This is a genomic window from Amycolatopsis keratiniphila, assembly GCF_000400635.2.
Taxonomy (GTDB): domain Bacteria; phylum Actinomycetota; class Actinomycetes; order Mycobacteriales; family Pseudonocardiaceae; genus Amycolatopsis; species Amycolatopsis keratiniphila.
In genome coordinates this window covers 4,965,247-5,022,917 of record NC_021252.1, presented here as the reverse complement: position 1 = coordinate 5,022,917, position 57,671 = coordinate 4,965,247, and the positions used below count along the sequence as shown (strand labels likewise).

33 protein-coding genes (2 of these 33 only partly in view) are annotated in these 57,671 nt (G+C 68.5%); 17 read left to right on the top strand and 16 right to left on the bottom strand.

Features of this window, described 5'->3' with window-relative positions; genetic code table 11:
- On the bottom strand, positions 1 to 262 hold the 5' end (the start) of the coding sequence (locus tag AORI_RS82450) for a S8 family serine peptidase (protein ID WP_158509135.1). The gene continues 2,072 nt to the left of window position 1, outside the view; the window shows 262 of its 2,334 coding nt (coding positions 1-262); the start codon lies at positions 260 to 262; its stop codon lies off the left edge, out of view.
- A 1,051-nt stretch (positions 263 to 1,313) separates the two neighbouring features.
- Here AORI_RS82450 and AORI_RS63770 point away from each other — a divergent pair.
- Positions 1,314 to 2,105, top strand: a complete 792-nt coding sequence (locus tag AORI_RS63770) for a hypothetical protein (RefSeq protein ID WP_043848175.1) — start codon at positions 1,314 to 1,316, stop codon at positions 2,103 to 2,105.
- 166 nt (positions 2,106 to 2,271) lie between these two features.
- Here the strand turns inward: AORI_RS63770 and AORI_RS63765 are convergent, their stop codons facing one another.
- The gene (locus tag AORI_RS63765) at positions 2,272 to 3,207 is read right to left on the bottom strand and encodes a quinone oxidoreductase family protein (RefSeq protein WP_016334890.1); all 936 of its coding nucleotides are present in this window, start codon (positions 3,205 to 3,207) and stop codon (positions 2,272 to 2,274) included.
- Between the two features lie 81 nt (positions 3,208 to 3,288).
- Here AORI_RS63765 and AORI_RS63760 point away from each other — a divergent pair, with 81 nt between their 5' ends.
- A complete protein-coding gene (locus AORI_RS63760; protein WP_043848174.1) occupies positions 3,289 to 3,741 on the top strand; it encodes a MarR family winged helix-turn-helix transcriptional regulator in 453 nt (150 codons plus the stop codon).
- Positions 3,742 to 4,665: 924 nt separating this feature from the next.
- On the opposite strand, the gene AORI_RS82215 is transcribed toward AORI_RS63760, so the two are convergent.
- Positions 4,666 to 4,977, bottom strand: a complete 312-nt coding sequence (locus AORI_RS82215; protein WP_016334888.1) for a barstar family protein — start codon at positions 4,975 to 4,977, stop codon at positions 4,666 to 4,668.
- A gap of 603 nt (positions 4,978 to 5,580) precedes the next feature.
- On the opposite strand from AORI_RS82215, the gene AORI_RS83425 reads away from it, so the two are divergent.
- Positions 5,581 to 5,892: a hypothetical protein gene (locus tag AORI_RS83425; RefSeq protein ID WP_123798483.1), complete on the top strand. Its 312-nt coding sequence runs from the start codon at positions 5,581 to 5,583 to the stop codon at positions 5,890 to 5,892.
- On the opposite strand, the gene AORI_RS63750 is transcribed toward AORI_RS83425, so the two are convergent.
- Positions 5,851 to 8,559 (bottom strand): ATP-binding protein, encoded by a 2,709-nt coding sequence (locus AORI_RS63750; protein WP_228688418.1) that lies wholly within the window; start codon positions 8,557 to 8,559, stop codon positions 5,851 to 5,853. The genes AORI_RS83425 and AORI_RS63750 overlap by 42 nt on opposite strands.
- A gap of 582 nt (positions 8,560 to 9,141) precedes the next feature.
- Between AORI_RS63750 and AORI_RS63745 the strand changes: the two genes are divergently transcribed.
- Complete coding sequence (locus AORI_RS63745; RefSeq protein WP_051552903.1) at positions 9,142 to 15,318, top strand: PA14 domain-containing protein; 6,177 nt, start codon at positions 9,142 to 9,144, stop codon at positions 15,316 to 15,318.
- Positions 15,319 to 15,385: 67 nt separating this feature from the next.
- Positions 15,386 to 16,225, top strand: coding sequence for a tetratricopeptide repeat protein (locus AORI_RS63740; protein ID WP_016334885.1), 840 nt, complete (start codon positions 15,386 to 15,388; stop codon positions 16,223 to 16,225).
- A 140-nt stretch (positions 16,226 to 16,365) separates the two neighbouring features.
- On the opposite strand, the gene AORI_RS63735 is transcribed toward AORI_RS63740, so the two are convergent.
- Complete coding sequence (locus AORI_RS63735; RefSeq protein ID WP_123798481.1) at positions 16,366 to 16,698, bottom strand: hypothetical protein; 333 nt, start codon at positions 16,696 to 16,698, stop codon at positions 16,366 to 16,368.
- A 140-nt stretch (positions 16,699 to 16,838) separates the two neighbouring features.
- On the opposite strand from AORI_RS63735, the gene AORI_RS63730 reads away from it, so the two are divergent.
- Positions 16,839 to 17,717, top strand: a complete 879-nt coding sequence (locus tag AORI_RS63730; protein WP_228688160.1) for a helix-turn-helix domain-containing protein — start codon at positions 16,839 to 16,841, stop codon at positions 17,715 to 17,717.
- A 90-nt stretch (positions 17,718 to 17,807) separates the two neighbouring features.
- Here the strand turns inward: AORI_RS63730 and AORI_RS63725 are convergent, their stop codons facing one another.
- Positions 17,808 to 18,302: a hypothetical protein gene (locus AORI_RS63725; RefSeq protein WP_016334882.1), complete on the bottom strand. Its 495-nt coding sequence runs from the start codon at positions 18,300 to 18,302 to the stop codon at positions 17,808 to 17,810.
- A gap of 174 nt (positions 18,303 to 18,476) precedes the next feature.
- Complete coding sequence (locus tag AORI_RS63720; protein ID WP_051552902.1) at positions 18,477 to 19,775, bottom strand: pentapeptide repeat-containing protein; 1,299 nt, start codon at positions 19,773 to 19,775, stop codon at positions 18,477 to 18,479.
- Positions 19,776 to 20,196: 421 nt separating this feature from the next.
- On the opposite strand from AORI_RS63720, the gene AORI_RS63715 reads away from it, so the two are divergent.
- The 4 genes from AORI_RS63715 to AORI_RS63700 all read left to right on the top strand — a co-directional run bounded on the left by AORI_RS63715 (position 20,197) and on the right by AORI_RS63700 (position 23,456).
- On the top strand, positions 20,197 to 20,976 hold the full coding sequence (locus tag AORI_RS63715; RefSeq protein ID WP_228688159.1) for a hypothetical protein: 780 nt from the start codon (positions 20,197 to 20,199) through the stop codon (positions 20,974 to 20,976).
- Positions 20,977 to 21,601: 625 nt separating this feature from the next.
- Positions 21,602 to 21,994 (top strand): hypothetical protein, encoded by a 393-nt coding sequence (locus AORI_RS63710; RefSeq protein WP_043848904.1) that lies wholly within the window; start codon positions 21,602 to 21,604, stop codon positions 21,992 to 21,994.
- A gap of 113 nt (positions 21,995 to 22,107) precedes the next feature.
- Entirely contained in the window at positions 22,108 to 22,998 is an 891-nt protein-coding gene (locus AORI_RS63705) for a hypothetical protein (RefSeq protein ID WP_043848172.1), read from the top strand.
- Positions 22,999 to 23,024: 26 nt separating this feature from the next.
- On the top strand, positions 23,025 to 23,456 hold the full coding sequence (locus tag AORI_RS63700; RefSeq protein ID WP_016334877.1) for a hypothetical protein: 432 nt from the start codon (positions 23,025 to 23,027) through the stop codon (positions 23,454 to 23,456).
- Between the two features lie 164 nt (positions 23,457 to 23,620).
- Here the strand turns inward: AORI_RS63700 and AORI_RS63695 are convergent, their stop codons facing one another.
- The 6 genes from AORI_RS63695 to AORI_RS63665 form a co-directional block, all read right to left on the bottom strand.
- A complete protein-coding gene (locus AORI_RS63695) occupies positions 23,621 to 24,250 on the bottom strand; it encodes a hypothetical protein (protein WP_016334876.1) in 630 nt (209 codons plus the stop codon).
- A gap of 267 nt (positions 24,251 to 24,517) precedes the next feature.
- Positions 24,518 to 26,791, bottom strand: coding sequence for a lantibiotic dehydratase (locus tag AORI_RS63690; RefSeq protein ID WP_043848171.1), 2,274 nt, complete (start codon positions 26,789 to 26,791; stop codon positions 24,518 to 24,520).
- Positions 26,791 to 28,263, bottom strand: coding sequence for an MFS transporter (locus tag AORI_RS63685; protein ID WP_063751882.1), 1,473 nt, complete (start codon positions 28,261 to 28,263; stop codon positions 26,791 to 26,793). Before AORI_RS63685 ends, AORI_RS63690 begins: the two co-directional genes overlap by 1 nt.
- On the bottom strand, positions 28,260 to 35,102 hold the full coding sequence (locus tag AORI_RS63680) for a non-ribosomal peptide synthetase (protein WP_016334873.1): 6,843 nt from the start codon (positions 35,100 to 35,102) through the stop codon (positions 28,260 to 28,262). Before AORI_RS63680 ends, AORI_RS63685 begins: the two co-directional genes overlap by 4 nt.
- Before the next feature lie 4 nt (positions 35,103 to 35,106).
- On the bottom strand, positions 35,107 to 42,867 hold the full coding sequence (locus AORI_RS82445; RefSeq protein ID WP_016334872.1) for a non-ribosomal peptide synthetase: 7,761 nt from the start codon (positions 42,865 to 42,867) through the stop codon (positions 35,107 to 35,109).
- 4 nt (positions 42,868 to 42,871) lie between these two features.
- Entirely contained in the window at positions 42,872 to 43,075 is a 204-nt protein-coding gene (locus AORI_RS63665) for an MbtH family protein (protein ID WP_016334871.1), read from the bottom strand.
- Between the two features lie 270 nt (positions 43,076 to 43,345).
- On the opposite strand from AORI_RS63665, the gene AORI_RS63660 reads away from it, so the two are divergent.
- Entirely contained in the window at positions 43,346 to 44,914 is a 1,569-nt protein-coding gene (locus AORI_RS63660) for an amino acid adenylation domain-containing protein (protein ID WP_043848170.1), read from the top strand.
- On the opposite strand, the gene AORI_RS63655 is transcribed toward AORI_RS63660, so the two are convergent.
- Complete coding sequence (locus tag AORI_RS63655; RefSeq protein ID WP_016334869.1) at positions 44,859 to 47,816, bottom strand: ATP-binding protein; 2,958 nt, start codon at positions 47,814 to 47,816, stop codon at positions 44,859 to 44,861. The genes AORI_RS63660 and AORI_RS63655 overlap by 56 nt on opposite strands.
- Before the next feature lie 1,584 nt (positions 47,817 to 49,400).
- Here AORI_RS63655 and AORI_RS63650 point away from each other — a divergent pair.
- Genes AORI_RS63650 through AORI_RS63630 form a run of 5 tightly spaced genes read left to right on the top strand, consistent with a single transcriptional unit; the run spans position 49,401 to position 51,871 of the window.
- Positions 49,401 to 49,862 (top strand): YbaB/EbfC family nucleoid-associated protein, encoded by a 462-nt coding sequence (locus tag AORI_RS63650; protein ID WP_016334868.1) that lies wholly within the window; start codon positions 49,401 to 49,403, stop codon positions 49,860 to 49,862.
- Complete coding sequence (locus AORI_RS63645) at positions 49,859 to 50,170, top strand: hypothetical protein (protein WP_016334867.1); 312 nt, start codon at positions 49,859 to 49,861, stop codon at positions 50,168 to 50,170. Before AORI_RS63650 ends, AORI_RS63645 begins: the two co-directional genes overlap by 4 nt.
- Positions 50,167 to 50,550: a hypothetical protein gene (locus AORI_RS63640; protein ID WP_016334866.1), complete on the top strand. Its 384-nt coding sequence runs from the start codon at positions 50,167 to 50,169 to the stop codon at positions 50,548 to 50,550. The genes AORI_RS63645 and AORI_RS63640 overlap by 4 nt, the downstream gene beginning before the upstream one ends.
- On the top strand, positions 50,547 to 51,278 hold the full coding sequence (locus tag AORI_RS63635; protein ID WP_016334865.1) for a hypothetical protein: 732 nt from the start codon (positions 50,547 to 50,549) through the stop codon (positions 51,276 to 51,278). The genes AORI_RS63640 and AORI_RS63635 overlap by 4 nt, the downstream gene beginning before the upstream one ends.
- Entirely contained in the window at positions 51,275 to 51,871 is a 597-nt protein-coding gene (locus tag AORI_RS63630) for a DUF3558 domain-containing protein (protein ID WP_123798477.1), read from the top strand. The genes AORI_RS63635 and AORI_RS63630 overlap by 4 nt, the downstream gene beginning before the upstream one ends.
- 183 nt (positions 51,872 to 52,054) lie before the next feature.
- On the opposite strand, the gene AORI_RS63625 is transcribed toward AORI_RS63630, so the two are convergent.
- A complete protein-coding gene (locus tag AORI_RS63625; protein WP_016334863.1) occupies positions 52,055 to 52,531 on the bottom strand; it encodes a hypothetical protein in 477 nt (158 codons plus the stop codon).
- Positions 52,532 to 52,788: 257 nt separating this feature from the next.
- Entirely contained in the window at positions 52,789 to 53,907 is a 1,119-nt protein-coding gene (locus AORI_RS63620) for an LGFP repeat-containing protein (RefSeq protein WP_228688158.1), read from the bottom strand.
- 587 nt (positions 53,908 to 54,494) lie between these two features.
- Here AORI_RS63620 and AORI_RS63615 point away from each other — a divergent pair.
- Positions 54,495 to 57,671, top strand: the 5' portion of a protein-coding gene (locus AORI_RS63615; RefSeq protein WP_016334861.1) for an ALF repeat-containing protein. It continues 327 nt past the right edge of the window; the window shows 3,177 of its 3,504 coding nt (coding positions 1-3,177); its start codon is at positions 54,495 to 54,497; its stop codon lies beyond the right edge, outside the window.

Here is a 57,671-nt window from a genome sequence, read left to right as displayed (position 1 = left end):
CCGCGCCGCCCAACGCGTTGTAGCTGTCAGAGATCACGCCCACGCTGACACCTGTTCCGTCGACGGAGAAGTCGGTTCGAGCTTGCGTCGCACGGTGCAATGCAAGGCCTCCGGAAAGGACCGGGGCACACGCTGCGGACACCGACTTCTTGCTGCCGGACGCTGATGAAGCCCGCAACGGCGTGATCGCTTCCTCAACGTAGCGAACCTGCGGGATCTTCTCCAGGCTGACCAGCTGGCCGGGAGTGCCGATAACGACCATCACAGGCCAATGTGTGGATCGGTGGCGCACCATCACCCCAGTGGCCGATACGGAAGCGCTGATCGCGGATGTGGGGCGAGTGGTCAAGTGCACGGTGGCGACGTAACGACCGTCCGCCGTCACTTGCAGACTGCCTGGGCCTGACGCAGTCAGCGACGTCAAGTCCGCGGCTACCGCTGCGCTCAGAGGCTTCTTCGCCGCCGCGAGTCGCTGGAAACGCCACGAGATCGTGGCGTGGGCATCAGGTTCTCCCAAAGCGGTCGCTGGGCTCAACGTTGCGCCAAGCAACGTCCACACCAAGACGACGAGAACAGGGTTCGAAATCCTTCGCACGATGGACAACTCGTAACCGCTAGAGCTTCAGTTACGCAACACTAAGACTTATCACCCATTCGTCGTAGCTCATCACACGAACTGTCTGGGGCCCTTGTCGAATTTGCCTGTTGGGTGGGTAGTCAGTGGCAGCACTGTTGGGACATATAGGTAAGCAAGAATTGCGGAAGACAACCATCGACCCATATTGGATCCCCGAGGAACTGGCCGACCTCTTGAGCGAAATTAACCAACATCATGACGCCGCGTGTTCGAGCCAGTCCGTATGCATGCCGCGCCGATGCGCTGATCAATGTTAACCTAGGTTAGATATTCGGACTCGACGCAATCCAAGCTCTTTGACATTCGAGGGCCATCGTAGAGCACTTTTCATGCCGCGAAGAGCGTCGCTACGCAGGGACCGGCGCGCGGTCGCGCCGATGAGACTACCTTGAGCGGCGGAGAACTCAGTGAGAGATGTCCTTCGCAGTCGAGACCCGCCTCGCCACGTTCAGCAGCTTGGCAGAACCGACGTTCGAGCGGCGGCAAGTGGCTGGCTGCGGATATCGATAAGGTAAATTCTGCTGCACTCTGCAACTTCGATCTCCCTGATTCGGACTCTCGCAGTAGTTGTACTACTCCGGCGGTATCGAAGAAGCGAGGCGACATGGCAGCTCATTCGCGCGGGCAGGGCTGGTGGGAAGTGCTCTTTGTAGCGGTATGCCTAGCGATAGTTGTCATGCGTGAGCGGCCGACCACTCGCCTGCCGGAACCACACGAGCAAAAGCCTGTCGTCGCGGAAGACTTGACCGTCGCGCTGGAACCGCTCGACCGGAGCGTGCTCGTGCGCCGTGCAGTGGACATCTTCCCGGCTGGCTACCTCACGATCATCAGCATCATTCAGGGCGTGGCCCTGAGCGTACTGCTGGCCGAAACGGTGCCACTCGTCATCGACGGAGGCCGCGGTGCCGCGGCCGTGGTCGCCACTTTCGCGCAGGCCCTGCTTGCCTTCGTCGCGATTGTGGTCGTCGCGTACGAGTACTTGTGGTTCACCACGCTCATGCGGTGGGTGCCGACGTTTCGGGACACCGTCGTCCCGTTGCTTCTCGGCGTGGGTGAGATCGTGCCCGCCTTCCTGATGGAACGCTGGACCGCGTGGTGGGTAGTCATGACGATCTTCATCGGCCTCGGTGGAGGCGCCTACCTGAACACGATCACGCGGTTGCGCCGCGAACTTTTCGCCGGCGGTGACCAGATTCGGCGTCGTATCAGCGGACTTTTGTGGCAGCTTGTCGGCCAGTGCGCAGCAGGGGTTCTCTTGGGTGTTGCGACTTGGCAGGTGGTGCGCGCCTGGCCGGGTTCGGCCGCTGTGGTGACCACGATAGGTGCCACGGCTCTGACGATGCTCATCGGTGGCTGGATGGTTTTTGTCTCCGAAAGAATGCTCAACGAGGTTTTCAAGCGACACGGCATCCAGCGTCGGCCGCTGCGGCCGACGTGGGAACACACTGGGTGGATGCCTCGCAACTAGAGGTTCTGACACAGAATGTGCAGGTCTCGCCCCCCCCGCAGGCGGCCGGATGTTCACGAACGATTCGGTAATCGACGTCAGTCGGTACCACTTCGACCCCTGCCGCTGATCGAACCGTCCCGACGTCCGGTCTTGCCGATGAGCTGAGGTCTCCTAACGCGGCGGATCAGGGGCGGAGGACCACTTTGCCGATGTTGGCGCGGGCCTCGATGATTTCGTGTGCTGCCGCGGCGTTGGACAAGGGGATTTCGGCGTGTACGACGGCTCGTAGTTGTCCGGTCTGGTGGAGTTGCCATAGTTGCTCGTGGTGACGGTCGTAGAGGGCGCGTTGGGTGCTGGCGAACCGGGCCATGGTGAGGCCGGTGATGGTCTTGGAGCCGGAGAGCAGATCGAATGCGGGTACTGTGCCGCCACCGGAGTTGAAGAAGATCAGCCGTCCGCCGGGCCGCAGCGCTTCGACAGCGCGGGTAAGCAGCTCGCCACCGACGCCGTCGAGCACCACGTCGACCGGATCGCCCCAATGGTCGCTGTCGTAGATGACGACTTCGTCGGCTCCGAGTTCGCGCAGGAAGTCCACCTTGTCAGGTGAGCTGACGGCTGCCACGACCCGCTTGATTCCTTGGATCTTCGCCAGTTGGACCGCGAGGTGTCCCACGCCGCTAGCCGCGCCGGTGATGAGTATGGATTCGGCCGCGGTGACCTTGGCGGTCGACAGCGCGCCGAGCGCGACGTGTCCGCTGCGTACCAGCGCGACAGCCTGTACGCAGCTGGCGTCGTCGGGGATGCGGCTCGCCATGGGGGCGGGAGCGAGGACCATATCGGCGTAGGAGCCGGTGAAGGTCAGCGACGTGACCCGGTCCCGGACCGTGAAGCCGGTCGCCTGCGGGCCGACAGCGACAATCTGCCCGGCGATCTCGCCGCCGAGCACACCCGGTAGCGGCGCGCGGTCACCTTCGCCGCGTACTTTGCGCACCGTCGGCAAGGTCACGCCGATGGCTTCGGTCCGCACCAGGAGCTCACCGGGCCCCGGTTCGGGTGTCGGGGCCTCTTCGAGGCGGAGTACCTCCGGGCCGCCGTACTCGTAGAAGCGGACTCGGCGCATGGCTACCTCCAGGTTGTTGGGTAGCCCCAACGATAGTGGATTCGGTTGGGTATTCCCAATGATTTTCGGTAGCCTGACGGGATGGTCGACGGCCCGTACGCCCCTGCCCGCATTCGCGCTCTTCCGAGTTGGCTCCTCGGCCGCGCTGCGGCCCGCGGTCATCGACTGGTGGCAGAGGCGCTGGCTCGCGAAGGCCTGCGAATGATGCACCACGCGGTGCTGGCCTCCGTCGCCGAGCTGGGGCCAGTGTCTCAGGCGGATCTTGGCCGAACTCTGCGCGTCGATCCCAAAGACATGGTCGCGATCGTCAACGATCTGCACCGAGAGGGATTGATTGCTCGCACCCCAGATCCGGCCGACCGGCGCAAGAACGCCATATCCATCTCGACTGCCGGGAGCCGACGCCTGCGCCGTACCGAAAAGCTGGGCGATGAAGCCAACGACGAACTGACCGCTGCGCTCACGCCGGCAGAGCGTGACCAGCTCGTCGACCTGCTGGCCCGCGTCGTCTCCCCGGTCGAACCGCCGTCATAGCGCGTCACTCGCCACACGGTGAGTCTCAAGCGACAGGCGAACGTCCGCTCATGCCGCTGAGCGAGCGGTTCGTACGCTTACGTAGCCATGCAAGTTCTGCAGGGCTAAGCCGCCAAGCGAGGAACCTTGGATTCACTCGAAGAACTCCGAATTTGCACGCATTCGCTGAGCTAGCCACATGATTCGGATACATAGAATAGAAAGGAGAAGTCCGAGCGACCAGAACGCTATGCCCGAAAAGATCGCGGCCGTGTCCCACGGCCTGGGGGATGCGGAAAACCATACCGCCACTGTGCCGAGGGCGAGCACGGATAAGCCCGGATATGTCAACGCAGTGGGCCTCGTCCATAGGATGCGTATGACTTGGCGATAGCGGCTGATGTTCTTACGCCTTGCTTTAATCCATCTTTCGTAGCCGAGTCCGCCAGGAACTTTTGCATCAAGCTCGGTTCGAATATAGTATGCAGCTCGGTCGACGAGCGCTTGAGTGTGGAGCCATCGCGTGCACAAGATGTAGGAACTGTAGGGAACAATGAGCAGTAGCGGAATTCGGCCGGCGGATGATAGTGCAAAACCGAACACGGCGCCGGTAGTGGTGAGTAAGATGACTGTCGTTTTCCATTGAAGGTCTATCAGTTGGAGGATCTCCGCTCTAAGCGCGACAAATTCTGCTAATGGCCCTGTATGTTCATCACTGGACCGTCGTCTGAACAACTCTGTGCTCCCTCGTCCTCGCAGGGTGACGGAAGGCAGGTCGATTCCTAGGTGGATGGCGTTACATGGATCTGTCGCGCCAGTCCGTGACTCGCGGACCAACTTGCGGTTGCGGCACATTCGTGCCGTCCAGACGTCCGCTCATGCCGCCAGACGCGCTCATGCCGAGAAGCGGATGTGGTGGTTGACTGGAAAGACCCAGCCAGCCGATCAGAGCAATTCGAGGCGGATGCCGTCCTGGGGCTGGTCGGGGTCGGGGCCGTGATCGCGGATGATTTCGACGATCTCGTCGAACAGCGTCGCACCTTCCTCCCGCTCCGCCCGGAGGAGCCGCACCTGGATGGCCGGGCGGTTGGACGGATGACACGTACGTAGAAGTCGCTGCAACCTGCGCGCTGTCGCCTCGTAGCCGAGCGCGGACCTGGACAGTTCGGAGTTGAGCCAGCGCAGGACCCATCCGTTGTCGGGTGTTCCGAAGCCCCCTCCGAGGATGTCATTGAACGCGTCCAGGCTCCCTCGCATGTGTAGCCGTCGAGCAGCCGTGAGAACTCGCGGGCGAACCCGTCAAAGTCGGAGAAGCGGGCTCCGTCGATGGTCTGCACGGGAAGGTCTTCGCTGGGATCGGCCACGACCGCAGCATGGCACGGAGCCACTCGAGTCGTACGCTTGGTTCGGCCGTCCTGGCGGTGCCGCTTGTTAAGGCCGGCGGACAGCAGGTCGAACGCCTGTCTGGTCAGTTCGGATTCCGCCGCTTGCTGGCTGGCCGCTCGCCGAGCGACGACTGCGGTCTGCGCGGCGCGGAGCGCACCGAGGCCACTAGGTAGAACCGGGAGTCCGTAGCCGGGTGGACGCCCATTCGGGCGCCGATCAGGAGCGCCGCATCGTCGAACCTAGCCGTCCTGTTCGTGCCGCGCTTACGCGCGAAGTGGAGGTTCACCCTGGCGATGTCGCTGTACTGCGGCTCGCACCTGACACCGACCGTTCGGCGTTCGGTGCCGTCTGGCTCGACCCGATGACGCTGGAACGTGTCGTGGTCAGGGGTCGTCGGAACCGGTGATGCGGTACTAAAGGAGGGTCCCCTTCTGGCGGCTCGACGCGTCGTAGGCGCACCTAAAGGCTGACTTGATGTCGCGGAATAACGGGACATTTCCCCTCCACGGGCTCTCCAAGCTAGATGAGTTCGAATTGCTGGAAATTGCCCAGGAGTACGAGTTCTCTGGTGTAGCGGTCGACATTCTGCGCGGGGCCGACGGTATCCAGGCGTTGCCCGTGATAGAAGCGCTGGGCAAGTTCGAAGCGCAGGAGGCCGCGTCGGTGATCGTGGCGCTGCTCGACCACAGTTTTGAGCCCGGTCGGGCAGCAGCGGCCCGAACTTGCGGCAGCAACACGAACGGATCACTCGGTGCCGACATCAGGCAGTACCGAAGCTGGCGTTAGCGCGGCGTCAGGCCGGTTCTGAGCGTCGCGGAGGCGCTGGCGGACATCGGTGGCGTTGTGTGGGAGTCCGTGGTCGTCGTGGATGGTGGCGGATTCCTGCCAGCAGGCGATGGCCTCGCTTTGGTGGCCAAGGTGGTGTAGGGATGTTGCGAGGACATCCAGTGGTGTCGCGATGCTTTCGTCTCGGCTGACACCGATGCGTCGACCAAGGGTAATCGCCTCCCGGCACAAGGTGATAGCAGTTTCGTGGTTCCCCAGTCCTTGCTGCGCACGGGCGACGTCTGTTAAGGCGCCGGATTCGCCGGCGCGGTCGCCTGCTTTCCGACGAAGAAACAGGCCCCGTTGGCCGTGGTCGAGTGCTTGCCGGTAGCGGCCGAGGCTGGTGTACGCGGCGCTGAGATTACCTTCCACTACGGCTTCCGCACGTCCCGTGTCAATGTCGCGACTGAGCGGCAACGCCTCGTCGAGATACCACAGAGCGTCCTCGTGCCGCCCCTGCTTGAGAAGAAGTAGGCCTTGGTCATTGAGTACCCAAACTCTCAATTCTTCGTCGCCCAAATCTCGCACCATTGTTTCAACACGATCCAGGTCGGCGGCGGCTTGCTCCCACTGGTGCAGATACGTCGCCGCGCTTCCACGGTGTGCCAGCAAATGCGCCTCCTGGGTGTGGTCGCCGACTCTGCGCGCAGCCATAAGCCCGACTGTCACAATGTCGATCCACGTTTGCCAGCTGTCGGTTGTCGCGGTGAAAGTGCAAGCGATGGTCAGCGAGATGGTCTGGCGATCGAGCTGACGCTCGTCGGCATAGTGCAGTGCGGCGATCAGGTTGTCGCGCTCGGTGGTGAGCCAGGCCAACGCGTGGTCGGAGTCGTCGATCGGGTATGGGTGAGCCGGCTTGGGGACGACGTCCCGAGGTCTCGTCTGTGCGGGGTAGAGCTTGCGGTCGGCTGCGTGGGCGGTGTGGATGTACCAGGTCAGCACAGCCCCCCGTGCCCGGTCGAGGTCGCCGCTGGTGTCGTGGTGCAGGGCTTGGTCTGCGGCGTAGGTACGCAGCAGGTCATGGAACCGGTATCGGCCACCGGCGACGGGTTCGATCAGATGTGCGTCAGCCACGGCGGCGAGTAGTGGACGAGTGTCGGCGGGGGATAGTCCGGCTAGCGCTGCCGCGGCCGGGAGGGATAGGTCCGGGCCGGGATGCAGGCCGAGCCGGCGGAACAGGCGTGCCTGTACAGCGGGGAGTCGTCGGTAGGACCAGTCGAACACTGCGCGGACGGCGGCGCGCTCATCGGCGAACTCGCTGAGCACGTCAAGTCGGGTGCGGTCGTCGGCCAACTCGGAGACGACCTCCGCGACCGTCATATGAGGATGGACTGCGGCACGGCTGGCCGCGACTCTCAAGGCTAGCGGCAATCGCGTGCACAATCGGACCAGTTCGTCGACTGCGCCCCGTTCTGCGGAGGCCCGTTCAGAGCCGAGGATGCCGGAAACCAGGTCGAGTGCTTCAGGTGGGGTGAGCAAGTCGAGGGTGAGGCGGTGGGCTGCGTCTGTGACGACGAGGCCGGTGAGGCTATCGCGGCTGGTGATCACCACCATGCAGCCCGCAGTGCCGGGCAACAAGGGCCGGACCTGTTCGGCGTTCTGCGCGTTGTCCAGCACCATCAGCACCCGTTTGCCCGCCAGCATCGACCGCAGTAATCCCGACTGCATTTCGACGTCGGCGGGTATCGCGCGGGCCGCGATACCCAGGGTGCGCAGGAAACCGCCGAGTGCTTCGGCGGGGGTGGCGGGGTCGCCGGGGCCGTAGCCGCGCAGGTTGACGTGCAGGGTGCCGTCAGGGAATCGGTGTTGGATCCGGTGGGCCCAATGCAGCGCGAGGGTGGTCTTACCCATCCCGCCTGCGCCGTCTACAGCGGTGATCACCACCGACTGCGGTTGCTCCTCGTATTTGTCGGGGACGGGTGGGAGCAGCGCGTCGAGGGCGGCCAGATGTTCGGCCCTGCCGGTGAAGTCCCGCACCGCCCCTGGAAGCTGCCGGGGCACAACGTCGGCCGCCCCCGCGCGCGAACGGCCTGCCGACGCTGTCCGGGTGCCCGACGTCCTCGGATCCGCGTCGGCTGGGTAGGGATGATCGGGCAGAGTGATCCATGCAGTCGTGGCGGCCTCTTTGACCTGGATCGGAACCGGTCGCCATGTTGCGGGGGCCGCGGCGGGAGTGTGGCGGACGACATCGTCGAACAGCCAGTCCGACGCGATCACCGCCAGTACTCCAGGCGAGGCGGAGAGCGCGGTCTTCAGCGGTGGCGCGTCGCACAGCCGAAACGCCAGCGTCAGCGAACTTGACGTGACACCGTGCTCGTCATAGCCGACCTCCCCGGCGTGCAAGGCGACCCGCAACCGGATCCGCTGAACCTCCGGATGGGTGTCGTTGTGCACCCGAAGGCGAGTCACCAACATCGGCAATGCAGCCTCCAGGAACGCTCCTTTGTCCGTTTCTCCTGGCACGAGCGCGAAAACCGAGTCTCCGCGGTCCTCCCGGTAGCACTCTTCCCAGGCCATTCCGGCCAAAGTGAAGGCTGTCTCCATGACGTCGTAGAGCCCGTTGCGCACCGCCTGTTGATGCAGCACCGTCCGGTGTCGATCCCCGAACTTCTCCACATCCGCCACCACGATCAAGTGGTGCCGTGAACCTCGCCTCGCCATCATCGCCGTTCCCTCCCTGGGCTGCCAGACAAGAGTCTCAAGAGAGCAGTGGCGTGATAAAGGGAACCAAGGCCGCCATAGTCTGCGCGGGTGAAAGGTCGGCCGTCTGCGTCGCTGGCCGCGATGGCTCACTCGACGGGGCGGCAACTCGAGTGACCTGACATTCATGGGCGCCACCGCAAATCGGTGAGCCGCAACTCGGCCTCTCTTCGCGAATGGCGGGCTGATATCGCTCGTGTCCGCGCGGCACGCCGACGCGGTGGATCATGAGACCGGAGCCTCGTCGAGGATCGTCTGCCGCGGCATCCTGCCTCGCCGACCTGACATTTTTCCTATCCGGGGATAGCGCTTGTCGCTAGCCTGGGCCCGGCGGGTCGGTGCCGATACGCCTGTACGGGGCAGTTGTGGTTGCGACGCTTGGGTTCTGGTTCGCGTAGTAGCTGTGGATGCACCCGGTTGGCCGCTGCGCAAGTGGTCTCTGGGTGGCGAAGCTCGTTCAGGTTTCACCAGTTGCCGGGGCAAGCAGTGATTGCTTGGGGGGAAGGCGTGATGAAGGTCTATCAGCGTGCGTTGGCGGCTTTTCTCGCGGCCGTTGTCGGTGTATCGATCTGCCAAGGACCGGTGCGCAGCGCCGAGGCGGCAGAGCTCACGTCGGTGCCGGTGACGAGCTTGCCGCTGATGCCCGGCGGTCAGGCTAAGGACGGCCTCGCTCCAGGCCGCACGGACGCGGACTTCCGGCCGGTGGCCGGCAATGACCGCAGCAGTTCCAGTTTTGACGTCCGGCGCTCCAGCGTGATCCGGCGAACGCAGTACACCCAGGAGTACCGCAACCCGGACGGAACCGTCACCGAGCGCAGGTCGGCCACACCGTTGAACATGCAGGACGCCACCGGCCAGTGGCAACCCATCGACACTAGCTGGCGGCCAAGGGCCGGCGGCCGGCTGGGCACGGCCAGACATCCGCTGGATCCGACGTTCGCAGCCGACTCGGCGGACCCGACGTTGGTTCAGGCCGGTGTGGGCGCGGCCCGGGTCAGTTTCGCGCTCGAGGGCGTGGCCGCGAGCAAACGCACCACCGACGGCGAGACGGTCGGCTACCCGGGCGTTCGTCCCGGCGTCGACCTCCGCTACCACTTGGGGCGGGGGTCGGTGAAGGAGACGGTGGTACTGCATCAGCCAGGAGAATCGAACTGGCGATTCCGCGTGCGCACAGCCGGGCTCACCCCGGTCGTCACCAGGGATGGCGGGGGCGTGGAGTTTCGCGACGGGGCCGACAGGCCGGTCATGGTCATGCCGCCGGTGGAGGTGTGGGACTCGGCGGGCAACGGCGATTCGGCACCCGGCATGACCGGTGGCCGGTATGAACTGGCCAAGGACGACCAGAGCTGGTTGCTCACAGTCGAAGTGGACCAGCATTGGCTGAAGGCGGCCGAGCGTAAGTATCCTGTGTTCGTCGACCCCACCTTGTCCTATGTGGACCTTCACCAGGCTTCGTGGCGCACCGATGGGTACGACTGCGAGAATTGCGGCCTGCGCATCGGTAACAGCCAGGCCAAAGGAGACACCTACAACAGGTCGGCGTTCCGGCTGGACCTCGGCACGATGATGGGTCGCAACGTAGTCGGCGCGCGGGTGGACGTATGGCGCGAGCCGGGAGTGACCGGATCCACCAAGAGCTGGCCCGCCGACCTCTATCACACCGCAACCCTGGACTTCAACGGGCTGGGCGCCCATATGGCGAGCGCGGTGATCGGTGAGTCCGGCCAGTTCAGCGACCCGGAACTGACGCACTTCCTGCGCCATCTGGTGTCGGTCAACTCCAAGGACGTCTGGTTCACCCTTGTCGGTGCCGAAAAGCCAGGCACCTGGACCTACAAGCACCTCGACGTCCAGCTGCTGGTCGACTACGGCAGCGCCCCGCTCGCGGCGAACCTCGTCAGTCCCGCGGACCGGGCCGTGCTCACCGACACCAGACCGACGCTGCAGGTCACTCCGGTACCCGACAAGGACGGTGAGCAGGTTCGCTACTGCTTCAGGGTGGCCACCGGCGCCGATGCGAACTCGGGCATGGTGGTCGAGTCCGGGTGTATCGAAAGTCCGACATGGACGGTGCCGGACCGGATACTCAGGGACGGGGTCGCCTACACCTGGCAGGCGTGGACGACATCCAATCTGACCACGGTCAGACCGCCGTGGGTCGGACACTTCCGGATCGACCAGCGAATCGGCGACGACGGGCCGGCACCCACCGACGAACTCGGCGGCGCCGAGGTCAACCTGGCAAACGGCAACGTCGCGATCACGGCGAAGTCGCCGTCGCTGCCGACCGTCGGCGGCGAGGCCGGGGTGACGTTCTCCTACAACTCCCAGCAGGTGACCCCACGGGGGCTGACCGCGGAGTACTTCAACGACATCAACCACAACCAGGCGATCGACGACGGTGTGCAGCCGTCGCTGGTGCGGCTGGAAGCAGCGGTCAACATCGACTACGGCACCGAGTCGCCCCAGGCGCCCGCGCTGCCCGCCGACTTCTGGATCGCCCGGTGGTCGGGATACTTCGCCGCACCTGAGAGCGGCACCTACCAATTCGCGGGGGTGCACGACGATGCGTTCAACGTGTGGGTGAACGGGCAGCAGCTCTACCGCGGTGGCGGAGTGTCGGCGGTGAACTGGGCACCCGAACAGGCGATCGGCTCGGTGACCATGACCAAGGGGCAGCGCATCCCGATCAAGATCGAACTGGCCGAGCAGCAGGGGGCCGCGATCGCGCGGTTGTTCGTGCGCACCACTGACGGCGTCACGGTTCCGCCGCAGCCGGCGAACCCCAGTTGGTTGTTCACCGACGACCTGCCGCCGCTGTCGGAGGGGTGGACCCTGTCCGCGGATCTGGACGGCGGAGGCGAGGGCTACGTCTCAGCGCAGCAACTCGACCAGACCATCGTGTTGACCGACGCCACCGGCGCCAAGCACAGCTGGACCAAAAAGTCCACCGGCGGCTACACCCCGCCTGAGGGCGAGGACGGCATCCTCGCCCTCAACACGGACGGCAAGATCACTCTGCACGACGGCGACATCACCGTGTTCGGCACGGACGGCAGAGTGGAATCGCAGGCCGCGGCAGTCGACGACCGCAAACCCGCGGCGCTGCAGTACGTCAACGACGGGGCGCCGCGACGTCTCAGAGAGATCCGCGACCCGGTCTCCGGGCGGGCGATCAGGATGCACTACAACAGGCCCGGCGACAGCTGCTACACCGGTCTCACCCCACCTCCTGGTGCCGACAGCGCCCCTCCCGCGCAGGCGCTGTGCCGGCTCGCCTACTGGGACGGTCGGCAGACCGTCCTGTGGTACGCCAACGGAAACCTCGCCCGGATCGAGGATCCGGGCGGCGAGGTCACCGACTTCGGATACACCGCGGACGGTGTGCTTGAGCGAATCCGTGAGCCGCTGCTCAACGACTGGGTCGCCGCGGACTTCCCGAACCGCGGCTCGCTCCCCGGCATCGCGACCGAGATCGCCTACGTCAAACACGATGGCAAGAACAAGGTCTCCTCGGTGACCGAGACGCCACCGGCACCAGGGCAGCCCCGTCCGGCACACAGCTACCGTTATGTCTCGGCGAACGAAACCCAGGTCGACGCCGCAGGCACGGCGCCGCCCAGCGGGTTTGACCGCAAGGTCACCTACGACCAGGCCTACCGAACCCTGTCCGATGTGGACGCTACAGGGCGGGCCGTACGCCATGAATGGAACGCCAGGGACCTGCCGACGGCCACGATCGACTCGGCCGGACGCAAGTCCACCACAGTCTACGACCACGTGGACCGGGTCACCGACGAGTACGGCCCGGCCCCGGAGTCCTGCTTCGTGGGCCAGCTCCCCAAGCCGGAGTGCCAGGTCACCCGCGAACAGACCGAGTACGACAAGGGCGGTCTCGGCAGCTACGGCCTCGCCGCCGCGTACTGGAACAACAAAAGCCTGACTGGCGCGCCGAAGTTGCACGCGACCGGAGTGGGGGACCTCGCGGCCCGGCTGATGAAGAACTGGGCGGATGGTGCACCGGCGGCGGATATTCCAGCGGACTACTGGTCAGCGCGATTCACAGGCGAGGTCCTGTTTCCCGCAGCGGGAAGCTACAAGATCCGGGTGCTCGCCGACGACGGAATCAAGTTGTGGCTGGACGACCAGCTGCTGCTGGACGACTGGATCGTCACCCCCGAGAAGTGGCGCGAGACGACGGTGCAGATCCCTGGTGCGAGAACCGCCCAGCGCTTGCGGCTCGACTACTTCGACGAGGTATCGGCCGCCAAACTCGAACTGCACTGGACCAAGCCGGACGGAACCAGCGAGCCGATACCGGGACAGCAGCTGTGGCCACGGTACGGGCTGACCACCAAGGTGACCGAGCACGACGACGGCGGGGCGGCACCGACTGTCACCACGGGGACCGCGTACGCCGCGCCGCACCTTGGACTGGCGACCGCGCGCACGGTCGACCCCGGACGCGGAACGGGGATGAACCTGCAAACCCGCACCGAGTTCGAGACCAACGGCTACCAACGGCGCGTCTCCAGCAAGCTGCCCGCGGGCAACGAGTGGAAGTACACCAGCTACGGAGATACCGAGACCCGAGACAACCCGTGCACATCCGAATCCGACCCCGCACCGCAGAACGGTCTGGCCAAACTCACCGTGGCACCGGCACCCGCGACCGGCGCCGGCCTGACCTCCGAGGCCGTCTACGACGGCAGTGGCAAGGTCGTCGCGACCAGGGTGAACGACCAGGCCTGGACCTGTCTGTTCCACGACGCACGTGACCGGCTGGTCAAACAGGTGACACCCGCTCACGGTGATCAGCCAGAACGAGCGGTGACCACCGTGTACGCGGTCGGCGCCGACCCTCTCGTCACGTCGGTCTCGGATCCGACCGGCACCATCACCACCACCGTCGACCTGCTCGGACGAGTGGTGTCCTACGTCGACAAACACGGTGCAACGACCACCACGGCCTACGACCAGGGCGGCCGACCGGTCAGCGCCCTGACCACGGTCAACGGGGCCACCAGCCAGGTGATCTCCAGCTACGACGACGCGGACCGGGTGACCTCGATCCGTCTCGACGGTCAGGTGGTCGCCACGCCCACCTACGATGCGGCGGGCGAACTGGCCACCGTCGGTTACGGCAACGGCACCGCTCTGTCCACCATCACCCGGCACGGCTCGGGGGAACTGCTCTCACTGACCTGGGGGCTCGCCGCCGACCGCAAGGTGACCGACACGGTGACGAGGTCGCGCGGCGGCACCGTGCTGACCAACACTGTCGCCGAGAACGGCACGACGGCCGCGTCCTACAGCTACGGCTACGACGCGGCTGGGCGCCTGGTCACCGCGAGCATGCCGCACCACGAGCTCACCTACCGTTTCGACAGCACCGGCGGTTGCGGTCCGAACACCGCGGCAGGCAGCAACTTCAACCGGACCGCGTTGCTGGACAGCAAGAACGGTGCGGCACCGGTCACCACCAGCTACTGCTACGACAACGCCGACCGGCTGCTCTCTGCCTCCGGCGGCACCCAGTTGCAGGTCGGCTACGACAGCCGCGGCAATGCCACCACCGTCAGCGGAGACACCCTGACCTACGACGGCGCCGACCGGCACGTGCGGACCACCACGGCCGCCGGGACCACGATCAGCTACACCCGTGATGCCACGGACCGCCTGGTCACCCGCACCGTCAGCACGCCCGGTCAGCACAGCGTCCACAACCTCGGCTACACCGGCGGCGGGGACACCGCCGACCTCGTGCTGGCCACCGGGGGCGGACTGGCGGAGCGGATCCTGTCCCTGCCCGGTGGAGTACTGCTGGCCAAGTCTTACGCCGACACCACCAGCCGCTGGGCCTACCCGAACATCCACGGCGACGTGATCGTCACCGCCGACCAGGCCGGCGCCAAGACGGGTGGAATCTTCAGCTACGACCCCTACGGCCAGCAGATCGCCCCAGGAACGGGCGAGTTCACCACTATTCCCGTCCAGCCCACCGGGGGCTTCGACAACGGCTGGCTCGGGCAACACCAGCGCCCCGTCGAGAACCTGTCGGGACTGCAGGCGATCGAGATGGGCGCCAGAACCTACCTGCCGGCGCTTGGCCGCTTCCTGCAGGTCGACCCGGTACCGGGCGGATCGGCGAACGACTACGACTACACCAACGCCGACCCCGTCAACACCTTCGACCTCGACGGAGAATGCGCCAAGAAGAAGCGCAACAAGAAGAAGTCCAGATGCAAGGACCACCCCAAAGGCGAAGCTCCACACCTGAGCGGCAAGCGGCAGAGTACAAAGGAGAAGCACCAGGCTGGACAAAAGGCCAAGAAGATGTCCAAGGGCGGCGAGAAGGGTGACAAGCGCCGCTCCTACGTCAAGTCCGGTAAAGGTGGCGGGAAGACGCAGGCCACAAAGGGCGGTGGGCGCGCCAATCCGTCCGCGTCTGCCGAGTCCCTCCGGAAGTCGCTCAACAGCATCGTGAATTCGCTGCGGAGGCTGCTCAATGCGCTCAACGGACTGGCAGCGTTCTTCCGGGTGCCCATGGCAGGCAGGGTCGGCGGTGCCCGGTCCAGCGGAGGTGGAATGGGAGTCGACGGCAGCCGGGGCGGCGGCAACGGCCGTGGCGTTTACGGCAGACCTGGCCGCAGCGGCGGTGGTGGTGGCAGGATGCTGATCTACTGAGACAAACCAGACTGTCGCTGTAGGGTGTCGGCGCGTTCCCTGCAGCGACAGACAGGACGGGGCCGTCGTGAGCGCCGAGGAACAACTCGATCCGGAAGAATGGCTTGAGCTGGGAGACCGGTTGGCCAACGATGATCCGCAACGGTCGCTTCTGGCCTATCAGCAGGCGGCAGAACAGGGCGGCTATTGGCTGACGTACGGAAATGCGCTGAGCAACAGCGGCAAGATCGCCGAGGCTATCCAGGCATACACGCTCGCGCTGGCGGATGACCCTGCGATCGCGCACCGCAACCTCGGAATCGTTTATCACGACGACCTCGAGGACATGGCGTTGGCGGAGCAGCATTTTCGTCAGGCGGTCGAAGCGGGTGATGAGGTCTCCAGCCGGTTGTTGGGCGAGGTGCTGGTGGATCAGGACCGTCCGCAGGAAGCGATCGAGTTGCTGGAGTCCGCGCGGGCGGGTGGCGACCCTCGAGCGCTGGTGTCACTGGGCTGGGCGTACAAGATGACCGGTCACCTCCCCGAAGCCGAGGCGGCGTTTCGCGCCGCACACGACATGGACCTCGACGAGGAGACCGTCCTGTACCTCGGGAACCTGCTACAGGAACTCGGCCGGCTGGACGAGGCCGCGGCCCTATACGAGCAGGCACTGCGCGCTGGCAACGACGCTGTGCTGGTCAACCTGGGCAACGTCCGCTCCGAGCAGGGCAGGCCGCACGAGGCGATCGCCTTCTACCGGGAGGCGATCGCCTCCGGAGATAACGACGGCTGGAACAACCTCGGCCACACGCTCCAGCACCTTGGCCACCTCGAAGAAGCACGCGAGGCTTACACCACCGGAGCCGAACTCGGCGATACCGTCGCCGCCGCCAATCTGCGCGCCCTCAACGAACCTGGCTACCGCTAGCAGCGCCCAACTCCCGTGCTGTGGTCGTTGCGGCCATCTACCTACGCACAGTGAATACGATAGCTTCCGAACGCCCTGGTCTTGTATGAACGCGCGCTCGGCCTGGAGCCGATTCTGGCCATCTGGAGCGGCGAAGCCGTCTACTGGCGGCAGCGTCGGCCGGAACCGACGCGGAAAGCGAGGCTGCGATCTCTCGGCGTTCCCCTCCCTGTCATTTCCGAAAAACTCGATCTCAGCATGTCAGCTGTGAAGACCGTCGGTTGCGACGGCAGGATCACGATGCCGCGGGCGGCATCGTGATCCTCGACCGAGTTCCCGCTCGGGCAGTGCTGGGTGAGCCAGGTATAGACCATGTCCGGTGGTGCCACCGTGTGCAGCTTGATTCGCCGAGCGGTCATCGAGATGGTGGCCACCGAGCCTTTCCTGATGGACGCCACCAGCAGCATCACGACGAGAAGGACGACCACGGCCACGACCGGGAAGAGTACGAAGAGGTTTCGGTTCGTTGGCTGCCGGGACATCACGCCACGAGCGCACTTCCTGAGATGCTGTCCGTGCTGCGGATGCCGCTCATGGCATCGCCAAGACCAAGGGGACAGCAGTGGGAGAGGCTTTGTCGTCCGACGACGGGTTGTGGATGTCCCGATGGCCGGATCGCCGGCTGGCGCGATGGGTGGCCTTCTATCTGGCTTTCCAGCGCAACGCACCGGTGCCGGAGACACGTACTGTGGGCGCGCTGAACTCGGTCGTGGTGGTCATCGATCTGGAAACGCCCGTTCGCCATCAGGTGGGCGGCTCACCGCTCGCGGCGGAGTCCCCGGTCGTCGGGCTGTCGACCGCGCCGCTGACCTACACGCGGGTGGGTCGGGAGCGCGGGATCATCGTCGAGCTGACCCCGCTGGGCGCGAGAGCGCTGTTCGGCCTGCCACTGCGGGAGATCAGCAATGCCAGTGTGGGAATCGACGATCTCCTGGGCGGACGAGCCAGGCTTCTGCGGGAAGAGCTGCAGGAGGCGCAGGAATCGCACCAACGGTTCCGGATCCTCGATCGGTGGTTGGCGAGCGTGCTCCTGGATGGGCCGGAACTGCCCGAGCCGGTCGACCGCAGCTGGCGCCACCTGACCATGTCGGGCGGTGCGGTCAAGGTCGACGATCTCGCACGGCGGGCCGGTCTGAGTAGGCAACATCTGTCCACCCGTTTCCACCGGGAAGTCGGGTTACCGCCGAAAGCCGTCGGGCGGATTGCCCGATGTCACCACGCGATCCGACTCTTGACGGGCACTAATCCGCCACCGCTGCCGCGGCTCGCCGCGTCCTGCGGATACACCGACCAGGCGCATCTCAACCGTGACTTTCGCCTGCTGATCGGTCGCACCCCGACAGCGTTACTGCGGCCGGGGAGCGTGACGGACCTCCATCTCGGCAGCCTCTTCAGCCTGCACCCCACGCCACTGACCGGCACAAACCTTGAAGCAGGCCGCCCGCTTCTCTAACGGCGACGACGTCGAGGCGTTCAGCGGCTTGCCCCACCGAGCCCGAGACCTCGATGCCGCCGGTGGCGCACGTGCGGAATTACGCTCTGGTCAGCGGTTGGCGGCCAGATCCGACCAGCTGCCCGCGTCCAGCAGGGCCAGTAAGTCCTTGGCCATCTTCCTGGCGGGGCTGCCGTCCGACCAGTCGCCGGCGACGGTACGCAACACATCCGCCGCGTCGCGGATCTCGCGCTCGACCGCCTCTGTCACCTCTACAGGCCGCCCATCGTCGTCCTGGAGGGTGTACCCGGGCTCGGGCGCGAAGCAGCCCCACCAGTCCAACAACACTCCCAACGCCTCAATGCGTGGTTTGCCTGGCAGGTTGTGGATGACCTTGAGCAGCACATTCACTGCCGGGGCGGCGGCCGGGTACAGCGTCCCGCGATGGTCGTTGCCGACGGCGTCGACCAACCGGCCAACTGCCAAGGCGGCACCGTCAGCCGACACCGCCACCGCCAAATCCTGGACAGCGCCAGCGGCCGCCTCCGGCCGATACCAGGCCGGCCCAGGCACTGCGAACCAATCCACCGTCGTCCACGCGTCCATCGCACCAGCGTACGCACGACATCGCGGCTGTCAGGCATGGTGCTCACCATGCGGTTCCCAGCCTAAGCGGACATGGGCTCGAACAAGCCCGCGAAGTCGGGCGACCGAGATGGGTAAATGTCGGTGAGACGAAACAGCGTTAGTGAGCGTCTCTGCCGTGTTGGTGTTCCTTGGTTACGAGGCGTCTGTGTTGTGCGGTTCCGGAGAGGGGAGCGACTTCACGCTGTTGCGCGTGAACTCCTGGAGCTCTCTGGGCCATCCCCTGCTGAAGTTCGCGCCGCTGAAGTCGGGCGGCCGGAAGAAGGATGTGGCGGTGAAGCTGGCGGTGTCCAGAAATGCAGAATTGGCGAAAGACGGCGCATGCCGCTGAAATTCCGCGTGGTCGAATTGGGTCGAGCGGGTGAAGGTCGCTCCCGCGAAGGTGGGGCCAGACGCGAACGTTGTGCCGATGAAACTTGCATCCTTGTCGAACGTTGCTGTGTCGAAAACGGCTGTTTCCCCTTGGAAGCTGGCTCCGTCAAACTTGGCGTTGTGGCCGAACGTCGTGTGGTCGAACCATGCGACGCTGTGGAAAACGGCGGCAACGAAGTTCGCTGTGGCGGTGAACGTCGCATCGCTGAAACGGGCGTCGCGGTCAAATGTCGTGATATCGAATCTGGCCGGGCCGGCGAAGGTAGCTTTGTCGAACCTGGCCTGCGCGACGTGACAATTGGTGAGCTTCCACTCGATCAGTGTGGCCCCGGTCAGGTCGAGGTCGATATCGGGCCAAAATGAGACGTCCGGGTTGTCCGAGCGGCTGCCGGGCCGGAGGTGCGTGGCAAGGATGCGTTGCGCCGCGAGGCGGACCTCTCGCTCTTGAACGCGTTCTTTGTGGTCCTGGAGCAGGGCGTTGAGAGTCTGACGATCGCACTCGTCGTCGGTGGGCGGGTCGCCGGGGAGTGTGAAGGGCATGCGCAGGTAGGCGCAGATGACGTTGACCACCGTTTGTCTGAGGTGTGGTCGGTCGGGGTTCTCCTGGGCGAGGCGTTCGAAGGCGTACAGACCACCGAGGCGAACTGGTGCTTTGTCCGATCCGAGCTGTTCGGACGCTTTCGTGTACAGCTCGGTGACGCGGCGTGCCGCGGCGTCCTCGGCCGTGGTTTGCGCTACCTGCTCCTGGAGCTCGAGGGCGCGTTCGCGGTTGTCCAGGTCGGCCTCGGTCGCACGTTGGCGGCGTAGCGCCAGGTACAGGCCGAAGGCGCCGCCCAATCCGATACCGATGCTCAGCCCGACCTTGATCGCATCGAGTCGTGCTGATGCGAGGTCTTTGCCACTCAGGCCCGGGGTGGTGAACAGGAGCATCGCGATCGTCGCCGATGCCGCGAGCAGCAGGCCGAGCATGAATCCGAGCAGGATCTTCCACCACGCGATCGGTTCAAGGACCGGCCTTGCGATGGGGGTCCCGCCTTGAGGAAGCAACGGTTTCCAGGTCACGGGGGCATAGTCTTCCGATCGGCGCATGTTGTGACAACAACCCCCGGGCCGCGGCTGGCGGCCGCGGCCGAAGTCGGACCGGTGCAGGGGTGAGGCTCGCTGGGAGCGCAGGGGCACGGGGCTGGCTGCCTGGGCTCTCGACGTTCAGGCACCCCGCAGCAGCTTTGTCCTGGTGCGGCGGCAACAGCACCGCCGTCTTCGCACATTGTGGCGACGAGACGGTGACCATCGCGCCTGTCAGCGCTACAGGACGACCGGCACTCGCTGATCGCTCAGTCGTTCCGCGCTGAGTGGAGAACCGGGTTCATCGCGGCGAGCACAGTGGCCGAGTTTCTTGAGCTGGTCCTGGAGCACCCGTATTGCATTGAGCATGTTCAACCGTGTCACCCTCGCGAGATCGGCTGACGGCTACGGTATGCGGATGAGCGCGTTGCCGGAGCAGCCTGTGGTTCACGAGTCGGGTATCCCGATGTACCTGGTACGCGAGAGGAGCGGGAGGGTCGAGCAAGGCACCCGCGACTCGGTCGGCGGGTGGCCGATCCTTCCTGTGGGAGAACCGTGGCCGGTGTGCTTCTGCGGTGAACGGATGGTGTTGTTCTTCCAGGTCGACATTCCGGTCGACGTCGCTGTGTTCGGCGGGGAGCATCTTTTGGTCTTCCAGTGTCCCGTGCACAACGACGCGGTCGGCGCCGACGACGGGTCCGAGCGGTTGCCGGAGCAGTTCTGGGACCAGCCGCTAGGGAGCGATCACAGTGAGGGCGCGTTCTGGCGGATCTTGCTTCACCGCGACGACACCGACTCTGCCGGTGACGCGGAGTCGTACCTTCAGCCGCGCCTGCTGGAGCTGAGCCCGGCGACCGAGCGGATCACGGTGTGGTCGCTCGGAGACGCGCTGGTGGACGATCGGCCCGCGGATGAGGTGTTCGCCGCTCGGGGAAACGGGGTGGACGAGTTCAAGGTCGGTGGTGTCCCGTGCTGGGCGCAGGAACGCGAGAACTACGTTTGCCCCTGCGGTGAGAAACTGTCATTCGTGTGTCAGGTGCCCGAGGACACCGGATTCGACAAGCACCCGGACCAGCCTGCCCAGAACTTCACATTCAACTCCGACCAGTACGGCCTGTTCCTCGGCAACATGCTCTACATTTTCGCGTGCCCGGCGCGGTGTCACCCCGCCGCAGCATGGCCGGTAACCCAAAACTGACCATCCGAACGGGACAGTTGGGGAACTGCTGGCCCGTGTGGTCCGAGGCCATGGGTCACATCCAGGTCAGTGCTCCGCGCCGGAGATCGTTCGCTTCGAGGACACATTTACCTGGACTGACGGCCCGTCTCGAGCAGCTGAGGCACACATCTGGTTCTACGAGTCGGCGCGACGCCTCGGGATCAGCCCTGCTCGCAGTGGGCGGGCTCGGACGGCTCCGCGACCACAGCGCAGTCCCCTCGCGGGACGTCTGACGCCTCGACTTCCAGGGATCGCTCTGTGGAGGTGGTTCAGCCAATCAGGTCGTGGCGTATGCGGCACCTTGACGAGCTTGGGACCGCCTGCCAAGCTGGCATGTGACAGACGAGCGAGACATGTCACATGGGGGTCTGATGGATATGGGGCTTTTGGTCTGACGGCGGCCTCCGCCGCTCAGTGGTCGTCGTGTGGCGGCGGGGATTCTGCTGTGTCGGCGATTTGAAAGTGTTCTTTTCCGTCGGCAACACATGCGTGTCGCCGACGGCATGTGGTCGTACGTGCAATATGCGCAGAATTGGCGCGCCTTGAAACAGTGGAAAAGAGCCGGCGGGTGGGCGCCCGTCGATGCGGAAAGGTGAAGTGTGTGATGTCGATTTCGGTGAAAGCGAGAAGGGTTGCGGTGGTTCTGGCGTGCACGCTGGGCGCCTCTACTGGGCTGTTCGCGGGTACGGCGTCGGCGGATGTTGAGGTTGTATGCAATGCGTACTACTGCAACTCGACGAAAGGCAAGAACGGCACCATTGAGAGGGTGGACGCCCTGCGTGGTGACCTGATCATGGATACGACAGGGTTTTTCGAGGTGTTTCTTCCCGACGGCAGCAAGCGCACAGGGCCGACGAACAGGGAGCGTAACCATCTTTTCTACATCAACAAGACTTTCAAATCGGGTTTGATCTGCCTGCGGTACTTCGAGCGCATCAAGCCAGGGGTCTTCCAGGAGCAGGGCAAGGCGGCATGCACCAGTATCCCGATCGACTGACTCAAGCGTGGTGTCCGTGCCGTACGGCAGTGCGCTTAGCGATGCCGTGATGGCTGAATAATCAGGTTTCTGCCGGATGGTGACGCCATTCGGTTCACGTCAAGGGGGATTTCATGCACAGATTGATGCGCGGGGCGCTGGTCGCACTCAGCGCTGCGGCGCTCGCCGTCGTCACACCCACAGCAGGCGCCTCGGCACAGCCGGATAGCGCTGCTGTTCCGGTCACCGCGGCCGCGTACACGGTGAGTCCCGGTACGTCGGTGAACGTCAATGCCCGGGTGGTGGTTCTTCCGGGCATGACGGTCCCGTTGTCGATCACCTTGGGCAACTACAGCGCGACACCGTCCCAGGCCAGGGTCCGCTTCCGGGCGAAATGCATCACCAAGGACATCGACTTCCTGACGGTCTGGTCCGCTCCTCAGGTCGTCACCGTCCCGGGCGATCCCGCCAACCCGCCCAAGGGCGGTAAGGACCTCAAGACTGTCAGTGCCAGCATCACCCTTCCTGCGACCTGCGCTCCTCAGCCAGACAGCGGACCCATTTCCCACGACGGCGATTTCGCCGCCGAGATGGGGCCCGCGGTAGGCGAGCCGACCGGGCTGAAGCAGTCACTGTTCTGGATCGGGAAACCGTTCACCTATACCAACTATCGCTACAACCTGGAGCTGCAAACACACGGCGCACCGGCCGAGTCGGCGGCACACCACACGCTTCCCCGCAAGTTCGAAGCGAAGTTCAACAAGGCCGGTATCCCGACCATCCATGATCCGATCTATCTGCGCTGGTGGTGCTCACGACCCGGCGTGCCGGGGAACCACCCCAGCAAGGCGGCCGAGTACAACGCACTCTGGGATACGTTCTTCGCCCAGAAGCCGAATCCGACTGCGGCCGAGGTCCTGGCCTACCGCGCATCGATCCAAGGCAGGTACACCTACACATGTCCGCCCAAGACCGGACTTACATCCTCGAGGCTCGATCTGCAGACGATGATGTCTGGGTCCTGATCGAGCATGACGGGCAGCCCGCGCCGGTGCCGTGGCTGCTGCCGGACGGGTCTGACGTCTTCCAGCTGATCGACGACGGCCACACCGAGCGGCTGGGTTTCGTCCCTCGGTTCGTTCACGCGAACCACGGGACACGGCTCGGGGACCTGCTCTGGACGACCGGCGACACCAAGATCGCCTCCCGCCGCTTCCTAGAGGTCCTCGCGTCGATCGAGGCCACCGGATACCGCACCTTCCCGGTCGACGTCGTCGACCGGGAAGGCCGCGCCCTGGGCGATTTCGTCGGACTCGCCATCGAGGACGGCGACCCCGGTAAAGACCTGCACTTCTCCCACGGGGCCCAGTTCTGGGCCTTCGCCGCCTCCGGTCGTGTCGTCGACGCCCTCACCCGGGCCGGCGTCACAGACCTCTCCATCACCCCACGTCGGGAAACACAACAAGACACGACCGGGCCCTAGAGGTCAGGCACCGCCTTCCCAGGCGTCGGAAGTCGGTGCCGCAGGTGTACTGGGCGCTCATCTCGGGTGGATGGTTCCTGCATATGGCTCATACGCGGGCGGCCCGCGTACGGCCTGGCTGTCTACGGCGGGTGAGGCTGCGGAGGTTGGCGTCTATGCAGCGATCACCTGCCTGCCGCTGTCCTCTCGAATCGCCGTTTGCCGCGTTGGTCGTTGACGGTGACACAGTGCGGTGCGTTCGCTGTGCAGTCGTCGCCGCGGCAGAGGCCGATCGTCTCCAGGTTGGTGTCGATCGCCACGTCCGGGCGAAGGCGGGCGGGATCCAACTCGATCGTCACCGTTGTGCCGCAACCCCGGGGCCCGGTGAAGGACTCGGGTGGGCCGATCGGGCGCAGGCCGGTCAGTTCCTGGTGTAGGCCGTGCCCGTCCTGCCACACCGTCACAATGGTCCGACGGCTCAACGCCGCGGCCGCCGCTAGTGTCCATCGGTCCGGGCCGAGCAGCGACCCGAAATAGCCGCTGCCCGGCACCTGGCAGGACTTGGCGCGGCAGAGTTGGTCGTCGGTGATCGAGAAGGACAGGTCACCGAGGATCTCGACGTCCACCACGGGACTGTGCGGTTCAGCCAGGTGCGGTGCGGGATGGATGGCGTGGCCGACGACGACCCGGACGACGTTGGTCGGCAGCCGCGAATCGTCCAGGGAGACACCGAAGTACATCCCCGGCCAGCGACGAACGGACGCGTCGAACTCTAGGACCTCGATCTCCGCACTGCCGTATTCGCCTTCCAGCACAGCGCAATGCTACGGCGTCAGACCGGGAGGACTGCCGCGGTGATCAGACTGCAGGCGCTGTGCTGATCGGCGCCGACCTTCTGCCACGCCTGGGAACACGACGTCGATCCCGACGCGCTGACGTTTCCTCGCGCGAAATGTCACGACGACAAAATCCTCGCAGCAGTGCGGTTCCAGCTACCGGGTGCAGCACGCGATATGAGGAGGCGTGATCTGTCCGCAGGGAGTGAGCTGTGGTCGCGTCGGGGAACGGTGTCGCCGGGCGGGTCAGGCCAGCTGATCCACGGCGACGAGGCGGAGTTCGGCGGTGTAGGTGTCGCTGTGGCCGTCCGTCAGCCAGGTCTGTTTGGGGGTGGGCAGCATTTCGGTGAGGACGAGGGTCGCGTCGGGGTCCTTTCTGGCCAGTCGCCGGATGGCCTTCGCCAGGATCTGGACGTAGACCGGACTGTCGAAGTCGACGTAGAGCGGCCGTGGCTCGGTCGGCGAGACGGCGAACACGAAGCGGGGCAACCGGTTGTGCCGTGCCCATTCACGCGCACGGAGGAATCGTTCGGACTCGGTTTTCGACTGGGCGAAGGAGAGGCCGCCCGCCCGTGGCCGCCAGGTCTCCCGTGCGACGACCAGGCGGTCCACTGTGATCCGTGGGGTGTGCGGCAGGTCGGGGACGGGCTGGAACGCGTCCATCACCAGCCGGGTCAGTGCCTGCGAGAACACCTCCAGGACGTCGAACTCCCGGCCGTCGGGCAGCCGGACCACGACCTGCCCGGCGCGTTCGGAGACCAGCGCGTCCGCGCTGAGCACGACTCGTGGTCGCGCCGGGGCGGCGGTGTGGTCGAGCAGCGCGACCTGATAGTCCTGTTCCCGCACCAGTGACTGGCGGGTCCTGGCGGACAGCCGGGTGTGGTTCTCTTTGGCCAGCAGGGGGAGCAGCCTCGGGCCGGGGAAGTCGCCAGTGGTCAGGTCCAGCAGTTCGGCGACATCGGGGTGCTGGGTCAGGAACACCGACGCGCCCATCGTGTTGATCGCGGTGTGCAGTTCGCCCAGCACGATCTGGAAGTCCCCGCGTGCGATGGCTTCCTCGTTGTCCGCCAGCAGCAGCACGTCCGGGCTGACGTACCGTGAAGCCGCCCAGCCGGAAGTCCCCGGCGGCACGGGGAACAGCTCTTCCACCCGGGGCCGCAGTGAATCGGCCGACAGGGTCGTCCGGCTGCCTTCGGCGGGCAGGAGCGTGGACCACCGACGCCGGAATTCCGCTTGGATGTCCGCGGCGTCGGCAGGGGCGTCTCCGTGCAGCAAAGGCATGCACGCGAACCAGAAGGAGGCCAGGTCGACCGGTCCGGGACCGAGCCCGGACAGGATGGCCTTGGCGCGTTCCGACGTGCGCCGGGCCAGTTCGGTGGCCATCCATCTCGCGCTGGTCAGGAAGAGTTCCAGCGGTGCGAGTTCCTCGGCCACCCGGGTGCCGAGAAGGACCCGGTCGCCCCGGCGGGCGTCGGCGTAGGCCACTGCCCGGCACGGTGCGACCCGCGCCCCCTTCTCCCGGAGGGAGGCCACGTCGGTCAAACCGGTGAAGTCGTCGCCGAGCGCGGACAACGCGGTGCCCAGCGAATCGGCGTTCGCCGCGGTACGGACTTCACCGAGCCGGGACTCCAGCAGCTCCACCGTTTCCAGGCACTCGCGGCGCAACCGGTCCTCGCCGATCCGGTCCAGCAGCGTTCGCAGCGCCCTCTCGGGACGAGGCCCGGCCGGCACCTCCAGCCGCCAGGTCAGCCAGCGGTCGTCGCACATCCGCTCCAACAGCCGAGCCGTGTCCTCCACGCCGGTACGGCGGCCGATCTCGTCCGCGGTGAGGACGCCGTCGCACAGCGCGAAGATCTTTTCCTGTTCCGGGCCGATCGGGACCGGTGGCCTGCCCGGTACGTGGACCTGTCCGTCGTCGAGCCGGACGAACGGCACCCGGCGCGGCGCCAGCCAGCGGCGGATGCCCGGTTTCCGGTCGAGTGTCTTGGCCAGCGAGTCGATCGCCCAGCTCGACAGGTACACCTCGGAGCTTTCGATCAGTTCCGGTGCGGTGGCGATCCGGATCCCGGTCAGCGCCGGATCGAATCGCCCCCAGCCCACCGGTCCGAAGAATCCGATCGTGTCGTTCTTGACGCAGAACCTCTGCCAGTAGCGGGCGACCAGCTCCTCGCGCTTGCGCGGCATGTTCGTCCTGCTCGCGACGGTCGGAGTCCAGGCGAGGAAGGGGGTGAGCGTTCCGTCCACGACGGACTGGTTCTGCCAGGTGATCGCGGCCCGGAAGCGATCGTCCGCGGCGATCTCCCGCAGGACGAACGCGGTGTCGACCGCCGCCTGACGATAGGCGTCCTCGAACGCCGCGCGCCGGGTGCTGTCCGGTGCTTCGCCTGCGATCGCGTCCGCCGCCGCGGCCAGGCCTTCGGGAGCGAGCCGGAGCACGCCCGCTGCCGGGAAGCCCGCGCCGCGCAGGACCAGCTGCGGCCAGAGTGACCACCGGCGCCCGATCGGGACCAGCGTGCTCATCACGCCCGCCCGGCGGCGACGGCGAGTACCGCGTCGGTCAGCATGTCGGGCGAGGGATGGGTGAAAACCGCGCCCACCGGCAGTTCGACGCCCAGCTCCCGGAGCACGCCGACGGTCAGCTCGAACGCCGCCATGGAGTCCCCGTCGGATTCGAAGAAGTCGCTGTCGGCGGTGAGCGCGTCGTTGTCGAGGGCCGCTCGGTACAACTTGAGGATGATCGCGGCCGTCTCGGTGCGTGTCCGTTCGACGGCCGGTGCGTTTTCGTTCATCGGTACTGCCTTTCCGGTATCGGGGGCCGGGCCTGCTCGCCAGGCCGCGGTGACGAAGACGGCGCTGGCGAAGGTCGCCACCAGGGCGACGAGGTACAGCACCGGGTCGAGCCCGGCACGGTCGATGAGGAACCCCGCGAGGAGGAACCCGGCGGGCCCGCCGAGTGCGTTGACGGTGATCACCGCCTGGAGCACCTTCGGCCGCCACACCGGGGGGACGCGGGTGGTCAGCAGGGTGAAGTAGGGCGCGTTCAGCACGGGTACCGCCGCCGCGGACACCGCGAGCGCGGCCAGCAGCCAGGGCAGCGCGGCGCCGGTGACCAGTACCCACAACGGCAGGGCGATCACGATCGCCGCCCCCGCGGCGAGCAGCCGGGGCGGGAAGCGCGACGCCACGAGGTAGGCGGTGATCGAGCCGAGCACCGCGCCGGCCCCGGAGCAGGCGACGAGCAGCCCGCCGACCGCCGGGTCGCCGTCGAAGCGCTGGAAGGCCAGTAGCGGCAGGGCGATCCAGAGCATCCGGAACAGCAGGCCGTAGAGCACGCTCGACACGGCCGCCATGCCAAGGAACCGGTCCCCGCGCAGATATCCCAGCCCGGCCAGCAGTCCTCGTGGGGCCTCGGCGGTTCCCCGGCCCGAGCCGACGGCGGGCACAGCCGACAGGAGCAGGGCGGACACCGCGTAGGTGCCCGCGTCGGCGAGCAGCACCTGACCGGGTGACAAGGCGGTCAGCAGCAGCCCGGCCACCGCGGGACCGGCGAACGCGGCGAGATTCACCGTTCCTTCGAGCACGCTGTTGACCCTGGTGACCGCCACGGCGTCACCGTGTGTCAGTTCCGTGCCCAGCAGCCGTTGCGCGGTGAGATAGGGGATGGTGAACACGCCGAGCACCACCACGATCCCGAGCAGCAGGCCGAAGCTGAGCATCTGTGCGGCGTGCAGCACCGGCACCAGCGCGATCACCGGCGCCCGCGCGGCGTCGCAGCACACCATCACCCGGCGGGGCCCGAACCGCTGCACGACCTCGCCGCCGAGGAGGCCGAGTAGCGCGGTGGGCAGGATCTGCGCGGCGAAGACCAGGCCGGCCCGTCCGGCCGAGCCGGTCTGCTCCAGCACGAACCAGGGCAGTGCCAGCATGCTCATCTGCGAGCCGAAGGCGGAGATCCCTCCCGCCAGCAGCAACGCGCGTACCGGCCACCTCACCGCGGCCGCTCGGCGGGCGCCGCACGGATGATCGCGGCGACTTCCGGTGCCGACGAGTCCACGATGTCCATGTGACCGCCCTCGACGGTGTGCACGGTCAGCCCGGTGGTGAGTCCCGTCCACAGCCTGACCTGGTCGGCGTGGCCGGAGTCGGTCCGTTCGCGGGCCAGCACCAGGACGGCGGGACCGTCGTAGAGGCCGTGCCGGTGATCCGCCAGCGCCTGGAGGAGGGCCCGCCACATCCGCAGCGGCAGTCCTTCCACCGATTCGGTGGTCACCCCCATCGCCTGGGAACGCCGGAGCAGGTCGAGGATCCGGGCCAGCTGCCGGTCGCGTCCCGGGGAGTGGCCGTGGGGGAGCGTCGCCACGAGTTCTTCGGCCTCGCGGAGAAGACCGGCCTGCTCGGCGACCCGGCTCGCCTCGGCGGCGGTCGGCATCGGCGGGTCCAGCAACAGCGGCGGATCGACCCGGCGTCCCGCCGCGTGCAGCTGCCGGGCCATCTCGTGGACGAGCACCGCGCCGAAGGACCAGCCGCACAAGGTGAACGGCTCCACCTGCCCGGTGGCGAGGAGGTCGGCGACGTAGGCCTTCGCCAGCGCCTCCACGGTTTCCGGTGTGTCGCCCACGCCGTCGGATCCGGGGGCCTGGAACGCCAGCACCGGGCGGTCCTGGCCGATCAGCCCCGCCAGTTTGACGTACCAGCGGACACTGCCGCCGGTGGGATGCACCAGATAGAGCGGCGCGCGGGGGCCGCCCGCACGCAACCGGATCAGATTCGCCGACGCCGGTGGGCTCGCCGGCGTCGATGCCGACAGCGCGGTCACCAGGCCCCTGATCGTCGGATGCTCCAACACCATCGGGACGGTCAGGGTGATCCCGGCGTACTGGGCCGCCGAGCGCATGTCCAGCAGGGTCATCGAGTCGCCGCCGAGCTCGAAGAAGTCGTCGGTGACCCCGACTTCGTCCAGATCCAGCACCTCCGCCCAGATCGTGGCGAGCGTGGTCTCGGTCGCCGACGCGGCGGCGACCCGTGGCCGGGTCTCCTCCTGCTCGGGCTCCGGAGGGGGAAGCACGCCGACGTCGACGAGTCCGTCCGAGGAGAGCGGGAAGGCATCGAGCCAGGTCCATGCCTCCGGCACGAGGGGACCGGGCAGCTGTTCGGCGGCGAACGGCCGCAGATCGGTGCGCGTACCGGTCAAGTAGGCGGTCAGCCGGCCCGCGACCGGTATCACCAGCGCGTCGCGCACTTGCGGGTGCCGGCACAGGACCGTCCGGATGCGGGCGGTGTCGGCCCGGACGCCCCGCACCCGGAGCTGGTGCGCCGCGGGACCGAGGACGCGGAGGGTGCGGTTCCCGTCGATCCAGCCGAGATCGCCGGTAGCGAAGGGGCGCCCGCCGGGATGATCGGCCAGATGGATCTCACCGGTGACCCCGGCGGGTGCCGGAAGGCCTTGCGCGTCGAGCACGGTGATCCGCGCCCCCGGCGCCGGCCGGTATCCCGGTGCGCCCGGGTTCTCTTTCCGGGTGGTGAAAAGCCCGGCTTCGGGACTGCCGTAGCCGGTGACCACCGTGATCCCGTCCGGGAGGAGGTCCAAGCACCACGGCGGCAGTTCCCCGCTCACCCACAGTTCGTCCACTTCGGACAGACATTGCGGGTCCTCGTCGAGCAACCGGGCGCCCAGGGCGGCCGTGAGGGTCAGCCGCCTGACCCGGTGCAGCGCGATCAACGCTCGCGTCCGTCCGGCGTCGGGCGGGGAAACGGGCCCGGGCACGAACCGGCCGCCGCCCAGCAAGGGGCCCCAGAACGCGTCCACGTCGTCGTCCGGCCCGAGGTTCAGGCTCGCCTTCGCCGTGCGGGCGACGCGGCTGAGGATCGCCCGATGCGAGAGCGCGCCGACGGCGAGGTCCCCCGCGACCACGGTGACCGGCGCCGCCGATTCCCGGTCCGTCACAGGATGGACGGGAACCCGGCCGAAACGCGCTTCGGCGACGGTGGACACCACCGCCCGCGCCCCGCACCCGGCAGGCAAGAAGGCGTCCGAGAGCGGGACCACGGCCGCGCCCGCCTTCAGCACCCCGAGCCAGGCGACCGCCCGCTCCGCCGGTTCCGGGACGAACACTCCCACCGGGACACCGGGCCGGACGCCGCGTCCGGCGAGATCCGCCGCCACGGCATCGGATCGACGGTCCAATTCGGCGTAGGACAGCGCGGGCGCGATCGCGACACGGTCGGGTGCCTGCCGGGCACGCGCTCGGAAGGCCTCGTGCAGGGTGGCTTCCCGAGGGAGCCTGCCGGGGGCGGTCAGCGGCTGCACGTCGTCTTCGCCGAGGAACGCCGAATCGAACGGGCCGGGGCCGCCGTCGGCGATGGCCGTCAGCACGGTCAGATGGAGCCTGGCGACGGCTGCGGCCTGGGCAGGGGAGAGGAGCGCCTTGTCGGCCTGGAGCGTCATCAGCCGGGGGTGGAAGGTGACGGCCAGCGGCAGGTCGGTGTAGGCGACCTCCCGCATGTCGTCGGAGATCTCCGCGCCGATGTTGTGGAAGCTGACGTAGTTGACCAGTGTGGTGATAACCCGGTGGCCTCGGTCCTTGGCCATCGACGCGGTCGGGTAACGGCGGTACGGCTGGATGTCGCGTTCCTTCGCGAACACCGCGCGCAGGAACTCCCGCCAGGTCGCGGGGGTTTCGGTGACGCCGAACGGCGCGAGGGTCAGGAACAGTCCGCGCATCCGCTCGGCACCCGGCAGCTCGGGGCGGCCGTTGCAGGTCAGCCCGGTCGACACCGCTGTGGTGCCGGAGAGGATCTGCAGAGCGCGCAGGTGCGCCGCGATCATCACCGTCTTGAGCGGTACCCCTGCGGCCGCGGCGGCGGCGCGCAGACGTTCGGTCAGCTCCTCCAACGACATCTCGATCTCGTGGACGCCTTGGTCGTCGCCGGGGTCGACGTCGGGCTCGGGCAGGGTCGCGGGGGTCAGCGCCCGTGCCTGTCCTGCCCAGTATTCCCGTGCCTCGAAGGACTTCTTGGCCCGCGCTTCGAGCGCGACGTACTCGGCGAACGATGGCGGCGGCCGGAACTCGGGCACCGTCCTGCCGGTGATCCCGGCGTCGTACAGCTCGCGCAGATCGGCCAGCAGGGAGGTCAGGCTCCAGCCGTCGATGATCGCGTGGTTGTCGGTGACGGTCAGGCGGGCCCACCGGTCGGTCATCCGGTGCACGGCCAGGCGCAGCAACGGCGGCCGGTCCAGATCGAGCGGCGTGACGCTTTCCTGCCGGAAGAACTCGCTGTAGGCGGCTTCGCGCCGGTCCTCGGGGAGCGCGCGAAGATCCACCACGTGTGGCCGGTGCGCGCCGTGCGGGTGCACCAGCGCGAGCGGTTCGCCGAACCCGCCCGGTGCCAGTGACGTCCGCAGGATTTCGTGGCGGGCCACCAGTTCCGCGACCGCCCGGTCCAACGCGTCGCGGGAGAACGGCGTGAAATGGTCCACCAGGAAACCGGTGACGTTGTGATACGGCGTCCGCCCGGGCCGCGCGGTCATCTCGTAGAGGATGGCGCGCTGCATCATCGTCTGCGGATAGGCGTCGGCCAGCCCCTCGGGCAGACGCCGGCGATCCTCCGGTGTCAGCAGGCTGAACGGGGTCACTTCCGGACGCGGCCCGCCCGTCTCCGGTGCGGCTCCGGCCAGCGCGGCGACCGTCCGGTGCCGGTACAGGTCGTGCACGCTGATCCGCAGCCCCGTCTCCGCGGCGCGCCCGGCCACCCGCAGCGCCAGGATCGAATCACCGCCCAGATCGAAGAAGTCGTCGTCGGCGCCGACCCGGCCGATGTCCAGCACCTCGGCGAACAGCGCCGCCACCCGCCGCTCGGCAGGGGTTCGCGGGGCCGGTCCCGTGGCGGCGGGATCCGGGTGGGCGCGGTCAGGCTCGGGTAGCCGGGCGTGGTCGACCTTTCCGTTGGCGGTCAGCGGGAACTCGTCCAGCCAGACGAATATCGAGGGCACCAGATGGTCGGGCAGGTCCTTGCGGAGCCGGGCCCGCGTCTCGCCGACAGGACGACGGGTGCCGGTCAGGTAGGCGATCAGGCGATGGGTGCCGTACCCGTCGGGCGCGGCGGTCACGACCGCCGCGCGGACCCCGTCGACCCGGGAGAGCGCGCTTTCCACCTCGCCCGGCTCCACCCGGAAACCGCGGATCTTCACCTGCTGATCGGAGCGCCCCAGGTACTCGAGCGTGCCGTCCGGGCGTCTACGCGCCAGGTCCCCGCTGCGGTACAGCCGGGAACCGGGCGGACCGAACGGATCGGCGACGAACCGCGCCGCCGTGAGATCCGGGCGGCCGAGGTAGCCGCGGGCCAGGCCCGCTCCCGCGATGTACAGTTCGCCCCGCACGCCAGGCGGGACCGGCCGCAGCCGCTCGTCGAGGACGTGGATCCGGCGCCCCGGGAACGGCCCGCCCACCGGGCTGACCGGCACCGGCAGATCCGCCGGGGTGAGCCGGTGCAAGGTCACGTGCACGGTGGTCTCGGTGATCCCGTACATGTTGACCAGTTCGATCTGGTCGAGGCCCGCGCGATCGGTCCAGTCCGCCAGTTCGGACGGCGCGAGCGCTTCACCGCCGAAGACCACCCGGCGCAGGCGCAGTTCCGCCCGGCGGGCCGAGAGCGCCGGGCCGAGATGGCCGAAGGCGGTGGGAGTCTGGTTGAGCACGGTGACCCCGGTGCGCACGATCAGATCCGCGAACGCCTTGGGAGCGCGCACCGTTTCGGCCGGGACGATGACCACGCGGCCGCCGGAGAGCAGCGCGCCCCACAGTTCCCAGACGGAGAAGTCGAAGGCGAACGAATGCGCGCACGCCCAGACGTCGGCGGGCGAGCTCGGCAGGGTTTCGCGGTTGGCCTCGATCAGGGTGGTCACGTTGGCGTGGGTGACGCCGACGCCCTTGGGCACACCGGTGGAGCCGGACGTGTGGATCACATACGCCAGGTCCTCGGGCCTCAGAGGCACAGCGGGGTCATGGCTGGGGCACTTCGCCGTCGTGTCGTCGTCCAGTCGTATCACCGCCGTCACCCGGCGGGCGAGCAGTTCCGCCGTGGCGGTCCCGCTCCGGGTGACCAGCACCTTCGCGTCCACATCGGACAGTGCGAAGCGCAGTCTGGCCTCGGGATGCGCCAGATCGAGCGGGACGTAGGCGGCGCCGGCCCGCAGGACACCGAGCGCGGCGACCGCCAGATCCACCGAACGGGGCAGTCCGATCGCGACCCGGTCACCCCGGCGGACCCCCAGCGTCAGCAGCCGGTGCGCGAGCCGGTTCGCCCGGATGTCGAGGTCGCGATAGGTCAGTTCCTCGTCCCCGCAGACGACGGCGACCGTGTCCGCGTCCTCCGGCATCCGCTCCCGGAACACGGCGTGCACAAGCGATCCCGCCGGATCCGGTCCGCCGTCGAGCCCGGCCGCCAGCAGCTTCTCCTCCGCGGCGGACAGCACCGGCAGCGAGCCGATCGGCACCGTCGCGCCCCGCGCGATCCGGCCGACCAACTCGGCGTACCCGCGGGCCATCCTGGCGGCGGTCTCCCGGTCGAACAGGTCGGTCGAGTATTCCAGCGACCCTCTGAACCCGCCGGACCGTTCACGGGCGAGGCTCAGTACGAGGTCGAACTTGGCCGTGTCCGTGGTGAAACCCAGCGGTTCGGCTGGGACGCCGTCGAACTCCGGGCCCGGCGGCGGAACCTCGGCGTCGAGGTTGAACACCGCCTGGCACAACGGATCCCGGCCTGGCCGCAACTCCCGCGCGAGGTGTTCGTAAGGCAGGTCCTGGTGCTCGAAGGCGGCAAGGCACCGCTCGCGGGTGCGGCCGAGGAGATCGGCGAAATCCGGTTCACCGGAGAGATCCCCGCGAATCAGGACCGTGTTGGCGAAGAACCCGATGACGTCCTCGTAGCCGGTCCCGGGGCGGTTGGCCGTCGCGGTGCCCACCACGAAGTCGTGCTGCCCGCAGAAGCGGCCGAGCAGCACCTGGAAGGCGGCCATCCCGGCCATGAACAGGGTGCAGCCGTGCGCGCGGGCGAGCGTGCCGAGGGCTTCGGCCACCGCGGGTTCGATCGTGAAGGCGGCCAGCGCGCCCCGGTCCGAGCGGTCGGTGGACCGTGGCCGGTCGGCAGGCAGGTCCAGCGCCGGAACGCCGTCCAGTTCCCGTTTCCAGAACCTCAGCCGCCGTTCGCCTTCCGGACCCTCGATCAGCACGTGCTGCCGATGCGCGAAATCGGCGAACCGGAGTGCGGTCGGCGGGAGCGGCCGCCGGTGATACAGCTCGGTGAACTCGCGGAGCAGGATGTTCGCGGACCAGCCGTCGAACACGGCGTGGTGGACACGGAACACGAGGACGTGCCCGCCGTCGGCGATCCGGAGGACAGCGGTCTCGAACAGCGGCCCGTCGGCCAGGTCGAGCGGCTCAGCGACCAGGTCGCGGATCAGGTCTCCGGCGGCCCGCAGGCCGCTCACCTCGTGCACCGCGACGGAGGCGGCCGGGCCCGGGCGGACTTCCTGCCACACTTTGCCGTCGCGGTAGGCGAACCGGGTGCGCAGGGCGTCGTGGCGGACGACGAGAGCGTCCGTGGCGGCACGGACGCGATCCAGCGACAGCGGTCCCGGCACGTGCAGGGCGAGGGGAACGGTATAGGCCGCGCTGCCGCCGAACAGCTCGTCGTGGAACCACAGCCCGGTCTGGGCCGGGGTCGCGGGCAGGGGTCCGGCCTGCCGCACCGGGGAGACCCGGCCGGGGGAGTTGCCACCGAGGAGCATTCCGGCGAGGCGGGCCCGCAGCTCGGTCGCGTCGAGATCCGTCATCGTGTCACCGGTCCTTCGTCTCGGAATGCGCGGCTACCGCCTCGGCGATCTCCTCGTCGGTCATGCCCCGCACGCGTGCCCACACCAGTTCTTCGACCGCGGTGGCCAGGTCGCGAACCGTCGGATGCCGGAACACCGCAGGGAGGGGGAGTTCGATGCCGAACGCCGCGTGGGCACGGGCACACACGCGGTTCGCCGCCAGCGAATGCCCGCCCAGGCCGAAGAAGTCGTCCAGCGCGCCCACAGCGGGGACACCGAGGACCTCCGCGAAGATCCGGGCCACGGCCTGTTCCGTGGGTGTTTCGGGGACGACGACCGGCGGTGCGGCGTGCTCGGCTGGTGCGGGCAGCCGGGTTTCGTCGAGCTTCCCGTTGGTGGTCAGGGGCAGTTCCGTCAAGGGGACGAAGACCGAGGGGACCAGGTGCCCGGGCAGCCTCGAAGCGAGGAAGCGGCGCAGGTCGGCGGTGTCGACGGGTTCCCCGGTCAGGTATGCGGTCAGCTTCCGGTCTCCCGGCACGTCTTCGCGGGCGATCACCGCGGCCGCGCGCACGGCGGGGTGCGCGGTGAGGGCGGACTCGATCTCGCCGGGTTCGATCCGGAACCCGCGGATCTTGACCTGCCGGTCGGCCCGGCCGTGGAACTCCAGTGTGCCGTCCGGCCTGAGCCGGGCCAGGTCGCCGGTGCGGTACAGCCGGGAACCGGGCGGACCGAACGGATCGGCCACGAACCGGCCCGCGGTGAGGCCCGGGCGGCCCAGATAGCCCCGGGCCACTCCGGCGCCGCCCAGGTACATCTCCCCGACGACCCCGCCGGGAACCGGGGCGAGCCGGGCGTCGAGCAGGTGTACTTCGCGGCCGGGGAACGGCACGCCGATCGGTACCCGCTCGCCGGCCCAGTCGCGGTGCGCGGTGAAAGCCGTCGCGGTGATGGTGGATTCGGTCGGCCCGTAGGTGTTGACCACCGGGACGTCCGTGGCCGCGAGCCAGCGGCGCAGCGTCCCGGCGGGCACGGTGTCGCCGCCGAGCACGAGCAGCCGCAACGCCGGGGGCGCCGGGTGGATCCCCTCGGCCACCACGGTCACCAGGTCCTCCCAGTAGGCCGGGGTCAGCTCGCACACCGTGATCGCGCCGTCCGCGAGCGCTGTGGCCAGTTCGGCCGCGCCGAGCACACCGTCCCCGCGCAGTACCACGGTCGACCCCGAGGTCAGCGCGGGCAGGATCTGTTCCAGCGAGGCGTCGAAACTGGTCGAGGCCAGCTGCAGGACCCGGTCCCCGTCGAGGTCGTAGAGCTCCCGCGCGGCCTGACAGTGCGCGGCGAGGGAACGGTGCTCGACCACCACGCCTTTGGGGGTCCCGGTCGAGCCGGAGGTGTGGATCACGTAGGCGGCGTCGCCGGGTCCTCCCCGGGGTTCCGGGTTCCCGTCGGGAGCGGCGTCGGCGAGGGCGTCCGTGCGGACGACGCGCAGGCCCAGCCCGTCGAACCGCGCGGCGGCCTCGCTGGTGCAGACCAGCACGGCAGCCGCGGTGTCGGTCATTGTCCAGCGCAACCGCTCGTCGGGGTACGCCGGGTCGAGCGGGAGGTAGGTGCCGCCCGATTTCAGCACGGCGAGCAGGGCGGCGACGGTGTCCGCGGATCGTGGGAGACAGACGGCGACGGGGACCTCCGGGCCGGCGCCCGCGGCGCGGAGACGGTGGGCGAGGCGGTTGGCGCGCCGGTTCAGCTCGGCGTAGCCGGTGTCCACGCCGTCGAACCGGACCGCCGCCCGGTCCGGTGTCTTCAGGACCTGCTGCTCGAACGCGTGATGGACCGAGGGCGGGGACTCCGGAGCCGGGGCGCGCAGCGCGGTCACCCGCGCCCGTTCGCCGTCGGAGAGCACGGGAAGGCCGCGGACCGGAGTGTCCGGTGCGGTGACGGCTCCGGCGAGGAGTACGGCGTAGCTTTCCGCCAGCCGGGCCGCCGTCGCCCGGTCGAACAGGTCGGTGGCATAGACCAGATGCCCGACGAGGTCGCCGCTCGTGGTGTCTTCGGCGAGCGTGAGCCCGAGGTCTTCCTTGGCGGACAACGTCTTCAGCGGCAGCCGCACCGCGGTGGCCCCACCGAGCCGCAGTTCCGTCGCCCCCGTTTCCAGCGCGAACATGGCTTGGTAGAGCGGAGTACGGCTCGGATCACGAGGCGGGGCGACAGCGCGGACCACGCGGTCGAACGGAAGTGCCTGGTGGCCCAGCGCGGTGAGGACCCGTTCGCGGGTGCGGGCCAGGAGTGTCGAGAACGCCGGATCGTCGCCCAGGTCGGCCCGGATGACCACGGTGGTGGCGAAGTAGCCCATCACATCGGCGTATTCGGCGTGGTCGCGATGGGCTCCCGTGATCGCCGCGGTGACGTCGTGCTGGCCGCTCCATCGGGTCAGCAGTACGTGGAACGCGGCCAGGCCGGTCATGAACAGCGTGACGCCATGGCGGCGGCTGAGCGTTTCGGCCCGCTCGCGCAGCCGGGCGGGGATCGTGAACCGCACGACGTCCCCGGTCGACGACCGCGGCGTGGGCCGGGGACGGTCGGTGGGCAGGGCGAGTGGCTCCACGCCGGTCAGCTCGGCGCGCCAGAACTCCTCGGATCCTCCCAGGAGGCCGGATTCGAGGGCGGACCGTTCCCAGCGGACGTGATCGGCGAACCGGCGGGCCGGTTCCGGTGCCTTCCCGCCCGCGGTGAACAGGGCCAGTTCGCGCAGGAACACCGCCACAGACCAGCCATCGACCGCGATGTGGTGCATCGAGACGACGAGCCGCCGTCCGCCGTCCGGGGAACGCAGGACGCGGATCCGCAGCGGTGGACCGGCCGCGAGGTCGAACGGACGGCGCAGCTCGGCCTCGACGGCGTCGTCGAGACGACCGATGTCCAGCACGTCGACGGCCACGGGCGTGGGCGGATCCACGAGGGCGACGGGCTCCTCTCCGTCGGCCACGTACCGCGTGCGCAGGATCTCGTGCCGTCGCACGATCTCGGTGAGCGCGCCGCTCAAGGCGGCGACGTCGGCCTCGCCGGGCAGCTGGTACACCAGCGGCACGGTGTATTCGAGGCTGTCCGGGTCCAGGTTCTGCGCCAGCCACAGCCGTCGCTCTCCCGAGGACAGTTCGCGGCGGTGCTCGAGGGCGGGTGAACGGTCCGGCCCGGCCACCGGCTTCGGTACCGCGGCGATCCGCTCGGCGAGCGCGGCGACGGTGGGGCATTCGAACAGGTCGCGCAGCCGCAGCCCCGCCCCGAGTTCGCCGCGGGCACGGGCGGCGATCTTCCCTGCCAGCAGCGAATCGCCGCCGAGGTCGAAGAAGTTCTCGTCGATCCCGATCTCAGGGTGGCCGAGAGTTTCCGCCCAGATCCCGGCCAAGGCCCGCTCCATCTCGGTCCGTGGTGCCAGGCCGGTCCGGCGCGGTGTCTCGGCGGACATCCTGACGGCGGGAGCGGAACGGCCGAGTGCCAGGTCGATCCCGCCGGTGATGTCCTCCAGCGCGCGCAGGAAGCCTTCGGCCATCCGCGCGACGCGGGCTTCGTCGAACAGGCTCGTCGCGTAGGTCAGCGCGGCCGCGATCCCGGCGGTGCCCTCGTCGAAGACCAGCGAAAGGGTGATGTCCTCCTTGGCCGCCGCGTACGGCGGCGGCACCCGGCGCAGGATCGCCTCCCCCAGCCGGGGCGGCGCCGGCCGGTGCTCCAAGGTGAACATCGTCTGGTACAGCGGATGCCTGCCGGGGTCCCGTCGGCCGCCCACCGCGCGGACCACCTCGTCGAAGGGGAGATCCTGGCCGGAAAGCGCGTCGACGACCTGATCCCGGGTACGGCGCAGCAGGTCTTCCGGTGAGTCGGCGAGATCGGCGCGTATGGCCACGGTGTTGACCAGACAGCCGATCACGCCGTCGAATTCGGGCCGTTCGCGGTTGGCCGAAACCGTGCCGACGGCGAAATCATGCCGCCCGCCGAGTCTGGCGAGCGTGACCTGCCAGGCGGCCAGGCCGAGCACGAACGGGGTGATCCCCCGTGCGGCGGCGGTTTCCTCCACGATCGAGCGCAGAGCGGCGGGCACGGTGAACCGCCACACCGCGCCCGTGGTGGAGCGCAGCGCAGGACGTGGACGATCCGTCGGCAGCGCGAGCGGGCCGACGCCCTGGAGCCGGTCCGCCCAGAACCGGCGCAGCCGCGTCGCTTCGGCCGGGAGCAGCGCTTGCCGCTGCCAGGACGCGAAGTCGGCGACCCGGGCCGCGTCTCCCGGAAGGGCACGCCCGGCGTAGGCCTCGGCGAGGTCGTTCAGGAACACCTGGGCGGACCAGCCGTCGAACACGATGTGATGGACCGCGACGACGAAAGCAGAGGGAGCGGAACCGTTGCGCAGCAAGGAAAAGCGCACCGGCGGACCGGTCTCCACATCGATCGGGGACGCCGCCTCGCTGACGAGGAACGCTTCCAGTTCGGTCCGTGGCAGGTCGAGGACCCGTAACTCGGCCGGGCGGGGCGGGTCGACCAGCCGGACCGGTTCCCCGGCACCGATCCGATAGCGGGTGCGCAGGGCCGGATGCCGTCCGGACAATGCGGTCAGGGCACGTCGCAGCTCGTTCTCGTCCAGCGGTCCGTCCACTGTGTACGCGAGGGTGATGACGTACTCGGCGCTGTCGGGATCGAGCTGGTGGGCCAGCAGCAGCCGTCGTTCGTTCGCCGAGAGGAGCCCGGTGTCCGGGCCGGTGACCGGCCGCCGGGAGACGGCGACGGCGGTCGCCGCCGCGAACTCGGCGAGTGTCCGGTGCCGGAACAGCGCGGCCATGCCCACCGAGGTCCCGAGTTCGGTCCGCAGGCGCGCGATCATCCGGCCCGCGGTGAGGGAATGCCCGCCCAGGGCGAAGAAGTCGTCATCGCGGCCGACCTGCGGCACGGCCAGCACGTCCTGCCAGACCTGTGCCACGGTCCGTTCGGTGGCGGTCGCGGGAGGACGGTGAGCGCGGGCGGGTTCCGGTGCGGGAGCGGGAAGCGCGGCGCGGTCGACCTTGCCGTTGGGCGTCAGGGGCAGCCGGTCGACCGAGACGAAGAACGCCGGGACCAGGTAGCCGGGCAGGACCGAGCGGGCGAAGTCACGCAACGACTCGGCGCCACCGGTGAAATAAGCGACGAGCCGTCCCTCCCGGACGGTGACCACCACCGCTCCCGCGTCCGGATGCGCGGCCAGCGCGGACTCGATCTCGGCGGGTTCGACTCGGTGGCCCCGGATCTTGACCTGTTCGTCCGCGCGGCCGAGGAACTCCAGGTCGCCGCTCTCCCGGAGCCGGACCAGGTCGCCGGTGCGGTACCAGCGGTGCCCACCGGGCGCCGCGACGAACCGCTCGGCGGTGTGCGCCGCACGCCGGGAGTACCCGCGGGCCAGCGCGTCGCCGCCGAGGTAGAGCTCACCGGTCGCACCCGGGGGCACCGGGCGCAGGCGGTCGTCGAGAACGTGGGCGGTACGCCCGTCCAGTGGCGTGCCGATCGGCACGCCGTGCTCCGGCCAGTCGGCCGGCACGGTGAAGGCGGTGGCGGTGACCACGCCCTCGGTCGGGCCGTACGCGTTGATCACCCGGGCCGAGGGGAAGCGGGCCCGCCAGCCGGTGAGCTGACCTCCGGTCAGGGCTTCCGCTCCGAGCACGAGAAGCCGGGGTTCCCAGCCGGCGCCGTCCAGCCCGGCCAGTTCGGCCAGGAGCGCGTCGGCGTAGGACGGGGTCACGTTGAGCACCGTCGGACGGGTGCGGAGGAGTTCGGCGGCGGTCTCGTCCGCCGCGCGGGGATCGGCGATCAGCACGCACGCCGCTCCGGAGACCAGCGGGACGAGGATCTGTTCGAGGGACACGTCGAAAGCGCAGTTGGCGATCTGGGCGATTCGATCGCCCTGCCCCACGCCGAAGGCGGCGGCCGCCGCGCGCAGATGGACGGCCAGTGCGCCCCTGCCGACTTCCACGCCCTTCGGGGTGCCGCTGGAGCCGGAGGTGTAGATCAGATAGGCGGGGGCACGGCTCGGCTCCGCCGGACTCGCGAGATCGGGGACGGCGTCCGAGACCGTGGGAGAAACCCGCGCGACATCGGCGAAACGCTCCGTCGCCTCGTGGTCGTCCTCGACGACAAGCCGCACTCCGGCGTCGTCCAGGGTCCATCGGGTCCGGGACACCGGATGGGCCGGGTCCAGCGGCACGTACGTCCCGCCGGTGCGCAGAACGGCCAGCAGGCCGACGATCAGCCCGGGTGAGCGGGAGACGGACACCCCGACGCGGGTGCCGGGCCCGGCACCGAGCGCGCGCAGTGTCCCGGCGAGCAGGCGCGCGCGCCGGTCGAGCTCGGCGTAGGTGAGGGTCACCGGACCGCATACGACGGCGGGCGCGCCGGGGGTTCGTGCCACCCAGCGGCCGAACGAGGTCGTCACCGGCTCGGGAGGGGAGGAAACCGGGCCGTTCGGGGGCGCGTGCCGTGGGGCGGCGAGCACCGGCAGGTCCTCGATGCCGGCCGAGGTGCCCGCGGACACCAGCGCCGACAGCAGGGTCCGGTAGCTGTCGGCGAACCGGCTCGCCCAGCGGTGTCCGAACAGTTCGGTGTCGTAGGTGACTTCGATGTCGAGCCCGCCGTCGCGGTGGACGAGTGAGACCGCGACATCGGTGTTCACCCCCTGGGTGCGCAGAGGGTAGGAGCCGATCCTGATCCCGGCCATCGAGTCGTTCGTGCGCCGTTCGACGCCGAACATGGCTTGGAACAGCGGGGTCCGGCCGGGATCCAGTTCGGGTCGCAGTTCGCGGACGACCTCTTCGAACGGGACGTCGCCGTGGGCGAAGGCTTCCAGCACCCGGTCGCGGGTCCGTTCCAGCAACGTCCCGAAATCGGGCTCGCCGGTCAGATCCGCGCGGATCACCAACGTGTTGACGGAGAACCCGATCGGCGAGGCGGGCCCGGCGCCGCCCGCGCTGGCCACCCCGATCGAGAGATCACGCTGTCCGGTGAAGCGCGACAGCAGGATCTGGAACGCCGTCAGTCCGGTCATGAACAAGGTCGCCCGGTGCGGTCCACCCAATGTGCGCAGCAGCCGGGCGTCCTCAGCGCCGAGGGAGACCCGCGCGATGGCTCCCGCGCCGGTCCGTACGGCGGGCCGTGGCCGATCGCCGCGCAGGGCCAGTGGTTCCAGGCCGCTGAGCCGGTCACGCCAATAGGCCAGCTGCCCGGCGGATCCGGATCCATCCTCGCTCGTCCCGGACCGGTCGGGTACGGGGAGCCGGGCTTCCCGTCCTTGCGTCGCCGCCTCGTACAGTTCGGCGAACTCACGCCGGAAGACCCCGGCCGACCTGCCGTCGAAGACCAGGTGATGCACCGACAGCAACAGGACGTGCCGGTCTTCGGCCAGCCGCAGCAACGACACCCGCAGTGGCGGGCCTGCGGTCAGGTCGAACGGGGTCACGCCCTCGGCGTCGACGTACCGGTCCAGCGCCTCCGTCACCGGCTCCGGTCCGCCGGAAAGCTCGACGAGGGGGACCGGGACGGGGGCCGGCGGCTCGACGACCCGCATCGGGTCGTCGCCTCCGAGCACGAACCGGGTCCTCAGCGCGTCGTGCCTGGACACCACCCCGGTCACCGCCAGGCGGACCGCTTCGACGTCGAGTTCTCCCTGAAGCAGCCAGGGGTAGCGCTGGTTGTATCCGCGGTAGCCGGGGGCGAGCTGCAGCCGGAACCACAGGCCGCGCTGCCCGGCGGTCAGGGGCAGGGAGGGACGGGGGTCGCTCATCGTGTCAGCCGTCGGCCAGGCTGCGCGGACGCAGATCGGTCCAGACCCGCTCGATGTGGTCCAGACATCGCCGCCGGTCCGTTTCGCCCAGTTCCACCCGCCAGCCGTCGGGAACCTCGGCGAAGGCGGGCCACAGGGAACGCTGGTCCTCGTGGTTGACGAGCACCAGGAAGCGGCCGTCGGGGTCGTCGAAGGGATTGCTGCTCATGGACCGCCCTGTTCTGCCTGCCGTTCGTGGACAGCCGCCACTGTCACCACCGGGGCCGGTGCGGCACATGAGTGGTGGGCACCCACATCGACGTTCGCCGACGTCGGCCCGCCCGGGCATCGCCGGGATTCACCGGTTCGGCGCAACGGCCCGCGAGGTCCGGGCGGCGGGCGGGCGCCCGGTTTGGGTGTTCGCCACGGATGTGGCCGTACCGGCGTCCCGGTACGTTCGGCCCGGTCAGGCCCGGGACCGAACGGCAGGGGAGACACAGTGCCCGATCGCACGCTGTACCAATGGTTCGCCGAATCGGTGTCCGTCCATTCCGGACTCCCGGCGGTCGAGACCCCGGAGGTCGTCCTCAGCTACGCCGAGCTGGCGGAGCGCGCCGAGGCGCTGGCCGCGCACCTCGTGCGGACGGCGGGCCGGGTCCCGCGGCGGATCGGACTGCTGGCCGGGCAGGACCTGGTGGCCGTGGTGGGGTATCTCGCGGTACAGCGCCTCGATGCGGTCATGGTGCCGCTCAACCCCGCCTACCCAGTGGCCCGCAACGCGACCGTGTGCCGGATCGCCGGCGTCGACACGGTGATGGCGAGTCCGGCTGGTGCCGCGCAGTGCGACGCCGGGCTGGGCGAAGACCTCGCGGCCGTCCTCCGGATCGGCGAGACCGAACTGCTCGGACTGCCCGCGGCAGGTGACGTCCTGCCGCCCCGTGCGGCGAGCACCGACGACCTCGCCTATGTCATGTTCACCTCGGGGTCCACCGGGGTGCCCAAAGGCGTGCCGACCCGGCATCGCAACATCTCCCCGTACATCGAGCACAACCGGCGCCGCTACGAGGTGGAGCCGGGAACCCGTCTCTCCAACACCTTCGACCTCACCTTCGATCCGTCCGTGTTCGACCTCATCGTCACCTGGTCGGGCGGCGGCACGCTGGTGGTCCCCGGTCCGCGTGAACTCCTCACCCCGGTCGACTATCTGATCCGGCGGCGGATCACGCACTGGTTCTCCGTTCCTTCGGTGATCTCGGTGTGCGCGGACCTCGGCACCCTGCCCGACGGCTCGGACCCGGCCGCCACCGCCACGTCGCTGCGTCACAGCGTCTTCATCGGTGAGCCGTTGACCCACGGGCAGGCCGAAGCGTGGCGGCGCGTCGCGCCGCAGGGGGCCATCCACAACTCCTACGGCCCCACGGAGGTCGCCGTGGCGTGCGCGGAGTACCGGTTGCCCGCCGATCCCGCCGACTGGCCCTCGACGTCCAACGGGACCTTGCCCATCGGCGCCGTCTACCCGCATCTGGAGTTCGTGGTCCTCGACGACCACGGAGAACCGGCGGCGGAGGGCGAACTGTGCGTGCGGGGCGGTCAGCGCATGGACGGATACCTCGACCCCGCCGACGACCTCGGACGCTTTCTCCTGGCCGGCCCGTCGGGCGTCGCCGAGTACACCGGGCAGGGACCCCTGACCCCGGAGCACTACTACCGCACGGGCGACCTGGTGCGCTGGGAGGACGATGCCCTGGTCTGCCTCGGGCGGCGGGACAACCAGGTCAAGGTGCACGGCTACCGGGTCGAACTGGGCGAGATCGAAGCGGCGTTGCGCCGCCATCCCGGTGTGCGGCAGGCGGTCGTGCTCGCCACACCGTCCGGCGCCGACAACGAACTGACCGGCTACTACACCGGGGCGGACCCGGGAGCGGCGGTCGTGCGCCGGTGGCTGCGCACGCAGGTCCCGCCGCATATGGTGCCCCGGCGTTGCGTCCACCGGGAAACGCTGCCGCTGACGGTCAACGGAAAGATCGACCGTCGGGCGCTGTCGGCACTCGCACCGGCGCCGGGGTGATCCGGACGACTCCCGCGGTGATCGCGAACCGCCCGAGTTCGATTCGGCCCGCCAGGCCCGTCTTGGCGATCAGGCTCGACACATGCCGTTCGACCGTGCGATGGGACAGATGCAGCAGGTCGGCGATCTCCCGGTTGCTGAGCCGGTCGACCAGAAGACGCAGCACCTCGTACTCACGCGCTGTCACACCCGCCGCCTGCACCTCCGGGGGAAGGACGGTCGCACCGGCGCGCGCACCGGCTTGCCGCACCAGGGAACCAGCGGCTTGCGCCACGGCCAGGCCGTCGAAGTGCTTCTCCGCCGCACGCAGCCATCGCACGGGCGCGCCCCACCCGTCGGCCAGAGCGGCTTCGCCGACCAACCGCAGTCCGAGGAATCGCGCGTTCGGATAAGGGTCTCCGAGGGTGACCGCGTCGGCCACCGCGACCTCAGCCTCCGCACGGTCGCCCCGGCGGCCCAGCAGGACGGCCCGCGCGAAGGCGGCAAACTGCCGGTCCCAGCGCAGATGATGGGCAGGATCGGCGGTGGCGGCATCCCAGCCGGCGAGGTCGAGATCTCCGCGCAAGGCACGAAGCAGCAGGCTCAGTCCGTGCTTGCCCGAGTGGTGGGGGACCGACAGGGAGACCACCTTGGCCCGCGCGGCCAGGTCGAGCTCACGCATCGCGCGATCCCGATCCTCGGTGAGCAAGGCGCAGAAGGCACCGGAAAGACCGTGTAACCAGCCGGAATGCTGAGGCTGGAAACCTCCCTGCGCACGAAGCGCGAAATTCGCCGTCGCCAGTTCGGCCGTCCGTCCGCGGTGACCCGCCAGCACGGTCCGGATCAGCAGCGCCTGCTGGGTGAGCCGGTGCAGACGCAGCCGCGTCGAGTCCGCCTGCAGGCGGTCCAGCAGTTCTTCCGCGGCGGCGAACTCACCGCGCAGCACCGCCACCAGCGCCAGGGTCAAGGTCCCTCGATGACGGAGGGACTCGGCGCCCTTGTCACCGGCCCGCTCCACGACGAGGCGCAGCTCGTCGACGTCCCCGGTGGTCATGGCCTCCCAGGACCGGAGATACAGCAACGCGCGTAGTTCGTCGAGTGGCCGGTGGTGGTGCACGGCCACCGCCACGGCATGGGCGAGGCATTCCCGCGCCCGGGCCGGATCGTGCAGGGAGAGCAGACGTCCCAGCAACGGCCAGCCCCGGCAGGCTGTTTCGGGCAGATCCGCGGCTCCGGCCGCCGCGATGAGCCGCCCGACCGTGCCCGACAGCTGCCGCAACCGGCCGGGCGCCGCCGCGTCCAGCGCGAACCGTACTTCGGACAGCTCCGCCCGCACGTACCCGCTTGCCCCGGATTCGTCGCCGAGCGCGGTCTTCGCGCGTTTCACCAGGGCCGACGCCACTCGTGTCCGCCCGGTCTGCCAGGCGGCGTCGGCGAGCCGGAGGTGCAGCTTCGCCTGCCCCGAGCCGGGCAGGCGGCGGACCAGTTCGTCCACCGAACCCGCCAGGCCCATCGCCCGGTCGGCGAGCCCGGCTTCGACGAGGGCATCGAGCCGGACGTCCCACGCCGCCGCCCTGCCCTCGGGCGAATCCCGGGCGGGCAGGAGAACGGCCCGGTCGGCGAGATCCATGGCCGCGCTCAGCCGGGCTTCGACCAGTTGTCTTCGCGCTTCCTCGGCGAACAACCGGCTGGCGGCCACAGGTTCCCCGGCACGGGAGCGCAGGGCCGCGGCGGCCGGGCACCACAGCCCGGGGAGCCCGGGATGCGCGGCTTCCACGGCGTCTGCCACCCGCCTCGCCAGCTCCGCCCGCCGCGCCGGGGACAGCTGGGCGAGCAGTGCGGTGATCAGGAGCGGATGCAGGATCGGGAGCCGGGTGCCCGATTGGCGTCCTGGCGCGTAGGCCTTACGTCGGAGCAGCCCGGACAGCCTGTTCCTGATTTCCCCGGCTTCGAGGCCGGTGGCCGCCCCCAGCACCGTCGGGGAGTAGCGGCGACCCAGCACCGCCGCAAGCAGCAGCAGGTCGAGAGTCACCGGATCGAGCGTGGCCGACCATCTCTCCAAGGCTTTGACGAGTTCGCCCGGAGCCTCATCGGTACGGGACGCCGACCACCGCGTGTCACTTTCGTCGATGCCCAGATAGCCGCTCTTTGCCAGGTCGACGGTGATGGCCCTGATCAGCAGCGGAATCCCGGAACTGCCTAGCCAGACGATGTCGGCGACCGCCGTCGGCACTGATTCGACGCCCAGGTGGGAGCACACCAGGCGCCGGGTGTCGGGATAGCCGAGGGGCGGTACGGGGAGGAACCGCCCGCTGCGCCGGGTGGCCACCGCGTCGGCCAGGGCCAGGGCCACGGCCCCCGGCTCGGAGCCGATCGTGGCCACCAGCAGAACCGGTTCGCGCCGGAGGTTGTCGATCAGATACTCGACGACCGCCAGGGTCTCGTAGTCCGCTTCGTGGAGGTCCTCCAGCACCAGCAGGCAGCCCCGCCCGCGTGCGATACGCGACAGCAGGCGCAGCACCGCCTCGCCGAGCAGCACAGGCGACGGATTCGGCTGCTCGAGCTCACCCGCGTACTCCGGGAGCACAGCCGCCAGGGCGGGCTGATGGCTCCGCAGCGCGTCGGGGTCGAGGTGGTCGGTGCCGCGGACCAGGGACAGCACCGCTTCGGTCAAGGGCCGCAAAGCCACCGAACGGCCGATCACGCTGCCCCGGCCCTGTCCCCAGGCCATCCCGGCGGCGACGGCCATCTCCGCGGCGGACGCGGCCAGCCTCGACTTGCCCACCCCGTACTTGCCGACGAGGAGCAACGCGGTGCCTTTCCCCGTTCCGGTCAGGCGCAGCGCGTCCCGGATTTCCCGTTCCAGCCCGCTTCTCCCGATGAGCCCGGTACCCGACTTCAGCGCATGGTCAGCGTCGATCACGGTGTTCCTTCCCCCTTGGACCTGCAGCACATCAGGAAAGAACGGGGAACGGCAATCCACCAAAGGTCGGAGGAGTGACAATGCCGCGGATACCGTCGGTCATCGTGGCCGTCGCGACAGGATTACTCGACGGGCGAAAGGATGACCGGTCACAATGGAAAGCGGCGAAATATCCTTAACCGATCGGTTCGACCGCGTCGCGGCGGCCGTCGCGCCGCGACCGCCAGGATGCGGCCAAGGGCAGGTCGAGGATGCCGGCGGGTTGCGACCAGGTACAACGCGACGTTCCGCCAACTGTCCGGCGCCTACGACTCTGACCTCGCCGCAGGTTCTCGCGCCTCTCCCACCGTCCTGGTGGTCCATGGTGGCGAGATCCGAGGGCGTCGACATCGAATGGTTCCTCGACGGTCGGATGGCGGCTATAGGAACACCGCAAAGGCGCTGTACTACACGCCCGCTTCGTGACCATATACGAATTCGCCATCGTCATCGACGAGAGTCCCGCACGGGCGCAACGACATGGCGGGTGGTCAGTCGGTTACCAAAACGGCGCTTGTGGGAAGCGGACTGCTAGTAAGTCTGCCATGAGGGCAGCAAGACTGACGGGTAGCAGCCTGCCCGTCGTGGCCCCAAGTCCGGCGATCGTCCACTATCGGCGTTCGATGAGGCTCACGTGTTCGTTCCGGTCGGAGTGAGGGTCATCGTGGGCTAACGTCGATGATCCTGCCGAGGAAGACGTGGTCGAGACGGTAATGGTTGCGGCCACGGTAGACGAGGCGGCCGGACGTCTCCGGCAGACCGCACGGTGATCGCTGCGGGTCCTCGTCAGGGGTTGATCTGGATGAAGAACCGTTCCTGATCGTGCTGGTCACGTTCTGGGTCCTTGCCCAGATCAATGTCTGGCGACAGGCCGATGTCCCCTTCGCCCAGTGCGGGCCGTCACGCCCGTATTCACCACTGAGGTCGGTCGGGCGAGGCAGGACCTTTAGTCATCGTCGCGGCCGCCGCCGACCGTCGTTTGACCTTTGTTCAGATGGGTGGCCCTCGGCAACTCGAGAGGACTCGTTCCACAAGCTGCCGCGGCCGATATGCCTGCTCGGCGTCAAGTGAGATGGAGGGTGGCTTCGGGGCACGTCGAGCCGAGATGTGCGGTCCGACGCGCCGAGGGGGAGGGAGCGCGCCGGCCCAGACACACCATGCCACAAACCGAACAAATGTTCAGCGTGAGCGCGCACGATACTTACCGGCCTGCCGCCGTCATGGATGTATGACGGCACCGGGGGCCGGCGAACCTGAGACCAGAAACTGCAGGGTGAAACAGGTCGGGAGGTGCCCGGACTAGGAGTGCAGTGCGACTGAGTGTGACGCGAAGTAGCAGGCTATCGACGGATCGGATCGTCGAGCTTGTTTCGGGGGGGGGGGGGAGTGATGGGAACAACGGGACACGGACAAGCGGGTGCGACTACGCTGGCCGCTCGACCGGTTACGCTCGTGTAGTGATCATGGGGTGGCGGTCAGGCCGTAGGGGCGGCTAGCAGGGGAGAAGTCGGGCGACGGGGAGGGCGAGCCGGCGTGTCGTTAAATGTGGCCAAGCTGCGGCAGCAGGCTGGTGAGCTTGATGCTGAGCTGGAGCAGGCCCGGTTTACCGGGCGGTCGGCTGACGGTATCGCGTCGGCGGTGGTGACTGGTCAGGGCAAACTGGTGGATCTGACGATCGCGGACCATGTGATCCGGAGTTCGCATCCACAGCGGCTGGGGCCCGCGGTGCTGGAGGCGGTGTCAGCGGCCCGGCGTGCGGCCGCCCAGGTCGGTGCCGCCAAGGTCCGCGCGGTGGTGCACAAAGATCAGGAGTGGATGCCCGAGCCCGCCCGTGAGCCTGCGGCAACCCAGGGGAACGACGTCGCGCCATCACCTGCTCCCCGAGCCGCGAGGGCGGCTGAGCCGCGTGGAGCGCGTCCCAGTGCCGCGGAGTTCGAGGAGGAGAGTTTCGATCAGCTCGACTTCCTGGACGCTGATCTCGAGGACGAGGGGCGGGATCGCTGGTGAGCTACCAGGACGAGCTGTATCACCTGGCGCGGGAGATCGACGCGACGGTGGCCGCGGTCGAGCAGGCCGCGACAGGTGCGGCGCGAAATCGTGTCACGTGGATGTTGCCGGGGGAGTTGGGGTCGGTGACGGTGACTGGCGCTGGTGAGCTGGTCGATGTGTCGGTGGACGTGGCCGCGATGAAGGACTACAGCACGGCGAGTCTGTCGCGGCAGCTGCTGCTGGGGATCCAGCGGGCGGAGGAGACCGCGGCCCGACGGTTTGAGACGGCGATCGCGGCGGTTCGGGATGAGGAGCGGCTGGTATGAGTCTTCCGGATCCGTTCGACCCCGGTCCCGGTCAGGGCTATCACGTCTACCCGGAGAAGCTGCGAGCTGCGGCCGACACGATCGCGGAGGCGGCGGGACTGCTGCAGAACTTCGCGATCGTGGACTTGGCGAATGTCGCGCTCGGCCCCTACGACTTGGGTTTGCCGGGGACTGCGACGAATCTGATGCCCGGGCTCAACGGTCTGGGGACGGTGGACCGGTACAACGCGGCCATCGACACGATCCAGCGGATCACGGCCGAGAACTCGACCCAGCTCGCCGTGCTGAGCGCGGCGTTGGGCAAGGCCGCGAACCACTACGAGCAGCTGGATCAGGAAGCGTATGAGCGGATGAAGAAGCTGGAGGGTGAGATCAAGTGACCACCTCCGATCCCGGGCAGGCCGCCGCGGAACTCACCACCATGACCTATCCGGAGGCCGCGGACGCGAAGATCCGGGAGTACGCGGACTTGATCGGCGCGCACGGGATCATCGGGCTGCTCGACAAGCTCCGCGTGTTCGTCGCCGGCAACCTGGAAAAGGCGTTGAGACTGGCTGAGGCGTTCGCCAGGGAGAGCAAGCTGAAGGACGCGGCCGACATCGTCAATGACACGAAGCTGTCACTGACGGCCGCGTGGCACGGGGACGCGTTCGACCAGTACTCCATGTATTCCGGGATGGCCGTCGACAGCCTGAACAAGGGCCAGGTCTCCATCACGAGCCTGACCAAAACGGTGAGCACGGTCGCGACGACGGTGATCGACACGTACAAGAACCTGTTGCTCGCATTGGGGAACTGTGCGGCGAACTTGGCGCAGCTGAGCGGGAAGTTCGCGATCGTTCTCGGGTCGTTGGTCGTCCCGCCGCTGGCGGTGTTGTCGGCCAAGGACTTCGTGGACGCGATCAACTCGGCGTTCGAGAAGTTCTGGCGTGACTGCAACACGCTGCTCGCCAGCATGATCACCAACATCGGGGCGCTGGTCGGGAGCGGTCTCGAGCTGACGGTCATCGAGACCACCTTCCCCAAGATCCCGGATGTCGGCACGAGTGCCGAGGTGGTCGGGGAACCCCGTCGCTGGCGGATCAAACCGGGAGCCGATCCTTCGTGACACGTCGTCTCGCCCGAGGACTCGCCCTGCTGATGGCCGGTGGGCTGGCGGTGCTGTCCGGCTGCGGAACGAGCCCGCCGCCTCCGCCGCCGGAACCGTCGGTGCCGGTCCCGCCGATCCCCGCACAGCTGAACGGCAACAAGTTCATCGCCGATCCGTGCTCGGCGATCACCGTGGAGCAGTTGCGGAGCATCGGTTTCGGTGAAGGCAAGCACGAACAGACCCGGCAAGGCCAATGCCTGATCGTGCTCGGCCGCTCGGTTGACGTGACCACATCCTGGTTCCCGCCGCTGCGGGAGAGCATCAGCACCTTGTACAACGACCGCGCTCGAGGCCGCGATACCGGCAACCACTGGGAAGAGCTGACGATCAACGGTTACCCCGCGGTGATCGTGGACGTCGAGGAGAACATCTCAACAAAGAGGGACGAGGGGCCTCTGGCGTGCAGGCTGGTTCTCGGCGTCGATGACAACACGCTGGTACACATCAAGACCAACACCCGGGGAAAGCCGGAAGCGGGTCCCTGGCAGAACGATCCTTGTGGTGCGGTCACGAAGATCGCCGAGTTCGTCATCGACAACCTCCGCGGCTAGACGCGATGGTCCGGCCCTGAACCAGCAAACGGGAGCCGGCTGGGTCCGTGACGATGGGCGGCGAAGCCGCTTGTTGCTTCCGTTGTGACGGACCTGCCAGCATCAGCGTGCTGCCCTCTAGGAACGTCTTACCACCGTGGGCATACGGGTAGCCGGCGAGAGGGAGGTTCCTGCCGCGCAGGTTTACGTCGGTGACGTCTGTGCGCTGGATGGCCAGGCCTGGAGCAGCCATCGCTCGTGCCGATGGTCGAGATCCGGGAAGTCGGCGTGCGCGGTGGGGGCACTGCTGCGGAACGCGCGTAGCTGGAAAGGGCCGGGGATCGGAAGGTCGATGACGACATCCGCCGGCGAGCCGGTGATGGAGCCCAGGACGACGCGACCCGTGTCCACAGTGAAAGCCCCGTCGAACCGATCTTCGAACGGTGACGTGGGCGGCGCGGGTTCTGCTGTCCAGAGCTCGAAGTCCACCACGACATCCGTCATCTCACCCAAGGTGAAGAATTTGCCGCCTCCGTGGCCGCTGACAGCGATAGCCCCATCCCTCGCCGGGGCAAGGTTTGCTGGCCGGGCCTCGGTGGACTCGACGTTGAACAGCATGAACTGGTGATAGTCGATCCAGGGGCTTCCGGTCTCGCGGAGCAGGAGAGCGGCGTCGGTCATCGTGGTCCTCGCTGCGCGTGGGTGATGGTGAGAATATCCACCACCCACGCGAACAAACCTACTTGTAGGCCTCGACGAAGACACTGTCACCGTTGAGGATGTACTCCTCGGCGAGGACCAATCCCCACCGGGCCCGGTCAGTGCCGACGGTGCTTGTGGCCCACGAGTGTCCGCCCTCTGCCCCCTTTTTTTCGCGCGTACGGACGCTGGACACCGACCCGGTCGGACTCCGGTGGCCGCGGCCGACCGGCGTGCGGTCATGAGGTGGTGAGGATGGGTGCGGTGGCTCCGCGGTTCCAGGTGATGGTGCCGTGCTGGAATGTCTGGGTCCATCCGGTGGGGGTGGTTTGTTCGTCGCTGGTGGGGAAGCCGAAGCGTCCTTGTTCCCAGCCGTGTTGTCGCCAGGTTTGCCGGATGGAGCCTTGCACGGTGTGGGCGCGTCCGGTCTGGTCGCTGTAGTAAATAGAGGCGTTGGCCGGGCCGGTGGGGCTGAGGTAGTTGGCTTCGGTGGGCTGGCCGAAGTGCACGTAGGTGCCGGCGCCGTTGGGGCCTGTGGCGTTGGGGGTGGGGGTGGGGGAGAGGTCAGTGAGGGGTTGGCCTTGCCAGGCGGTACGGCCGAGCGTGACCCATTTTTCCCGGATGGGCCCGTACAGTGCGTTCGCGCGGGTGTAGGAAAATTCGAACGGGTAGTTTTCGGGGTTCCAGTAGATGGATCCGCCGTTGCCGCCGCCGGTGGCGGGGTTGCCGGTGAAGTCGGCGTACCAGCCCTCGGTGGGGCCGCCCGCCTGGCTGGTGGTGGGGTAGCCCAGTGGCCCGGCGGCACGACCGAGTTTGAAGTAGCGTTCGAAAATGCCGCCGTAGATCGCGCGGGCCCCGGTGGCGGCGGTGTAGTAGATCGCGCCGCCTTCGTAGAACTGCTCCCAGCCGACGTTGTCGGGGGTTTCAGCGGCGGTCGGGTTGGCGCGGTGTATGCGCATGATGGGCTCACCGAGGTAGAAGTCGGCGAACCCGTCGGCGATGAGTCGTTGCCGTTCGGCGGTGACCGCGGCGTAGCCTCGCGCGGTGGCGGCGCTGATCAGCCGCAGCGCGGACGCGGCTGTCTGTTCTTTGCCGGCCCCGACCGCGGTCCAGCCGCCGAGGTCGATGTCGACGGCGCCGGCGGTTCCGGATTCGTCGATGAGGGTGACGGTGATGGGGTGGGCGTTGTCTCCGGCGAGGAGATACGCGCCGGGGACGTCAATCGCGTACTCGCCGAAGTCGTCGGGGATCTCGAAACACACCGGCCGGCCATCGCCTGCCGAGGACTTCACCCGCACCACGTCGGTGCGCCCGGCGCAGCTCACCGGCTCCAGTGGCACCGGGTCCGCGGCGGCCACAGCCGGCACGCTCAGTCCCAACAGGACACACATGGCGGCCATACCTACCCGAGAGACGCGCGACACCATTTCCCCCTCAGTAATGCAGTCGATCAGGACGACGCTTCAAAGAACACGTACAGCCCGCGAAAATCTGGCCGTACCCACTCGTCACCTTAAGGCGCCATCGATCCATCGAAAGCACGTGTACTTCTGTTACATCCTTCGCCCGATATGCGTCTTTGCTCTCCCGGAGAAGGAGTTAGCCGTTGGGGCGTGGCGGTTTCTGGCGCGAATCGTGAGGTTGATTACAGGCTTTGACCGTTGATCATCGCCTCGCGTACGCTGCGTCAGCCGGACTGGGTGGCCGGAATTACTTCGACGATGGTGTTTCTTAAATCTGCGCGCGGTACGTATTCTGCCGCGCGCAGAAATCGGTGTGTCTGTTTTGAGGGGATGGGGAAATGCGGACATCGTGGATGATTCGTGCCGGGCGCAGACGCGCGGGCACGCATGCCCTGGCCAGCGCTCTGGCGTTGGCGGTCACGGCGGGCTTGGTAGGCGCCCCGCCGGTGTCCGCGGAGCCCGCACCTTCGGCTGGGGCCGCTGTGTCGGATCGGGAGCGGGTGCTCGCGGTGTGGAAGGACGGCGGTCCCGCGGTGCAGATCGCGGCCGGTGCGGCGCTGACGGGCACCGACGCGGAGTTGAAGACGTTCCTGGGCACCGGTCAGGCTGCCGCTGAGCAGCAGGATGCGCGAGGCCAGGTGGAGCAGCTGGCCGCCGGCGGAGGCCCGGTGGTCCGTGAGCGGGCGACGACGGCGTTGGCGGGGTCACCCCAGGATGTCCAGGCGTATCTGGTGTCCGGTTGGCTCGATGCGCATCGGCAGGATCTGCGCAGGCAGGTGGACGAGGTCTGTGCGGCCGCTGCAGTGGGTTCCGAGGTCCGGGCTCGTGCGCAGCGGGCGCTCGACGCGGGCACCGTGGAAGCGCTGAGGCAGTTCGTGGACAGCGGGCGGGCCGGTGCCGAGATCGTGGACATGGAGATCCGGATCGCCCGGATGCTGGATATCGCGCCGAAGGGGTCCGCGGTCTATCAGGCCATCCAGGTCGCGTTGGACGGCACTGTGGAGGAGGAGCGGGATTTCCTGGACTTCGGGTACGCGCTGGCTGTCGCACGGGACAACGAGCTGCTCTCGGTACAGACCCTGGTCGAGCAGGCAGAGCAAGCCCGCCAGCAGGCCGCCGAGGCGACACAGGCTGCCAAGGACGCCTCTGCCCGTGCGATCAGTCTTGCCGAGTCCGCCGCGTGGCACGCGGATCGGGCCGGAGACGCGTCGGGGGCGGCAGGAGAGATGGCCGGACTGGCCGGCGGGCAGGCCGCCCGCGCCGCGGACTTGGCGGGCCGGGCCGCGCAGGCCAGCCAGCAGGCCGTGGCGTCGTCCCGCGCTGCCGCGGCAGCGGCGCGCACCGCGATGTCGGCGGCCTCGAAGGCATCGGCGGCGGCAGCGGTCGCGTCCCGCGCCGCCGGGCAGGCCGCCCGGGCCGCGTCGGCGGCAGCGGGGGACGCGCGCAAGGCAGCCGACGCCCGTGCTGCGGCCCAGGCGGCCCGCGACGCCGCGTCCGGCGCCCGGGTTGCCGCGGACGCCGGTCGGGCCGCCGGGGCGGCGGCGGTCCAGGCAGGCATCGCCGCGTCCGCCGCTGCCGGGGCCGGTGAGAAAGCCGCCGCCGCGGCGGCGTTGGCGGCGAAGGCGGCACGCGCGGCCGGCACGGCCAGCGCGCACTACCGTCAGGCAGCACGAGCCGCCGCGCGGGCACAAGCCGAGGCAACACATTCCCGGGCCGCGGCGAACACCGCGACGAACCTGGCCGCACAGTCCAATTACGCCGCCCAAGAGGCCGCGAACAGCGCTGTCTACGCCGCCAGCAACGCCGAGGCAGCAGCGAGCTTGGCCGAGACCGCGGCCGACATGGCCGGGCGTTCCGCGACCGCGGCCCAGGACACCGTCACCGCTGCGAAAGCCGCCACCACCGCGGCCGACGCGGCACGCGCGGCGGCGGACAAGGCCCAGACGATCGCCGACAACACCCGCCAGGCCGAGACCGAGCTACTGGCCGCCGCACACGAGCACAAACTCGCCCTCGCCCGCGCCGCATCCGACCTGCCAGACCCCGGTCATCCCGACGAGCCCGCCAACGACCAACCCACGACGGGGGCTGAAACCAGCCGGTGGGACCCGGTCACCCAGGAGCGGCTCGCCGCGGCGCGCGATCCGCGCACCGCGCCGGCGGCGCGGGCCGGGCTGGCACGTCAGGTGGCGCTGCGATTGGCCGGTAACCCCACCACCGGGCCGTGGACCCAAGCGGTCGCCGAAGCCGCGCTGGCCGGTGACGACGCCGCCGCCGAAGGATTCGTGCGGGCCGGGCTCGACGCCGCGGCGGAGGCGGACGACCGGGACCGGATCGCCGCCCTGGCCGATCCGGTGACCGTCATGCCCGACTCCGGGAATCCCGCGAAGCTCCGCGCGGCGGCCACGACCGCGGCCGCCGGTACGATCGAGCAGATCCGCGGATTCCTCGCCGAACCCACGTATCCCGGCCGTGACGCCGACGACCAAGCCGCTGCCCGGGCGGTCCTCGACACCGCCCGCACCGCGGGGCAACAGCACCTCATCGACGCCGCGACCACAGCACTGGCCGGGACACCGGCTGATGTGCGGGCTCTGCTGGCCCGTACCCAGGCCTACCGGCAGCAACGCGACGACGTCCTGGCCGTCGCCCAGGCCGAGGCTCAGGCTCGTACGAACAAACAGGTGAACCTGGCCAACGCCGCGGAGGAAGCCCTGGCCGGGCCTGCCGCCGGGATCCGGGACTTCCTCGACCGCGGCCAGTACCTGGCTCTCGCCAGAGACCAGGTCGCCGCCGCTCACGTCGCGAGCGTCGAGCACGTCCTCACTCTCGCCCGCGAGGCCGCCGCGCTCGCCGCCGGCGAAGCCGCCGACGCCTGGACCGCCGTCGCCCCGGCGCTGGCCGCCGCGAACAAGGCCGCGGAGCAGGCGGCACGAGCCCGTGGCTACGCCGACAAGGCTGCCGGCTACAGCGCCCAAGCCCGCGCCGCGGCCCAGCGCGCCGCCGACTCCGCCACCCAGGCCGCGGCGTCATCACAGAAAGCCCGAGCCGCCGCCGACCAAGCCGGACACTCCCAGGACACCGCCACGGCCGCGATGCAGCGCGCCTATCGCTGGGCAGTCACCGCCAACACAGCGGCGCAGCGGGCCGCTATCTCGGCATCACGCGCGGCCGCAGCGGCGGCCGATGCTGCCAGCGACGCGGCCCTGGCCCGGGACGCCGCAGACACCGCCTACCGCACCTATCTCGCCAAACTCGCCGCCGAAACACGCCTCAACAGGGCCAATCCCGACGAGCACGACACCACCGAGAGCGGCGCCAGTACCGCCGACGACCTCACCCGGCCCGCCCTCGGCCACGACCTGTCCGACGAACGCTACGAAGCACTCCGCGGCCTCGGCTACGCCGGCTCCCGCCACTTCACCTGGCAAGAAGCCCTCGACTTCGCCGCACGCGGCCCCTGGCCCCAAGCCGAAGTCTGCTTCGCCCTCGGCGGCACCACCGACGAATGCCGCCCCAACGGCCCCCTCGGAGGCTTCGCCGGGTTCATCTACGACGTCTTCCTCTCCGACATCAAGGCATGCGCACTCCTCGAAGCCAAAGCCTGCACCGCCATGGCCGCCGGTGCCGCCGGACGCGCCGCCAAAATCATCCGCGAA

Bases quoted from the DNA above. Each gene is read 5' to 3' on its own strand.
- AORI_RS63705 (WP_043848172.1), top strand. From the start codon at position 22,108: ATGCACAGATTGATGCGCGGGGCGCTGGTCGCACTCAGCGCTGCGGCG.
- AORI_RS83425 (WP_123798483.1), top strand. From the start codon at position 5,581: ATGTCGCGGAATAACGGGACATTTCCCCTCCACGGGCTCTCCAAGCTA.
- AORI_RS63760 (WP_043848174.1), top strand. From the start codon at position 3,289: ATGGTCGACGGCCCGTACGCCCCTGCCCGCATTCGCGCTCTTCCGAGT.
- AORI_RS63770 (WP_043848175.1), top strand. From the start codon at position 1,314: ATGCGTGAGCGGCCGACCACTCGCCTGCCGGAACCACACGAGCAAAAG.
- AORI_RS63665 (WP_016334871.1), bottom strand. From the start codon at position 43,075: ATGAGCAGCAATCCCTTCGACGACCCCGACGGCCGCTTCCTGGTGCTC.
- AORI_RS82215 (WP_016334888.1), bottom strand. From the start codon at position 4,977: ATGCGAGGGAGCCTGGACGCGTTCAATGACATCCTCGGAGGGGGCTTC.
- AORI_RS63690 (WP_043848171.1), bottom strand. From the start codon at position 26,791: ATGAGCACGCTGGTCCCGATCGGGCGCCGGTGGTCACTCTGGCCGCAG.
- AORI_RS63745 (WP_051552903.1), top strand. From the start codon at position 9,142: ATGAAGGTCTATCAGCGTGCGTTGGCGGCTTTTCTCGCGGCCGTTGTC.
- AORI_RS63710 (WP_043848904.1), top strand. From the start codon at position 21,602: ATGTCGATTTCGGTGAAAGCGAGAAGGGTTGCGGTGGTTCTGGCGTGC.
- AORI_RS82445 (WP_016334872.1), bottom strand. From the start codon at position 42,867: ATGAGCGACCCCCGTCCCTCCCTGCCCCTGACCGCCGGGCAGCGCGGC.
- AORI_RS63725 (WP_016334882.1), bottom strand. From the start codon at position 18,302: ATGGACGCGTGGACGACGGTGGATTGGTTCGCAGTGCCTGGGCCGGCC.
- AORI_RS63640 (WP_016334866.1), top strand. From the start codon at position 50,167: ATGAGTCTTCCGGATCCGTTCGACCCCGGTCCCGGTCAGGGCTATCAC.
- AORI_RS63625 (WP_016334863.1), bottom strand. From the start codon at position 52,531: ATGACCGACGCCGCTCTCCTGCTCCGCGAGACCGGAAGCCCCTGGATC.
- AORI_RS63680 (WP_016334873.1), bottom strand. From the start codon at position 35,102: ATGACGGATCTCGACGCGACCGAGCTGCGGGCCCGCCTCGCCGGAATG.
- AORI_RS63715 (WP_228688159.1), top strand. From the start codon at position 20,197: ATGAGCGCGTTGCCGGAGCAGCCTGTGGTTCACGAGTCGGGTATCCCG.
- AORI_RS63765 (WP_016334890.1), bottom strand. From the start codon at position 3,207: ATGCGCCGAGTCCGCTTCTACGAGTACGGCGGCCCGGAGGTACTCCGC.